At 28.1% G+C, this 57,671-nt stretch carries 61 protein-coding genes and 1 pseudogene (1 of these 62 running past the window's edge); 56 read left to right on the forward strand and 6 right to left on the reverse strand.

The genetic code is table 11. From position 1 onward, the window contains the following. Positions 1–213 precede the first annotated feature (213 nt). From KQI16_RS05075 to KQI16_RS05230, 32 genes are all read left to right on the forward strand, one after another. Positions 214–921 carry a hypothetical protein gene (locus KQI16_RS05075; protein WP_216432615.1) on the forward strand — a complete coding sequence of 236 codons (708 nt, stop codon included), beginning with the start codon at positions 214–216 and terminating at the stop codon, positions 919–921. Between the two features lie 376 nt (positions 922–1,297). Further along, positions 1,298–2,566, forward strand: a complete 1,269-nt coding sequence (gene brnQ / locus KQI16_RS05080; protein ID WP_216432616.1) for a branched-chain amino acid transport system II carrier protein — start codon at positions 1,298–1,300, stop codon at positions 2,564–2,566. Between the two features lie 85 nt (positions 2,567–2,651). Further along, positions 2,652–3,485 carry a flagellin N-terminal helical domain-containing protein gene (locus KQI16_RS05085; protein ID WP_216432617.1) on the forward strand — a complete coding sequence of 278 codons (834 nt, stop codon included), beginning with the start codon at positions 2,652–2,654 and terminating at the stop codon, positions 3,483–3,485. A 426-nt stretch (positions 3,486–3,911) separates the two neighbouring features. After that, positions 3,912–4,307 (forward strand): flagellar basal body rod protein FlgB, encoded by a 396-nt coding sequence (gene flgB, locus KQI16_RS05090; RefSeq protein ID WP_216432618.1) that lies wholly within the window; start codon positions 3,912–3,914, stop codon positions 4,305–4,307. 5 nt (positions 4,308–4,312) lie between these two features. After that, positions 4,313–4,717, forward strand: a complete 405-nt coding sequence (gene flgC, locus KQI16_RS05095) for a flagellar basal body rod protein FlgC (RefSeq protein ID WP_216432619.1) — start codon at positions 4,313–4,315, stop codon at positions 4,715–4,717. A 14-nt stretch (positions 4,718–4,731) separates the two neighbouring features. Continuing rightward, positions 4,732–5,034, forward strand: coding sequence for a flagellar hook-basal body complex protein FliE (gene fliE, locus KQI16_RS05100; RefSeq protein ID WP_216432620.1), 303 nt, complete (start codon positions 4,732–4,734; stop codon positions 5,032–5,034). Between the two features lie 18 nt (positions 5,035–5,052). After that, positions 5,053–6,618 carry a flagellar basal-body MS-ring/collar protein FliF gene (gene fliF / locus KQI16_RS05105; protein WP_216432621.1) on the forward strand — a complete coding sequence of 522 codons (1,566 nt, stop codon included), beginning with the start codon at positions 5,053–5,055 and terminating at the stop codon, positions 6,616–6,618. An 8-nt stretch (positions 6,619–6,626) separates the two neighbouring features. After that, positions 6,627–7,643: a flagellar motor switch protein FliG gene (gene fliG / locus KQI16_RS05110; RefSeq protein WP_216432622.1), complete on the forward strand. Its 1,017-nt coding sequence runs from the start codon at positions 6,627–6,629 to the stop codon at positions 7,641–7,643. Next, positions 7,627–8,388, forward strand: a complete 762-nt coding sequence (locus tag KQI16_RS05115) for a FliH/SctL family protein (protein WP_216432623.1) — start codon at positions 7,627–7,629, stop codon at positions 8,386–8,388. Before fliG ends, KQI16_RS05115 begins: the two co-directional genes overlap by 17 nt. Before the next feature lie 16 nt (positions 8,389–8,404). Beyond that, positions 8,405–9,712: a flagellar protein export ATPase FliI gene (gene fliI / locus KQI16_RS05120; RefSeq protein ID WP_216432624.1), complete on the forward strand. Its 1,308-nt coding sequence runs from the start codon at positions 8,405–8,407 to the stop codon at positions 9,710–9,712. Between the two features lie 13 nt (positions 9,713–9,725). Beyond that, positions 9,726–10,172, forward strand: coding sequence for a flagellar export protein FliJ (fliJ, locus tag KQI16_RS05125; protein ID WP_216432625.1), 447 nt, complete (start codon positions 9,726–9,728; stop codon positions 10,170–10,172). An 18-nt stretch (positions 10,173–10,190) separates the two neighbouring features. Next, on the forward strand, positions 10,191–11,729 hold the full coding sequence (locus KQI16_RS05130) for a flagellar hook-length control protein FliK (protein ID WP_216432626.1): 1,539 nt from the start codon (positions 10,191–10,193) through the stop codon (positions 11,727–11,729). A gap of 10 nt (positions 11,730–11,739) precedes the next feature. After that, positions 11,740–12,420, forward strand: a complete 681-nt coding sequence (locus KQI16_RS05135) for a flagellar hook assembly protein FlgD (protein ID WP_216432627.1) — start codon at positions 11,740–11,742, stop codon at positions 12,418–12,420. Positions 12,421–12,445: 25 nt separating this feature from the next. Further along, positions 12,446–12,835 carry a flagellar biosynthesis protein gene (locus KQI16_RS05140; protein ID WP_216432628.1) on the forward strand — a complete coding sequence of 130 codons (390 nt, stop codon included), beginning with the start codon at positions 12,446–12,448 and terminating at the stop codon, positions 12,833–12,835. A gap of 74 nt (positions 12,836–12,909) precedes the next feature. After that, positions 12,910–14,283 (forward strand): flagellar hook protein FlgE, encoded by a 1,374-nt coding sequence (locus KQI16_RS05145; protein ID WP_216432629.1) that lies wholly within the window; start codon positions 12,910–12,912, stop codon positions 14,281–14,283. 104 nt (positions 14,284–14,387) lie between these two features. Beyond that, the gene (locus KQI16_RS05150; protein WP_216432630.1) at positions 14,388–14,579 is read left to right on the forward strand and encodes a flagellar FlbD family protein; all 192 of its coding nucleotides are present in this window, start codon (positions 14,388–14,390) and stop codon (positions 14,577–14,579) included. 15 nt (positions 14,580–14,594) lie between these two features. After that, positions 14,595–15,401 (forward strand): motility protein A, encoded by an 807-nt coding sequence (locus KQI16_RS05155; RefSeq protein ID WP_216432631.1) that lies wholly within the window; start codon positions 14,595–14,597, stop codon positions 15,399–15,401. Then, a complete protein-coding gene (locus KQI16_RS05160; protein WP_216432632.1) occupies positions 15,401–16,117 on the forward strand; it encodes an OmpA/MotB family protein in 717 nt (238 codons plus the stop codon). The genes KQI16_RS05155 and KQI16_RS05160 overlap by 1 nt, the downstream gene beginning before the upstream one ends. Positions 16,118–16,121: 4 nt before the next feature. Beyond that, entirely contained in the window at positions 16,122–16,571 is a 450-nt protein-coding gene (locus KQI16_RS05165) for a flagellar basal body-associated FliL family protein (RefSeq protein ID WP_216432633.1), read from the forward strand. Positions 16,572–16,588: 17 nt separating this feature from the next. Further along, complete coding sequence (locus tag KQI16_RS05170) at positions 16,589–16,957, forward strand: flagellar biosynthetic protein FliO (RefSeq protein WP_216432634.1); 369 nt, start codon at positions 16,589–16,591, stop codon at positions 16,955–16,957. Between the two features lie 13 nt (positions 16,958–16,970). Continuing rightward, a complete protein-coding gene (gene fliP / locus KQI16_RS05175) occupies positions 16,971–17,744 on the forward strand; it encodes a flagellar type III secretion system pore protein FliP (RefSeq protein WP_216432635.1) in 774 nt (257 codons plus the stop codon). Between the two features lie 8 nt (positions 17,745–17,752). Further along, a complete protein-coding gene (gene fliQ, locus KQI16_RS05180) occupies positions 17,753–18,019 on the forward strand; it encodes a flagellar biosynthesis protein FliQ (RefSeq protein WP_216432636.1) in 267 nt (88 codons plus the stop codon). Positions 18,020–18,032: 13 nt separating this feature from the next. Next, the gene (locus KQI16_RS05185) at positions 18,033–19,904 is read left to right on the forward strand and encodes a fused FliR family export protein/FlhB family type III secretion system protein (RefSeq protein ID WP_216432637.1); all 1,872 of its coding nucleotides are present in this window, start codon (positions 18,033–18,035) and stop codon (positions 19,902–19,904) included. Next, positions 19,888–21,942, forward strand: coding sequence for a flagellar biosynthesis protein FlhA (gene flhA, locus KQI16_RS05190; protein WP_216432638.1), 2,055 nt, complete (start codon positions 19,888–19,890; stop codon positions 21,940–21,942). Before KQI16_RS05185 ends, flhA begins: the two co-directional genes overlap by 17 nt. Further along, on the forward strand, positions 21,942–23,096 hold the full coding sequence (gene flhF / locus KQI16_RS05195; protein WP_216432639.1) for a flagellar biosynthesis protein FlhF: 1,155 nt from the start codon (positions 21,942–21,944) through the stop codon (positions 23,094–23,096). Before flhA ends, flhF begins: the two co-directional genes overlap by 1 nt. Further along, positions 23,090–23,953 (forward strand): MinD/ParA family protein, encoded by an 864-nt coding sequence (locus KQI16_RS05200; protein WP_216432640.1) that lies wholly within the window; start codon positions 23,090–23,092, stop codon positions 23,951–23,953. Before flhF ends, KQI16_RS05200 begins: the two co-directional genes overlap by 7 nt. 11 nt (positions 23,954–23,964) lie before the next feature. Next, the gene (locus KQI16_RS05205) at positions 23,965–24,594 is read left to right on the forward strand and encodes a flagellar brake protein (RefSeq protein ID WP_216432641.1); all 630 of its coding nucleotides are present in this window, start codon (positions 23,965–23,967) and stop codon (positions 24,592–24,594) included. 12 nt (positions 24,595–24,606) lie between these two features. Further along, positions 24,607–25,332: a FliA/WhiG family RNA polymerase sigma factor gene (locus KQI16_RS05210; RefSeq protein WP_216432642.1), complete on the forward strand. Its 726-nt coding sequence runs from the start codon at positions 24,607–24,609 to the stop codon at positions 25,330–25,332. Between the two features lie 11 nt (positions 25,333–25,343). Then, the gene (locus KQI16_RS05215) at positions 25,344–25,898 is read left to right on the forward strand and encodes a hypothetical protein (RefSeq protein WP_216432643.1); all 555 of its coding nucleotides are present in this window, start codon (positions 25,344–25,346) and stop codon (positions 25,896–25,898) included. 59 nt (positions 25,899–25,957) lie between these two features. Next, entirely contained in the window at positions 25,958–26,101 is a 144-nt protein-coding gene (locus KQI16_RS05220) for a hypothetical protein (RefSeq protein ID WP_216432676.1), read from the forward strand. Then, positions 26,094–26,864 (forward strand): flagellar hook-basal body complex protein, encoded by a 771-nt coding sequence (locus KQI16_RS05225; protein WP_216432644.1) that lies wholly within the window; start codon positions 26,094–26,096, stop codon positions 26,862–26,864. The genes KQI16_RS05220 and KQI16_RS05225 overlap by 8 nt, the downstream gene beginning before the upstream one ends. Positions 26,865–26,877: 13 nt before the next feature. Beyond that, the gene (locus KQI16_RS05230; protein WP_216432645.1) at positions 26,878–27,648 is read left to right on the forward strand and encodes a flagellar hook-basal body complex protein; all 771 of its coding nucleotides are present in this window, start codon (positions 26,878–26,880) and stop codon (positions 27,646–27,648) included. 76 nt (positions 27,649–27,724) lie between these two features. Here the strand turns inward: KQI16_RS05230 and KQI16_RS05235 are convergent, their stop codons facing one another. Continuing rightward, complete coding sequence (locus KQI16_RS05235; RefSeq protein ID WP_216432646.1) at positions 27,725–29,365, reverse strand: putative manganese-dependent inorganic diphosphatase; 1,641 nt, start codon at positions 29,363–29,365, stop codon at positions 27,725–27,727. Between the two features lie 210 nt (positions 29,366–29,575). On the opposite strand from KQI16_RS05235, the gene KQI16_RS05240 reads away from it, so the two are divergent. The 3 genes from KQI16_RS05240 (at position 29,576) to thiI (ending at position 34,609) form a co-directional block, all read left to right on the forward strand. After that, positions 29,576–32,131, forward strand: a complete 2,556-nt coding sequence (locus KQI16_RS05240; RefSeq protein ID WP_216432675.1) for a calcium-translocating P-type ATPase, SERCA-type — start codon at positions 29,576–29,578, stop codon at positions 32,129–32,131. Positions 32,132–32,312: 181 nt separating this feature from the next. Then, the gene (locus KQI16_RS05245) at positions 32,313–33,458 is read left to right on the forward strand and encodes a cysteine desulfurase family protein (protein WP_216432647.1); all 1,146 of its coding nucleotides are present in this window, start codon (positions 32,313–32,315) and stop codon (positions 33,456–33,458) included. Further along, a complete protein-coding gene (gene thiI, locus KQI16_RS05250; protein ID WP_216432648.1) occupies positions 33,455–34,609 on the forward strand; it encodes a tRNA uracil 4-sulfurtransferase ThiI in 1,155 nt (384 codons plus the stop codon). The genes KQI16_RS05245 and thiI overlap by 4 nt, the downstream gene beginning before the upstream one ends. Before the next feature lie 169 nt (positions 34,610–34,778). Here thiI and KQI16_RS05255 read toward each other — a convergent pair whose 3' ends face one another. Continuing rightward, positions 34,779–35,195 (reverse strand): hypothetical protein, encoded by a 417-nt coding sequence (locus KQI16_RS05255; RefSeq protein ID WP_216432649.1) that lies wholly within the window; start codon positions 35,193–35,195, stop codon positions 34,779–34,781. Positions 35,196–35,326: 131 nt separating this feature from the next. Next, positions 35,327–36,136 (reverse strand): hypothetical protein, encoded by an 810-nt coding sequence (locus KQI16_RS05260; protein WP_216432650.1) that lies wholly within the window; start codon positions 36,134–36,136, stop codon positions 35,327–35,329. Positions 36,137–36,340: 204 nt separating this feature from the next. On the opposite strand from KQI16_RS05260, the gene KQI16_RS05265 reads away from it, so the two are divergent. The 13 genes and pseudogenes from KQI16_RS05265 to KQI16_RS05325 all read left to right on the forward strand — a co-directional run bounded on the left by KQI16_RS05265 (position 36,341) and on the right by KQI16_RS05325 (position 47,893). Next, the gene (locus KQI16_RS05265; protein ID WP_216432651.1) at positions 36,341–37,291 is read left to right on the forward strand and encodes a DUF4003 family protein; all 951 of its coding nucleotides are present in this window, start codon (positions 36,341–36,343) and stop codon (positions 37,289–37,291) included. An 11-nt stretch (positions 37,292–37,302) separates the two neighbouring features. Further along, positions 37,303–38,349: a DNA polymerase IV gene (locus tag KQI16_RS05270; RefSeq protein ID WP_216432652.1), complete on the forward strand. Its 1,047-nt coding sequence runs from the start codon at positions 37,303–37,305 to the stop codon at positions 38,347–38,349. An 87-nt stretch (positions 38,350–38,436) separates the two neighbouring features. Beyond that, positions 38,437–39,111 carry a deoxyribose-phosphate aldolase gene (gene deoC / locus KQI16_RS05275; protein ID WP_216432653.1) on the forward strand — a complete coding sequence of 225 codons (675 nt, stop codon included), beginning with the start codon at positions 38,437–38,439 and terminating at the stop codon, positions 39,109–39,111. Positions 39,112–39,372: 261 nt separating this feature from the next. Continuing rightward, positions 39,373–39,480: pseudogene (locus tag KQI16_RS05280) on the forward strand (IS3 family transposase); the annotation flags it as partial. Positions 39,481–40,117: 637 nt separating this feature from the next. Next, entirely contained in the window at positions 40,118–41,059 is a 942-nt protein-coding gene (locus KQI16_RS05285; RefSeq protein ID WP_216432654.1) for a GTP-binding protein, read from the forward strand. Positions 41,060–41,068: 9 nt separating this feature from the next. Further along, a complete protein-coding gene (locus KQI16_RS05290; protein ID WP_216432655.1) occupies positions 41,069–41,677 on the forward strand; it encodes a GTP-binding protein in 609 nt (202 codons plus the stop codon). 3 nt (positions 41,678–41,680) lie between these two features. Beyond that, positions 41,681–42,586, forward strand: coding sequence for a permease (locus tag KQI16_RS05295; protein WP_216432656.1), 906 nt, complete (start codon positions 41,681–41,683; stop codon positions 42,584–42,586). 9 nt (positions 42,587–42,595) lie between these two features. Continuing rightward, the gene (locus tag KQI16_RS05300; RefSeq protein ID WP_216432657.1) at positions 42,596–42,871 is read left to right on the forward strand and encodes a hypothetical protein; all 276 of its coding nucleotides are present in this window, start codon (positions 42,596–42,598) and stop codon (positions 42,869–42,871) included. Between the two features lie 54 nt (positions 42,872–42,925). After that, positions 42,926–43,351 (forward strand): DUF3783 domain-containing protein, encoded by a 426-nt coding sequence (locus KQI16_RS05305; protein WP_216432658.1) that lies wholly within the window; start codon positions 42,926–42,928, stop codon positions 43,349–43,351. A 152-nt stretch (positions 43,352–43,503) separates the two neighbouring features. After that, entirely contained in the window at positions 43,504–44,679 is a 1,176-nt protein-coding gene (locus KQI16_RS05310; RefSeq protein WP_216432659.1) for an AlbA family DNA-binding domain-containing protein, read from the forward strand. A 91-nt stretch (positions 44,680–44,770) separates the two neighbouring features. Next, entirely contained in the window at positions 44,771–45,340 is a 570-nt protein-coding gene (locus tag KQI16_RS05315) for a hypothetical protein (protein WP_216432660.1), read from the forward strand. A 60-nt stretch (positions 45,341–45,400) separates the two neighbouring features. Beyond that, positions 45,401–46,084, forward strand: coding sequence for a helix-turn-helix domain-containing protein (locus KQI16_RS05320; protein WP_216432661.1), 684 nt, complete (start codon positions 45,401–45,403; stop codon positions 46,082–46,084). Positions 46,085–46,117: 33 nt separating this feature from the next. Then, complete coding sequence (locus KQI16_RS05325; protein WP_216432662.1) at positions 46,118–47,893, forward strand: M3 family oligoendopeptidase; 1,776 nt, start codon at positions 46,118–46,120, stop codon at positions 47,891–47,893. 117 nt (positions 47,894–48,010) lie between these two features. Here KQI16_RS05325 and KQI16_RS05330 read toward each other — a convergent pair whose 3' ends face one another. Beyond that, the gene (locus tag KQI16_RS05330) at positions 48,011–48,547 is read right to left on the reverse strand and encodes a metallophosphoesterase (RefSeq protein ID WP_330654138.1); all 537 of its coding nucleotides are present in this window, start codon (positions 48,545–48,547) and stop codon (positions 48,011–48,013) included. 188 nt (positions 48,548–48,735) lie between these two features. Between KQI16_RS05330 and KQI16_RS05335 the strand changes: the two genes are divergently transcribed. The 4 genes from KQI16_RS05335 (at position 48,736) to KQI16_RS05350 (ending at position 53,110) form a co-directional block, all read left to right on the forward strand. After that, positions 48,736–51,348, forward strand: a complete 2,613-nt coding sequence (locus KQI16_RS05335) for a 3'-5' exonuclease (protein ID WP_216432664.1) — start codon at positions 48,736–48,738, stop codon at positions 51,346–51,348. A 69-nt stretch (positions 51,349–51,417) separates the two neighbouring features. Beyond that, on the forward strand, positions 51,418–51,843 hold the full coding sequence (locus KQI16_RS05340; protein ID WP_216432665.1) for a UDP-N-acetylglucosamine pyrophosphorylase: 426 nt from the start codon (positions 51,418–51,420) through the stop codon (positions 51,841–51,843). Between the two features lie 63 nt (positions 51,844–51,906). Next, the gene (locus KQI16_RS05345; RefSeq protein WP_216432666.1) at positions 51,907–52,671 is read left to right on the forward strand and encodes a threonine/serine exporter family protein; all 765 of its coding nucleotides are present in this window, start codon (positions 51,907–51,909) and stop codon (positions 52,669–52,671) included. Between the two features lies 1 nt (position 52,672). Further along, the gene (locus KQI16_RS05350) at positions 52,673–53,110 is read left to right on the forward strand and encodes a threonine/serine exporter family protein (protein ID WP_216432667.1); all 438 of its coding nucleotides are present in this window, start codon (positions 52,673–52,675) and stop codon (positions 53,108–53,110) included. 305 nt (positions 53,111–53,415) lie between these two features. Here KQI16_RS05350 and KQI16_RS05355 read toward each other — a convergent pair whose 3' ends face one another. Further along, positions 53,416–53,844, reverse strand: a complete 429-nt coding sequence (locus KQI16_RS05355; protein WP_216432668.1) for a zinc-ribbon domain-containing protein — start codon at positions 53,842–53,844, stop codon at positions 53,416–53,418. 173 nt (positions 53,845–54,017) lie between these two features. Here KQI16_RS05355 and KQI16_RS05360 point away from each other — a divergent pair, with 173 nt between their 5' ends. Beyond that, positions 54,018–54,431 carry a hypothetical protein gene (locus KQI16_RS05360; protein WP_216432669.1) on the forward strand — a complete coding sequence of 138 codons (414 nt, stop codon included), beginning with the start codon at positions 54,018–54,020 and terminating at the stop codon, positions 54,429–54,431. 104 nt (positions 54,432–54,535) lie between these two features. Here the strand turns inward: KQI16_RS05360 and KQI16_RS05365 are convergent, their stop codons facing one another. Further along, on the reverse strand, positions 54,536–55,078 hold the full coding sequence (locus KQI16_RS05365) for a J domain-containing protein (protein ID WP_216432670.1): 543 nt from the start codon (positions 55,076–55,078) through the stop codon (positions 54,536–54,538). Between the two features lie 138 nt (positions 55,079–55,216). On the opposite strand from KQI16_RS05365, the gene KQI16_RS05370 reads away from it, so the two are divergent. The 3 genes in view from KQI16_RS05370 to KQI16_RS05380 are tightly spaced (at most 33 nt apart) and all read left to right on the forward strand, a layout consistent with a single transcriptional unit that may run on beyond the window. Continuing rightward, the gene (locus KQI16_RS05370; protein ID WP_216432671.1) at positions 55,217–56,092 is read left to right on the forward strand and encodes a radical SAM/SPASM domain-containing protein; all 876 of its coding nucleotides are present in this window, start codon (positions 55,217–55,219) and stop codon (positions 56,090–56,092) included. Between the two features lie 11 nt (positions 56,093–56,103). Continuing rightward, complete coding sequence (locus tag KQI16_RS05375; RefSeq protein WP_216432672.1) at positions 56,104–57,081, forward strand: aromatic acid exporter family protein; 978 nt, start codon at positions 56,104–56,106, stop codon at positions 57,079–57,081. A gap of 33 nt (positions 57,082–57,114) precedes the next feature. Further along, positions 57,115–57,671, forward strand: partial view of an NAD(P)/FAD-dependent oxidoreductase gene (locus KQI16_RS05380; protein ID WP_216432673.1) — the beginning only. It continues 655 nt past the right edge of the window; 557 of the gene's 1,212 nt are visible here — the first part of the coding sequence; it begins with the start codon at positions 57,115–57,117; its stop codon lies beyond the right edge, outside the window.

The following is a 57,671-nucleotide window of genomic DNA, read 5'->3' on the forward strand; positions in this document are numbered from 1 at the left end:
AACAGGTAAATCTTATAGAGTTAAAGATAAAATATTCACTAATAATTCCAAAAAATAATTAGTCAAAAGTGTTAAAAGTTATATTTGCAAATTTGTTAAAAATAATATTGACATTAACAATTTGAAGAAGAATTAAAAAAAAATAACGAAAAATTAAAAGAACTAAGGCTTGATATAAATACAGTTAACTATAATAGTTGTCCTGATAATTATTTGGGAAATTTTGAAATTAAGGAGAACAGAGTAATACATAATAATTTATGGTTTGATAGGAAAAAAAGAGTTGAAAACATTAAGAAGATTTTTATAAATGATAATAAATTAAAATTATTGCAAGATAATAAAGAAGAAAAAATAATTCTAATAGTTTTAGAAAGTCCACATAAAGATGAATTTAAAGGAATTGATGGACATATTGCGCCGGCTATTGGAAAAACAGGGAAATATTTAAATGATTATTTTAGTAATATTATAAAGGATAAATTGGGAGATGGAAAATATAAGGTTATTTTAAGTAATGCAATTCAATATCAATGTAGCTTAGGAGTTAATACTAATATATTTAGAGATAGAATTTGGATTAAATTATGGTTAATGGAAGATTTTGATAAGTATTTTATTAAGCGTTTAGAAAAATATAAACCTGACGTTATAATTAATCTTTGTACAAAAGGTGGTCATGAAAAGGATCCTTATATTCCTAAAGTACCAAAAGTAATAAATAAAGAATATTTGTATAGTATTTGTGATGAGGAAGTTGTATTAAAGAAATTAGGAGAGGTTAAAAAGAAAATAGAATTAGGAGATTTAGTTCAAAAAATAATTAATAAATATAGTTATGATAAAGATATTTTTATTTTTAAAGGATATCACCCGTCATCATGGTGGAATAATAGATATAGAAAAATAGATATTGTGTAATTCTGCTTTCTGCTGTACTTACCCTAGGGTCATAATGTGGAATAATAGATATAGAAAAATAGATTAAGAATAATAAATAAGGCTTCATCAAAATAATTGTGCTGCTAGCCTTTAAAAAAGACAGATCTAATTCGAATCTGTCTTTTTCCTATATACATGTTAATTACTTCTACATCAATTATTAATAACTAATTTAGAAATTATAATAGCTATTGATTATTTTATAATATTGATATATGAAACAATAGAGAATCTGAATTATGAAAAGATTCCTTTAATATAATTACTCTTATAAAAATGATAAATATTCTATATATTTTAGTGCAAACTTATTTTATAATAATATCTGGACTTTAAAAAAGAAAGGAAAGAAAAAATGAAGAAAAATACTAAAGATACAATTGTTATTGGTTTTGCATTATTTTCAATGTTTTTTGGTGCTGGAAATTTAATTTTTCCTGCTTTTTTAGGAAATAAAGTAGGGAGTCAATTTTTAGCAGCTATTATCGGTTTTATTATTACAGGAGTAGGACTTCCATTTTTGGCTATAACTGCCTGTTCCATGGGGGATGGAACCTTTGATAGTATTTCAAATAGGATAGGGAAGAGGTTTTCTACAATATTAACTATTTTATTATTTATGGCAATAGGTCCCATGCTTGCAATACCGCGAACTGCAGCTACGACTTTTGAACTTGCAATAACCCCCTTTTTTCCAAACATACCACCTATTGTAGCAATGATTATATACTTTTTAATAAATATATTTTTTGTTTTTAAAAGTAGCTCCGTAATAGATACTCTTGGTAAATATCTAACTCCAACCTTAATAATATTACTTGGATTTATTATTATTAAAGGGTTACTTATTCCTATAGACAAGATTGTTTCTACTAATGCTGTTAATGTGTTTTCTTCATCTTTATTAGAAGGGTATCAAACGATGGATGCTATAGCAGCACTTTTATTTGCAGGAATAATAACAAAATCCTTAAAAAGTAAGGGGTATAGGAATAAGGAAATGTCATCTATGCTATTTAAATCAAGTGCAGTTGCTGGAATTGGACTTGCTTTTGTTTATGGAGGTTTAACTTATATAGGGGCCCAGACAGTTAATTTAACAAGTGAGAGCCTTGGAAAAACAGAAATTTTAATATTAATATCTAAAAGCATATTAGGAAATTTAGGACCGATATTAATTGGAACAGCAATGGGCTTGGCTTGCTTAACAACTTCTATAGGTTTATTAAGCTCTGGAGCAGAATTTTTTGAAAAAGTATCAAAGGGCAAATTAAATTATAAATTAAATGTTATCATAATATCCATAGTTAGTTTAGTCATTGCAACTTTAGGAGTTGATAAAATAATTGTATTATCTGTTCCAATACTTAATGTGTTATATCCTGTAGCTGTCACATTAATTGTTACAAGCTTTTTAAATAACTTAATAAATAACATAAATGCAATAAGACTTGGCACTTACACTTCATTAATTTTTGGCATATTGTCAATAATACCAGGAATAAATTTAACTTTTATACCTCTTGCTAAGCTTGGCTTTCCCTGGGTTCTGCCAACGGTAATTGCAATTGTCATAGGCTGTATGCTTTTTCCTAATACATATAAAAAATTTAGTGAAGTTTAATATTTTTTATTATATATATTAAGGAATTTGTTTATTTAACGATAATAAAAATAAGTGAAAACTAAAAGTATAGGAGAGAAATGTTATGAGATTACATCAAAATATGGATTCGCTAAATATATATAGCAGATATAAAAAGAATTTAGATGTTCAATCTAAAATAATGAATAGAATAAGTACAGGAAGTAAGATTAACTCATCTAAGGATAATCCTAATAAGATGGGAGTAAGGGAAAACCTTAGGATACAGCTTAAGGGAATACAAATGGCTGAGAGAAATATTCAAGATGGAATATCTATGTTACAAGCTGCAGATGGAGTATTATCTTCTATGAATGAGTCCTTAATAAGAATAAAAGAACTTACAGTTCAGGCAGGTGGAGTTAATAGTGAAGAAGATTTACAAATAATTCAAAATGAGATAAATCAGTTAAAGGATAGTATAGATCAAATGGCTTCAAATGCAGAATTTAATGGAGTAAAATTATTAAGCAATAAAAGTTCTGATAATAATAATCCGACTACATTAAAACATATGGTAGGCGCAAATGTAGGAGATAGAATGGAAATACCTCTATATAATATTTCATCTGAAGAAATTTTTGGAGGGGACTTAAATCTTATAAATAATGGTATTGATTCTTCACTGCAGGCAGTAGACAGTGCTATCAATATGGTAAACTCTGTTAGAAGCAGGTTTGGTGCTATCCAAAACAGACTTGAATCAAGTTATGAAAATATTGGGGATACTACACTAAATCTACAAACTGCTGAAAGCAGAATTAGTGATGCTGATATTGCCTTAGAAATGGCAGATTTTGCGAGAAGGTCAATTCTTTCAGAAAGTTCTTTAGCTTTAATGCATCAAACTAATAAATTCCCTCAAGATGTATTAAGAGTTTTGGAAAATATGAAATAATTCTATTTAATTTTGCTTTTAATTAGACAAAGTATGAATTTAATAGAAATTAATATAATAATTACAACGTTATGCAAATTAATGCATAGCGTTTTTTGCTTTTTTTGGCAAAAAATATTTAATATTAATAAAAAGTATAAAAATATTAGAAAAATTTATCAAAAAAAACGAAAGAATTAGCAGTTAAAAGAATATATTTGAAATTTTTGGTTTTTATTTTTAAAATTATGTTGATTATTTTTCTAAAAAATTTAATAGAAAAATAATTTCTATTAAACTATAATAAAATATGATAAAATTTAATTTGTAATTAACAAAAAATAATAGGAATTATTCCGAAAAAAATAGTATAATGATAAATGATAATATATAATTGTAAACGACAAAAATTTTTATAATTTAATAATTTTTTAGGGAGAGAAGTTTATGAATATTAATAATAAAGATAGCACATATAAAATTTTAAAATTAGGTCTAGATGCATCCTCCTTAAGGGGGAAGGTTATAGCTAATAATATTGCAAATATTAATACAAAGAATTTCAAAAAGTCCTATGTTACTTTTGAAGAAAATTTGACGAATGAAAAAAATAAACTTTCCTTAAAGAAGACAAATGTAGAGCATCTTAATGGAAAGCATAATAATTCTTTAATTTCTATTGAGCAAGATAATAGTACAAGCATGCGTCAAGATGGAAATAATGTTGATTTAGATTTGGAAAAAGTAAATCAAGCAGCTAATACAATGATGTATAATGCTTTAATTACTCAAGCAAATTCAAAACTAAGTATGACAAAGAGTGTAATATCAGGAGGTAATTAATAGTTATGGGATTATTTAATACAATGAGAATTAGTGCAAGCGGCTTATCTGCTGAAAGGCTTAGAATGGATACAATTACATCTAATATTGCAAATGCAACTACTACCAGGGGAGAAGATGGAAAACCCTATGTTAGAAAAATTGCTGTTTTTCAAGAAAATTTAGATAAGGCAAAGGGATTAAATGGGGTAAAGGCAATAGGAATTGCTGAAGATGATTCTCCTTTGCAAAAAGTTTATGATCCTACTCATCCAGATGCAGATGAAAATGGATATGTGACTATGCCAAATGTAAACATACTAAATGAAATGGCAGATATGATTGCAGCTTCAAGATCCTATGAAGCAAATGTGGACACATTAAATGCAACTAAAAGCATGTTTATGAAAACTTTAGAGCTTGGTAAATAGGGGAGGGGATTTAGGTGATAGTAAATAAGTTTGTTCCTTCACAGGAAATATTTAATAATATTAGTAATATAAAAGAAAAAGGAAATGAAGCAGCTAATAAAAGTTTTGAGAGTGTTTTAAAGGATAATTTAGACAAGTTAAATCAAAAGCAAATCGAAGCTGATAATATAACTAACGAATTTATTGCAGGCGGAGATGTGGAAGTACATGAAATGATGTTAAGTATGGAAGAAGCAAAGATGTCTCTTCAATTAGCAATACAAGTAAGGAATAAAGTTGTGGATGCGATAAAAGAGTTAAACAACATGCAATTGTAGTAGTAAGGAGTGCTATTGATGAATAAGCTTAAAGAAATGTTCAATAAGCTATTGGAGAAATATAAAGCGTTTAGTAAAGGTGTAAGAATTGCAGTAATAGTTGCCCTTATTGCTTTATTAATAGCTATAGCTTCATTGTTTTTTTACAATTCTGCCAATAAATATAAGGTATTATTTTCTAATTTAGATCCAGCTGATGCTCAAAATATTATGGCGGAATTAACGAATTTAGGTATAGATATGAAGGTAGAGGGACAGAGTATTTTAGTTCCTAGAAATGAGGTTGATAGACTTAGACTTGAATTAGCACCTAAATTATCTGGTGGAAGCGTGGGATATGAACTATTAGATAACGGAAGCTCCTTTGGAATGACAGAAGATGAATTTAATTTGAAAAAATTAAGAGCTCATCAAGGGGAATTAGAAAAAACTATAAAAAGTTTTCCTCAAGTTGAAACAGTTAGAGTACATATAACTCCAGCAAAGGATTCTGTCTTTGTTGAAGATAAGGAACCTGGAAAGGCGGCGGTTTATATAAAATTAAGTCCTGGCAACACATTAACTAAGGATCAGGTTAAATCAATTGTTGCTTTAGTGTCAGCAAGTTCTTCAAATATTCCGGAAGAAAATGTACAAGTTATAGATAGTAATATGAATTTGTTAACAGAAGGATTAGAAAGTTCAGAGGGAATAGAGGTAAGTTCAGAAACTATCCAACAACATTTTGATTTAGAGAAGAAATATGAAAAAGAATTAGAAGATTCAATTGTGAAATTATTAGAGCCTGTTATTGGAAAAAATAAAGTAGCTACATCTGTGAATGTAGATTTGGATTTTGATTCAAAGCAAAAAACAGAAACAATTATCGATCCAAATAAGGTTATAATAAGTCAACAGACAATAAAGGAAAATAGTAATTCTACTGAGGGAAATACAAGCACAAGTCCAGTAGATAATAATATGCAAAATTCTATAGGTGGAGATGAAAATTCATCAGAAAATACATCTTCAAGAGAAGAGGTAACAACCAATTATGAAACTGGCAAAACAGAAATTCAAACTATAAGCGCTCCTGGAGAGGTAAAAAGATTAACTGCAACTGTCTTTGTTGATGGTAATTTAGATCAAAATGTACAAGCTGCTATTGAGAATGCAGTGGCAAATGCAATAGGTCTTAATACTGAAAGAGGAGATTCTATTTCTGTTACAGGAATGAAGTTTGATTCTATAACAAAAGAAGGAAATCAAGATGATATTGATGCAATTAATGAGTTATTGGAACAAGAAAAAATGAAGAGAATTTTAATTTATGGTGGAATTGGTTTATTACTTCTTATTGGAATAATTACAGCTATTATAATAAGAATAAGAAAATCTAGAAGAAATGATGAAGAAGAAAAGAAAAATCTTTTAGATGTTGTAATTGATGATACAACAGAAAAAACACAAGAACTACCAAAGCTAGATCTTGATGCTATTAATCCAAAGACTCATATGGAAAATGAAATAAGAAAGTATGCTACAGAAAAACCAGAACAAGTAGCTGAAATTATTAAGTCTTGGTTAAATGAAAATGATAGGTAGGTGATGTTATGGCAAGAGATAATAATAAATTAACTGGAATACAAAAGGCTGCAATACTTTTTATAACATTAGGACCTGAAGCATCATCATCTATTTTAAAGAGGCTTCCTGAAAGTGACATACAAAAGATTACTTATGAAATTGCAAATATTACATCAGTTACTTCAGAGCAAAGGCAGGAAATATTAGATGAATTCTTAGAGATGAATAGGGCCCAAGATTATATAGTTGAGGGTGGCATTGAGTATGCCAGAACCTTGCTGGCAAAAGCCTTAGGAACTCAAAGGGCAAATGAAATATTAGAAAAAATAACTGAGGCAACACAACAATATAGACCTTTTGCAATTGCAAGAAAGGCTGATGCTCATCAATTATTAAATGTAATTATGTACGAGCATCCTCAAACTATAGCTTTAATCTTATGTTATCTTCAACCTGATAGAGCAGCACAGGTGTTAGCAGAATTACCAGAAGAAACGCAAAGTGAAGTTGCCTATAGAATTGCAACTATGAGCAATACATCTCCAATGGTTATTAAGGAAATAGAAAAGGTACTTGAAAGTAAGCTAAGCAGCGTAGTAAGAAGCGAAATGACTTCCTTAGGTGGGATTGAAGCTTTAGTGGATATATTAAACCAAGTAGATAGAACAACTGAAAAGAATATTACTGAAAGTTTAGAGAGAGAAGATCCAGAATTGGCAGATGTAATTAAGAGCTCAATGTTCGTATTTGAAGATATTGTTACTCTTGACGATACATCAATTCAAAGAGTTCTTAGAGAAGTTGACGGAAAAGAACTTGCTCTTGCTCTTAAGGGATGCTCTGACGAAGTTGCTAATGCTATCTTCAGAAATCAATCTAAGAGAGCTGCTGCTGCCCTTAAGGAAGATATGGAATTCTTAGGACCTGTTAGGTTAATGGATGTTGAAAAAGCTCAGCAAAAGATTGTTTCAATTATTAGAAGATTGGATGATGCTCAGGAAATAATAATTTCAAGAGGTGGCGAAGATGCAATTATCTTATAATCTTATTAAAAATAAGGTTGCTGTAACTAGTAATAACAAACAAATTGAAACAAATTATGTGAGAAAAAAAAGAGAAGAAGAAGCAGATAAATCAAAAGAAATTGAAATTGATATAAAAGCTAGCTATGAAAAGCTGGGGGCAGACATTATACGAAAAGCAAAATCTGATGCTGAAGCAATTTTAATGGAAAGTAGACGTAATGCCGTTGAAATAGAAAGAGAAGCTTATGAAAATGGCTATGCTCAAGGAAAACAAAATGGTTATGAAGATGGATTTGATAAAGGCTATAAAGAAAGCATTGAAAGAGTAAAACAAGAAACAAAAGATAAAGTGAAAGAGAAGATTGAAAATGCTGAAAGAATATTAGCTTTAGCAAATGCTGAATATCAAAGATATATAAATGAAAAAGAAAAAGAAATAGTTAAATTAGCCTTTGAAATGGCTAAAGCCATTGCTGGAAGAGAATTAAAAAGAGATGAAGGTGTTTTGCCTTTGATTGAGGATATATTAAATGAAGCTAAAAATGAAGAAAATATTATTATAAGATGTAATAAACTTCATATAAAGTCTATCGAAGAAAAAATTGAATATTATAAAAAAGCTTATTCAATAAAAGGTGAAATCTTTATATTAGAAGATCCTTTAATGGAGCCTGGTAATGCTGTTGTTGAAAAAAGTTCTGGGAAAGCAATTGTAGGAATTGATGTAGCTTTAGAAAAGTTAGAAGAAGCATTGTTTAAATGATTTTAGGTGAGGCAGTATGTATATAGATTTTGATTCAATAATAAGAAAAGTTGGAGAGGTATACACAAAATATCAGGAGGGGACAGTTAAACAGGTTATCGGACTTACTATAGAAGTTCAAGGAGTAAAGGCTTTTGTTGGGGAGCTATGTACAATTTACAACCTTGATAACCAGCCGATAAAATGCGAAGTTGTAGGCTTTAGGGAAAATGCAGTTTTGCTTATGCCCCTAGGTGAACTTATTGGGGTTTCATCAGGCTGTAGAGTTGTTCCAGAAAGAAGGCCCCTTGAAGTAAGATGCTCTGATGAACTTATTGGAAAAATATTAGATGGTCTTGGTAATCCTCTTTCTGATGAAAAATTGATTGATGGCATAGGATATCCTCTTGAAAACCAGCCGCCAGATCCTCTTAAAAGAAAAAGAATTAAAGATATTCTTCCAACTGGAGTAAGAGCAATAGATGGCTTTTTAACTGTTGGGGAAGGTCAGAGAATTGGTATTTTTGCTGGTTCAGGGGTAGGTAAAAGTACAACTCTAGGTATGATTGCAAGAGAAGCAGAAGCTGATGTTAACGTAATTTCCCTTATTGGAGAAAGAGGAAGGGAAGTTTTAGAGTTTATTGAAAAAGATTTAGGACCAGAAGGAATGAAAAAATCAGTTGTTGTTTGTGCAACCTCTGATAAGCCTGCATTAATTAGAATTAAGGGGGCCCTAACAGCTACTGCCATTGCTGAATATTTTAGAGACCAAGGCAAAAAAGTAATACTTATGATGGATTCAGTTACAAGATTTGCTATGGCTCAAAGGGAAATTGGACTAGCAATAGGAGAACCTCCAGCCCAAAAGGGATATACACCTTCTGTATTTGCAAAACTTCCAAAGCTTATGGAGAGACCAGGGACCTCAGATAAGGGTTCTATAACTGCCTTCTATACAGTTTTGGTTGATGGAGATGATTTTAATGAGCCTATTGCAGATGCGGTAAGGGGGATTTTAGATGGCCATATTGTATTATCTAGAGCTTTGGCTCATAAGAATCATTATCCAGCAATTGATATTTTAAATAGTATAAGTAGACTTATGTCTAATATTGCAGAAGAAAAACATAAAGCTTCAGCTTCCTATGCAAGGGATTTACTTGCTACTTATAAAGATGCCGAGGATTTAATTAATTTAGGAGCCTATGTAAAAGGAAGCAATAAGAAAATAGATTTAGCAATTAAGTATATTGAAAGTATAAACAAATTCTTAAAACAGGGTATAGAAGAAAAGAGTGATTTTAATACTTCTATTAATAATTTAATTTCAATATTTAATAATTAAAAGGTGATAAATAATGGCACAAAAATTCAAATTCAGTTTAGAAAAACTTCTTGATATAAGAAAAGAAAAAGAAGAGGAAAGTAAAAGAAAATTCACTAAAATTCAAAAAGAGAAGCAGGAAACTGAGCAAAGGCTGGATGCTCTAAAGGAAAATTATGAAAAATACAATGGTATTCGTCCAGGTGAAGACTTGATATATCAAAAAATTAAAAAAAATTATTTATTCGCCTTAAATAAAGGAATAGAACAAACAGAAAAAGAACTTATTGCTAAAACAAAAGAACTTGAAGTAAAAAGAAAAGAATTAATTCAAAAGCAGATAGAAAGAAAGACTGTTGATATTTTAAAAGAAAAAAAGAAAGTGGCATATTATAAAGAATTAGACAGGATTGAGCAATTACAGCTAGATGAAATGGCCTTATATGCCTACGTTAGAAATAACAAATCAATTCAAAATTAATTTTGAAAGGAGGTGAAAATGGTGAACTTAGATATATTAAATCAGCTTAAAATTAATATTCAAAATACAGATATAAAATCTAACAGCTCTAAACTTTCAAAAAATGAAATTAAGGATAAAAATAGCTTTAATGACTTATTGAACAAGGAAGTTAATGAAAGAGGGATTAAATGCAAAAGCGAAAAAGCAGTTGTGTCTAGAGAAAAAAATGAATTAAAACAAGATACAGTTGAAAAAGAAATTGTTGTTGATAAGAAGTCTCTGGAAGAAGTTATCGAAAAAGTAGTTAAGGTTATAGATGAAAATTTTGATGAAGAGGAAGTAGATTTAAAAAGTATTTCAGATGTATTAATTTTATTATCTAATTTACTTTATAATGACAATTCTATCAATGAAAATTCTTATAATAATTTAATTATTAGTGATAGTAATTGTCTTGATATCAATGTAGAAAATGATAATAAATCTTTTATTACAAATTTCGATATTAACGGAGAAAGTATTTTCAATGATAACAATCAAATTATTGATAATGGTATAGAAGGAATACTAAATGAACTATTTTATGGGAATGAAAGGAATGGTGCTGTTTTAAATGATGCAATAAATATAGCAGCTAATTTAGATAAGAAAAATTCTAATTTAAATGAAGCAACAAGCATTATTGATAATTTAGAAATAATTAAAGGTTTATTAATAGAGGCATTAGAAAATAATAATTCTTTAGAAGAAGACGCTGCATTTAATTTAAAAGTTGATAACCTTAATAATAAGTTAATAGAGATAGTTAATTCACTTTCACAAGAAGATATAACTTCTATGGTTAATTCTATGAATAAGGATGAAAAGACAGAATTAATGAAGGCCTTAACTTCTATTAAAAATAATGAGGAAGCTTCAAAGTTTGATAATTCTCATGAGTTAATGTCTCCTATATCCATAAGGATAGCTTCTAATAATGAAGCTAATGAAGATGGATATGAATTTAATTTAAAGGATGAAATTGCTGAAGAAGATAAGCTATTATTAAAGATTTTAGGAGAAGATGATAAGAATTCCTTTGCTAGTTTATTAGCTTCAGTTAATAAATCTATTCAAAATCCTAGTGAAATTATTGTTGAGCCGAAGGGAATCTATAGGCATACTTTTAATTCTGATATTATTCAAAGTGTTAAATACATGATTAAGAATAATATGGAAGAATTAAGTATTAAGATTTATCCTAAGGAACTTGGAGAACTAACAATTAAAATTATTTCGGAAGAAGGTATAATGAAGGCAGAACTTAGAGCTACTTCTAAGGAAACTTATAATTTGTTAAATGCAAATCTTCAAGAAATAACAAATAATTTACAAGAGCAAAATATAAAAATTCAAGAGGTATCAATAAATATTTACAATGAAGATACTACATTCTTTAGTGGTGAGAAGCAAAATTCTTCTAACTCACAAGAAAATAAATCTGAAAATAAAGTTATAGGAATATATTCAGAGGGGGAGCTGGAAGAAGCAGTCGAGGAAGCAAGCATGGATAATAATTTAAATATTTTAGCTTAGGAGGGAGATTATGACTACTAATATAAGTGCCTATAACATTAATGGCAGGGCTACTGACAGAGGAACTAGGATTGTAAAGCCTGGAGAAGAAATGGACAAAAACGCCTTTTTAAGAATTCTTGCTGCAGAACTTTCAAATCTAGATCCTACTGGAAATGTTGATTCAACTCAATATGTTACTCAAATGGCACAGTTTGCGCAAATGGAGCAGTTTACTAATTTAAATAATACTATGTCAAGTTTTGCTAATAATGCAATGGTTGGAAGAGGAGTTGTATTAAATGCATATGATAATCAAGGTGTCCAATATACGGGTATAGTAAGGGCGGTTACAACTACTGCTTATGGAACAACCATATCTGTTGAAGTTAATGAAGATGGAAAAAATGTATATAAGGATTTTGATTTGTCCAGTGTTGCTTCAGTATTAGATGTAGAAGATACTAATCAAGCTTCATTAATAAATCTTAATAGAAATACATCCTTTTTAACAGCAACTTCACTTATTAATAAATTTGTAGAATTAAGCGAAAAAGATGATGATGGTAATAATTTAGTTGGACAAGTTCTAGGAGTATTAAGAGAGGGAAACACAATAAATGTTAGAGTTAAATTAGATGGAACTGGAGAAATTAAGGAATTTAACTTTGAAAAAATTACTAAGACAGTAGGAAGTTCTGAAGAACTATAGTTATAAATGAAAAGCAGGTGATTTCATGGGCTTTAGAGTTATTAATGGTATAGCTTATCCTGTTGGGAATTTTCAATTGCCAGAGGATTCAGGTTTTAGTAAAGCCAATAATAAAGAAAAGATAAATTTCAATGATGTTCTAAAAAATGAAGTAAATAAAATTCAAAGTGATTACACAATATCTAAACATGCTGCAGAAAGGTTAAGTAATTTAAATTTTACATCTGAAGATATGAAGGTCATTGGCAGAGGTTTTAAGCTGGCTGAAAATAAGGGCTCAAGAAATTCAGTGATGTTATATAAAGATGTAGCATTGATAGCCAGCATTGAAAATAAGACCTTAATTACTGCGGTTGAAAAGGAAAGATCAAAGGAGAATATCTTTACAAATGTTGATAGTGTAGTTCTTTTATAAGCTGGACCTAAAATAGGAAGCTTATTCTTATGGAATGACAGAAGTAAGAAAATAAAATATTTAGGAGGTCAATTATGTTAAAATCATTATATTCCGGGATTAGCGGTATGAAAGTAAATCAAACTAAACTAGATGTTATAGGTAATAATATATCAAATGTAGGAACAACAGCATTTAAATCTTCAACAGCAAGATTTAGTGATATGTTAAGTCAAAATATTTCTGATGCAATGGCTCCTTCAATTAAGCAAGGGGGAACAAATGCTAAACAAGTTGGTCTTGGAGTACAATTGGCTAGTATTGCTAATATTATGACTCAAGGTTCAATGCAGCCTACTAACAGAGCTTTAGATGTTGCAATCGATGGTACAGGTTACTTTATGGTAAGTAAAGGGCCAACAGTATTTGATGATTCTTTGAAAGTAAATCATAAGGTAGGAACACATAATTTTGTTGCACAAGGCGTAGAATCAGCTAGTGAAATATTCTATACTAGAGACGGAGCTTTTACATTAGACGAAGAAGGGAACCTATTAACCGCTAATGGTTATAGAATACTTGGATATTCGTTAACTAATGATGACAATTCAAAAACTCCAACAGCACTTTCACCAGGGGAAGTAACAATAGATGATGTTGATAACAGTTTAAAGTTTAATTTTGGACCTGGTTCTCAATTAAATGGTTATAGATTTGTTATAGGTACAAGAGATGCTGGTACAGTTACATCAGCAGAAGTAGATAATAATACTAAGACAATCACAATTAATGGAGATTTTACAACTGAAAATGCTTTAACAACTGCACAAATTGAAGTAGCAGTAAATAAAGCTTTATCTAAAGCAGGAATATCACAAAGTGTAAAAGTTTCTTCTGATAATGCAAATTTAAATACTATTACTACAAACGGGCCATCAGGAATAATAACTGGAGGTACCCCAGCAGAAAGTATAGATGATAATGGGAATGTTTATTTCGTAGATGCAACTTTAGATCTAAAAGCTTATGATGGTGAATTAAAAACTTTAAGAATTCCTGAAAAAGTTAAAATGCCGGGCTCAGATGAAGAATTAAGAATTAAGAGTTTTACAATAGATGCTAATGGAATTATTAGTGGAGTTCTTGAGGATGGTAGAGTTGCTGCCCTTGGCCAAATAGCATTAGCTTCTTTTAGAAATGCAGAAGGTCTAACTAAGAATGGTGGAAATATGTATAGTGCTTCTGTAAACTCAGGTGAAGCTGTTATTAAGAGTGGTGTTGGAACAATCGAAGATGATAACTCAAGTGGTTACGGCTCAACAAATCAAGGTATGCTTGAAATGTCAAACGTTGATTTAGCAGAACAATTTACAGATATGATTGTAGCAAGTAGGGCTTTCCAAGCGGCTGGAAAAATGATAACTACTGGAGACGAAATTCTTCAAGACATAATTAATTTAAAAAGATAGGTAATTTAGTTAACAGCTTTCAGTTTTCAAGTTTCAGTTAAGGAGATTTCCTTAACTGATAACTGATAACTGGCAACTGATAACTGATATAATGGGGTGTTTTTATGATAGAACTAACAGCAATGAATAATAAGAAATTTATATTAAATGCTGAGCATATAGAAAAAATTGAAGAAGTACCTGAGACTTTAATAACCCTTACAAATGGCAAGAAATATATAGTATTGGAAAGCATAGATGAAGTAGTTGAAGAAGTCCTTAAATATAAAAATAAAATTGTTGCATATAGGTTATAGTGGGAGGCAGGTTATATGAAGAAAACAGATATTTTAACCGGAGTAGGTTTGGTTCTTGGTATAGCACTAGTGGTATATGGTATAGTTCAAGGAGGACCACTAATGTGGTTCTGGGATTTTGCTTCTTTATTGATAACAGGAGGGGGATCAATTTCTGCATTATTGATGACTTATACATTATCTGAAGTGAAAAATATTGGCAAAGTTTTTATGCAGGCTTTTAAAGAAGCTAACTCTTCTCCAAAAGAAATTATAGTACAATTTACTGATATTTCAAAGAAAGCAAGAAGAGAGGGTTTATTATCTTTAGAAGATGAAATAAATGCTATGGAAGATCCATTTATTAAAAAGGGACTTCAAATGGTTGTTGATGGTGTGGAACCAGAGTTGATAAGAGAAATATTAGAATTAGAAATAGCAGAGATGCAAGCAAGACACGAAAGAGGTGCAGGAATGTTCCAAACTTGGGGGTCATACGCTCCAGCCTTTGGTATGATTGGAACACTTATTGGACTTATTCAAATGCTTGCCAATGTTACTGATATAGCTAATATTACAAAGGGGATGGGAGTTGCTTTAATAACAACTTTCTATGGATCAGTTATTGCCAATATGATATGTCTTCCAATATATACAAATTTACAACAAAAAAATAATAAGGAAGTAGAAGAGAAGGAAATGATGTTAGAGGGAATTCTTGCAATACAATCCGGTGTAAACCCAAGAATAGTAGAAGAAAAACTTATTACATATTTACCTCCAAAAGAAAAGCTAGAGTATTTACAAAATAATGTTGAGAATGACAAAGGGGTTGTTATTTAATGGCAAGAGAAAAAAAGAAAAGTGAAGGACTTACTGGAAATGAGTGGATGTCTACTTATTCTGATACAGTTACATTACTTATGACATTTTTTGTCTTACTATTTGTAATAACTTCCCAAAATAATGAAAGTGCTAGTAAAGTAGTTTTAGAAGCTTTAAATGGTGAGGGGAGCTCCATACTTCAATTTGATTTATATGATGGAGAAGTTCCATTAATAGGTGGAGAATCAGACATAGAGGGTGAAGGTGTCTTAACAAAGAAAGAACAGACATATAAAGAAGCAAAAGATTTTCTAAGTAATAACCAGGAACTTAAAGATATTATCACAATTGAAGATAATGAAAGAGGAGTTATTGTAGAATTAAAGGATAATATATTATTTGAATCTGCTAGTTCTCAGCTAAAAGCTGATAGTAGGGCAGTTTTAGATAAGGTAAGTGAATTATTAGCTTCAATTGATAATGATATTTTAGTAGAAGGACATACAGATAATGTTCCGATAAATACATATGACTTTCCTTCTAACTGGGAGTTATCTGCTGATAGGGCAGTAAATGTAGTAAGATATTTTGTTGAGGAAAAGGGGCTTGATCCTACTAGATTTAGTGCTTCTGGATATGGTGAATATCACCCAGTTGCACCAAATGATACTTATGAAAATAAGGCGAAAAATAGAAGGGTTAATATTTTAATAATAACATCTCAGGAGGGTTAAAATAATGGCTAAAAATAAAGAAGAAAAAAAGGGTAAAGGAAGAAGAGTTTTAATTATTTTTGCAGTAATAGCAGCAATTGGTGTAGGTGTATTTGCTGGTACATATTTTGCTATGAATAAAAGTGCTGCAAATGAACCAGTATATATTAAAGAAGCTTATTATGAAGTAGGTGAAATTTTTGTTAACTTAAGTGATGAAAATTCAAGAAGATATGTTAAGCTTAATCTATCAATAAGCTATGATTCGTCAAATAAAGAAATAGTTGATGAATTAAATGAAAAGGCAGTTGCAATTAAGGATATAGCAAACTTTTATTTTAAATCCTGCAAGGCAAAGGATTTTGAGCCTGCAAATGAAGCTGTCTTAAAGGGAACATTACTTGAGAAAATAAATACTAAGCTAACTTCTGGAAAGCTTGTAGATGTTTATATTAGTGAAATTATAGTTCAATAATAGAAGGTAGAAGGTTAATGGAATTAGCAGTTTTAATGATAAAATTACTATCAGCTTTAGTAGTAGTTTTTGCTTTAATGTTTATACTTGTCAAGATCAGTAATAGGAAATTAGATAAGTTAAATGAAGGAAAATATATTAGAGTTTTGGAAAGGACAAACATTTCTAAAGATAATTCAATAATATTACTAAAAATTGGTAAAAAAGGGTATGTCATTAGTTCTTCTAATAAAGGTATAGAAAAATTAGAAGAGATTTCTGAAGAGGAAATTGCAGAAATATATGAAAATAAGGAAAAACAAAAAGAAGAAATAAGTCAACAATATGAAGATTTAATAAAAAAACTAAATTTGAAAGTGAAAAAGCTTAAGAATAAAAATAGCTAAGAGGAAGATTAATATGAGTAAAAGAAAAAGAATTATATTTATGGTCATAGTTATTATATCTTTAACCTTTATATTTGATAAAACTGTAATGGCAGACCCCATAAATATACCTGATCTTAATATTTCTATTGGTGATGAAGCAGCCTCTCCTCAAAATTATGTAGATAATATAAAGTTGTTAATTGTATTAACAATACTAACTTTATTGCCGTCTATAATAATTATGATGACCTCATTTACTAGAATAGTTGTAGTTTTTTCATTTTTGAAAAATGCATTAGGAGCAGCTCAATCAATACCAAATCAAATTCTTACTGGTTTGGCAATATTTTTGACTATCTTTATTATGAGACCAGTATATAATGAAATTAACGAGAATTCTTTTAAACCTTTTATGGAAAATGCAATTACTCAAGAAGAAGCTATAGAGAAAGCAAGCAAGCCTTTAAGGGAGTTTATGTTAAAAGAAACTAGACAAAAAGATTTGGAATTATTTATTGAAACATCAGATTTAAATACTGAGGAAATTACAAGGGAAAATATTCCTTTAACTGTTGTAATACCAGCTTTTGCTATAAGTGAATTAAAAACAGCCTTTCAAATAGGTTTTTTAATATATTTACCATTTTTAATTATAGATATGGTAGTTTCAAGTATTTTAATGTCAATGGGAATGTTTATGATTCCGCCAGTTATGGTGTCTCTTCCTTTTAAATTACTATTATTTGTAATGGTGGATGGATGGAATTTATTAGTTAAATCTTTAATTTCAAGTTTTGGAGGATAATGCGAAAAATGAGTCAAAATTTAGTTACTGGCATTGTTAAAGATACTTTATTTACAGCTCTAAAGGTAGTTGGACCAATTTTAATAGTTTCTATTTTAATTGGACTAATAATAAGTATTTTTCAAGCTACAACCCAAATTCAAGAACAGACATTGACTTTTGTTCCAAAATTAATAGGGGTTGCGATTACAGGGTTAATTTTAGGGAGTTTTATGTCTCAAACGATTATAGATTTTACAAAGAGAATATTTGATATAATAATTAATATATCTTAGGGGGTAGGAAGGTATGATAGATACAGCCTACTTCTTAGCACTTATTCTAGTATTTTTAAGAATAGTATCTTTTTTAGGAATATCAAATGTATTTTTTCCGACAGGAACTCCAAATAAACTTAAGGTTTTTATTGCACTAATTCTTTCCTTTTCTTTGCTTGGAGGAATTGATTACACAAGTGTAAATGAGATTACAAGCAATTATTATTTAATTACATATGTCATATCAGAAGTATTAACTGGACTAATATTTGGTTTAATTGTGGATATATCATTCAAAATAATTGTTATGGCAGGTAGTTTATTAGATTTACATATTGGATTGAGCATGGTTAACATAATAGACCCTAATAGTAAAGTTAATACGACCTTAAGCGGAAATTTACTACATTCTATTGGGCTGATCATTTTCTTTATTGTTGATGGTCATCATTTGTTGATAAAATCTTTATTAGAAAGTTTTACTTTATTGTCTCTAGGCAAAAGCCTATTATTTGCAGAAAATATTATGACCATTATTGGAATAATAGTGGAGTATTTTGTAATAGGATTGAAAATAGCAATACCAATAGTATTGATTATCATATTAACAGATTTATGTATGGGGCTGATTTCAAGGGCAGTTCCCCAAATAAACGTAATGATTCTTGGTATGCCTGTGAAGATGCTTGTTGGAATAATTGCAATAGCTTTATCTTTACCGGTAATAATAAAAATTATCATTAGTAATATAAGCTATATACCTGATATTATTAGAAAAATCATAACCGCAGTTCCCTTCGTATTCTTTATTGCTTCTGATGAAAAAACAGAGGAGGCAACTCCTAAAAGAAAAAGTGATGCAAGAAAAAAGGGACAGGTAGCTAGAAGTAAAGATGTAAGTTTAGCTATAACTTTTATAGCTTCAATATTTGTAATAATTTTGCTAAGTAACAGAACTGTGGAAGCTTTTAAACAGAATATCATTTACTTTCTTTCAGAAGCAGCTTCAATACCGCTGACAGATGGAACTATTCAAGGTCTAAGTGTATTTGTTTTAAGTAAAATGGCAATAACCTTACTGCCTATTGTTCTTCCTATTATGATAGCTGGAGTTGCTGCAAGTTTGATGCAGACAGGTTTTTTAGTAGTAAAGGATGCAATTAAACCTTCTTTAAATAAATTAAATCCTATTAGTGGATTTAAAAATATGTTTTCTAAAAGGTCAGTATTAGAGTTAGTTAAAAATCTTATATCTATTTCGGTTATAATTTATATGGCTTATTCCTATATAAAAGATAATTTTTATAAGATTCTTAATATCGGTAATTTATATCTTCCAACAATGGGAGTAGAGGTTAAATCATTATTATTAGGTATTTTTTATAGGATAGCAATATTTGTTGTGGCTGTAGCAGCTATAGATTATTTAGTACAAGTTTTACTTCATAAAAAAGAATTGAGGATGACAAAGGAAGAAATAAAGGAAGAATATAAACAAATGGAAGGAGATCCTCAAATTAAATCTAAGATTAAACAAAAACAAAGAGAGATGTCTAGAAGGAGAATGATAAATTCTGTAGGAGATGCTACTGTTGTTATAACAAATCCAACACATTTAGCTGTGGCAATAAAATATGAAGAAGGTAAAATGGAAGCACCGCAAGTTGTGGCAAAGGGAGCAGAGCTTCTTGCTTTAAAAATAAAGGAAAAAGCAAGGGAAAATGATGTACCAATTATTGAAAATAAGCCCTTGGCAAGAATGATATACGAACAGGTAGAAATAGATAAATTTATACCACAAGAAATGTATCAAGCTGTTGCCGAAATATTGGCTATGGTATATAAATTAGATAAGAAAAAAGAGCTAGAGGATAAAGAAGGATGGGATGAGGTTGAAATTTGATATAAAAAAGAATACAGATGTTTTAGTTGCATTTGGTGTATTAGGTATTGTACTTATGATAATAATACCTCTACCTACAATTATTTTAGATATTTTATTAGCATTTAATATAACAATATCTGCCGGTATATTAATAATGACTATGTTTACAACTCATGTACTACAATTTTCAATATTTCCTACATTACTGCTTATAACTACTTTATTAAGATTAGGCTTAAATATTTCATCTACAAGACTTATTTTAAGTCAAGGAAATGCAGGTGACATAATTGCTGCTTTTGGTGACTTTGTTATTGGTGGGAATTATGTTGTTGGTATTATAATATTTATAATTATTGTTATTATTAATATGATGGTAATCACAAATGGTGCCGGCAGAGTAGCTGAAGTTTCAGCAAGATTTACCTTAGATGCTATGCCTGGTAAGCAGATGAGCATTGATGCTGATTTAAATGCAGGTATAATTGATGATGCTACTGCAAGAAAAAGAAGGGAAGACCTTCAAGCAGAAGCGGATTTTTATGGAGCTATGGATGGTGCTAATAAATTCGTTAAAGGTGATGCAATAGCAGGTATTATTATTACATTAATAAATATAATTGGTGGAATAATTATAGGTGTAATGAGTGGTAAGGGAATTCAAGAAGCAGCTTCCCTTTATACACAATTAACGGTAGGAGATGGATTGGTTAGTCAATTGCCTGCTTTATTAATATCTACAGCATCAGGTATTTTAGTTACTAGAGCTGGAAGTTCAGAAAATTTTGGTAAGACCTTTACTAAACAACTTACAGCCTTTCCAATAGCAATGGTTATAGTTTCTGCCTTAATGCTTGCTTTAGCTATAATACCATCAATGCCAAAGATTCCTTTTACTTTGGCAGCTGTATCTTTTGGATATCTGGCATTTATATTAATGAAAGAAGAAAGAAAACAAGAAGAAATGGCAATGGCACAAGCAGAGGAAGATACTACAGAACTTGAAAGAAAAGAGCCTGAAAATGTTATGAATTTAATCTCAGTTGAGCCAATGGAAGTTGAAATTGGATATGGTTTAATACCTTTGGCAGATGAATCAACTGGAGGAGACCTTCTTCAAAGAATTGCATCTGTTAGAAGGCAATGTGCTATTGAAATGGGAATAATTGTACAACCTATAAGAATTAGAGATAATCTTCAATTAAAAACAAATGAATATGTAATAAAAATTAGAGGAACTGTTGTAGCTTCAGCAGAATTAATGCCAAATATGCTTTTATGTATGGATCCTACTGGTGATAATACAAGAATAGAAGGAATTAGGACCATTGAACCTACTTTTAACCTGCCTGCAGTTTGGATAAATATTGATAAGAGAGAAGAGGCAGAGATACAAGGGTTAACAGTAGTTGATCCTACAACTGTTATGGTTACTCACTTAACAGAAACAATTAAAGCTCATTCTTATGAATTATTAGGAAGACAGGAAGTTCAATTAATAGTTGATAATACAAGAGAAAGATATAGTGCTGTTGTAGATGAGCTTATACCTGATCTTATGACAATAGGAGAATTACAAAAGGTATTACAAAATCTTTTAAAGGAAAAAGTGCCAATAAAGGACATGGTAACAATTATGGAATCTTTAGCAGATAACTCAAGATTAACTAAAGATATTGAGTTATTAACTGAATATGTTAGATTTGCCTTGGCTAGAGTTATTTGTAATCAAATAATAGATGAAAATAGAACAGTTACAGTAGCAACTCTATCTCCACAAATTGAAGAATTAATTGCAGCTAATACTCAAAAATCAATGCAAGGTTCATTTCCAGCAGTAGATCCAGATACAACTACAAGGATACTTCAAGCTATTAGGGATGTTATAGATAGAATTAATTTTTATAATAATCAGCCGGTAATATTAGTTTCGCCAAATATCAGGCCAGTATTTAGAAAGCTAATAGAAATGGTATATCCTCATATAATGGTTGTATCTTTAAATGAAATTCCAAATGATGTACAAATAAGAACTGAAGGAGTTGTATCATTATAATGGTAATAAAAAAGTACTTAGTAAAGGATATGAATGAAGCTCTTACAAGAATTCGTTATGAAATGGGTAAGGATGCTATTATTATTAGTCAAAGAAAAATTAAAAAGCCAGGTTTTTTTGGATATTTTAAACCTAAAATGATAGAGGTTACAGCTGCTTTAGAAAATAATAAATTAAACTTAAATAGCAAGCAAAAGAAAAGTGATGAATTTGACATAAATGAATCTATAAACAGCCTTAAGCAATTAATGAAGGATAAATCAAAGGATATTAATAGTAATTTAGATAGCAAGAAAGAAGATATAGCTGTAAGTCCTGCTGTTATTGATGACAATATTAAAGATGAAGTAAAAGAAATAAAGGAATTATTAAATAAAGTTATAAGAAATACAACAAAGGAAAAAGAAGATGATGAGATATTAAATTATTTAAGGGAAATTGATGTTGAAGAGGATTTGCTTAAGGAATTATTAAATAGGGAATATGATACTGTAGATGAATTTAAGGAAGATTTTAAGAAACTTATAAAGAATGATGTAAAAATAATTAATGAAAATTTACAAGGTAAGGTAGTATTAGTGGGACCAACAGGAGTTGGAAAAACTACTACTATTGCGAAGTTAGCTGGAAGACTTGCTTTAATTGATAAAAAGAAGGTAGGTTTAATAACAATTGATACTTATAGGATTGGAGCAGTTGATCAGTTAAGGACTTACGCAGAAATTATGAATATTCCCTTTAAGGTAGTAATAACATTAAAAGAAATGGAAAGTGCAGTAGAAGAATTAAAAGATTGTGATATTGTATTGATAGACACAACAGGAAGAAGCAGCAAGAATACTATGCAAATTTCAGAATTAAGAGCTTTTATTCAAAAGATTACACCTGATAGTACAATGCTTGTAATAAGCGGAACTACTAAGAATAGAGATATAGATGTAATATTAGATGGATATAGGGAACTAAATTATGAGAGGTTAATAATAACTAAGTTAGATGAAACTATAGCTTATGGATGTATTTACAATATAGCTAGAAAGTCAGAAAAACCAATAGCCTATATTACAACTGGGCAAAATGTACCAGACGACATAAAATGCCCATCCTTTGATGAAGTTGAAAAATTAATACTAGGGGAGGAAAGCATATGTTAGATCAAGCTGAAAGCTTAAGAAAACTAGCAAAAGGAGAGCCCCTAGCATATAATACAAGAAAAACAAAAATAATTACTGTTACTTCTGGAAAAGGTGGAGTAGGAAAGAGTAATTTTGTGGTTAATTTATCAATAACCCTAGCTCAAATGGGAAAAAGAGTTCTTATTTTTGATGCAGACATTGGTATGGGAAATGATGATGTACTAATGGGGATTTATCCAAAATATAATGTATTAGATTTAATAAATGGAAATCTCTCAATAGAAGAGGTTATTGTGGAAGGTCCTGGAGGTGTAAAGCTTTTGCCAGGAGGCAGCGGCTTAAATAATATTGAGGATCTTCAGCAAAATCAAAGGGATTTATTTTTAAGAAAGATAGAAATGCTTGAAGGTTTTGATTATATATTTATTGATACAGGTGCTGGTATAAATAGAAGTGTTCTTGCTTTTATAGCTTGCTCAGATGAATTTATATTAGTTACTACTCCAGAACCAACGTCTTTAACAGATGGATATAGTTTATTAAAAGCTGTTAATCATTTTAAAATTAAGGATAAGGGGAATATTGTTGTAAATAGGATTATAGATAAAAATGAAGGAGATAATACTTATAATAAGTTTCAAGCTGCTGTAAATAAATTTTTATCGATCAATGTTAACTATTTAGGTTTTGTATATGAAGATAGAAAGTTAATTTCAGCCGTAAGGGAACAAAAGCCTTTTGTAATTTCAAATCCTAATTGTGATGCAGCAAGGTGCATAAGAAATATTGCAGAAAAATTACTAGGAGAAGAAAAAGAAATAAAAGGTATTGGAGCAAGGGGATTGTTTAAAAAGCTATTTAGTATTTTTAATTAGGGGGAGTGTAAGTGGAGAAATTGAAATTAGAGATTAATAATAAACTTGAGGTTTTATATGATAAAAAGAATTATAAATCTGTAATTCAAGATATTAGGGAAAAAGAAGAGGAAATATTAATCTCTATTCCAGTTTTAGATGGAGAATACTTAACTTTGGCAACAGGTACAATTATAGAGCAAATTTACTATGGTAATAATAATATTTATCAATTTAAAACTAAAATTTTAGGAAGAACAAAGGAAAGAAATTTATCATTATATAGATTGAGCTTGCCTTATGATATTAAAAAGATACAAAGAAGAGATTATGTCAGAGTAAATTTTGTTAAGATAATCAATTATATAAATGCAAAGGATATAGAAAATGAGAAATACAAAAAGGCCTTGCTGCTTGATTTAAGCGGTGGTGGAATGAGAATAAAAGTAGAGGAAAAGCTTGAAAAAGATGATATTATTTTGGCAAAAATAGTTTATGAGAATTCTATAATAAATGTAAATGGAAAAGTTATTAGGGTAGAAAGAACAGAGGATAATAAATATATTTGTGGAATTATTTTCTCCGATATTAATGAAAGAACAAGGGAAGAGATAATAAAAATTGTTTTTAAGGTAATGAGGAAACAAAGGGAACTTATTTAAGGAGGTTAAAATATGGAAGCGAAAAGTCCATTAATTCAAAAGGAACAAATAGTTGAAAAATATATACCATTAGTTAAATATTTAGCTTCAAGAGTTAGTTTTGGAAAAACGAAATATTTAGAATACGAAGATTTAGTTGGATATGGAATTATTGGACTTTTAGATGCAATTAATAGATATGATCCTAGTAAAGGTATGAAATTTTCATCTTATGCAACTTTAAGAATAAAAGGAGCAATGATAGATGAAATAAGAAAGCATAGGCCAATTTCTAAAGGGGCAATGGATAAATTAGTTAAATATAATGAAGCTATTGATAGACTGCAAAATACTTTGATGAAAGAACCTACTCTTGAGGAAATAGCTAGCGAAATGAATTTGACTATAGATGAAGTTTCACATATTGAAAATTATATAAATTATATGTCTGTAACATCTTTAGAAGCCATAATCTATTCTGATGATGATGATTTAACGGTTATGGAAACACTTGAGGATAAGGATAGCATATCACCAGAAGAATCCTTAGAAAACAAAGAGAGAATAGAAATTTTAGAGAAGGCTATAGAACAGTTAAAAGAAAAAGATAAATTAGTATTAAACTTATATTATTATGAAAAACTAACTTTAAAGGAAATTGGAGAAGTATTAGAAGTATCAGAATCAAGGGTTAGTCAGTTACATAGCAGGGCAATTAGAAATTTAAGAGCAATTATGAAGAAAATTAATTATATTTAAGGAGAATTTTTATGTTTCCTTGGTTAATCATTTTAATAGGAATAATAATTATAATATTAAATATTAGAGGATTATATAAAGATAATAATAAAGCTGTTAATAATGAGCAGGAAAATTTCAATGAAATATTAAGAAAAGAAGAAGTTAACAATGATAGGGATTATGATAAAGAAATAATTGCCATAAGAAGGGACCTGGCAGAAACAGTATTAGATTTGCAAAAAGAAATTGAAGAATTAAGAGCTTCATTAAATTATTTTATAAGGTATAATAAAATTGATAAATTAGACGATAATATTAATGTTGGAGAAATTAAAAAGGATAATAATAAAATTAATAACAATGAAAGCATAAATTTAAATGAAAGTGTTATTTCAGAAATAAATTTTTCACATAAAGAAAATAAAAGCAATAAGGAAGATAAGGCTCCAAAAGAAGATAATAAAGATGATAAGCTTAAAAGAGTAAAGGAACTTTTAGAAGAAGGCTTAAGTGATGAGGAAATTTGTAACAAGTTATCAATAGGCAAGGGGGAAGTATTATTAATAAAAGGATTGCTAAAATAATAGAGATAATATTAAATCTTTTAAAAGATAAAAAAATTCTTATTGGAATAGGTATTGGAATGATTCTTACTTCTTTGTTAATGTTCGGATTTACTAATAAAGAACTTTCTGATAGTGAAATAGAGGAAAGAGCAAGAAAAATGGGAATGCATTTTGAAGATGAATGTAAAGTAATATTTGAAGGGAATGAGAGCAATGATTAGAAGTTTATATACATCGGTTTCAGGATTAATAACTTTAGAAAAACAACAAGCTAACATAACTAATAATATAGCAAATGCTAATACGATAGCTTATAAGATGGATAATTTAGTTAGTAAAAGTTTTGATGAAGTTATGATTCAAAACAGAGATAAAGTGCTTGGGGGAAGAAATGTAACTCAAAAGTTGGGAAAAATAAGTTTAGGTTCAGCCATTGATACAGTTACTACTTCCTTTACACAAGGATCATTAAAAAACACAGATAAGAAAACAGATTTTGCAATCGAAGGAAGAGGCTTTTTTGTAATTCAAAAAGGAAATGAAGCAGTATATACAAGGGACGGTAACTTTAAAGTTGCAAGTGATGGATTTTTAGTAAATACAAGAGGAGATAGGGTTTTAGGTATAAATAAAAATACTGGAGCTTTAGAAGCAATTTTTGTTGGGAATAATGAAATAGTATTAGATAATGACAATAATTTATTTGTTGGAAATACTGCAACTCATACTTTAGCAACTGCAGATTTTGAAGATTATAGTGCTTTGGAGAAGATAGGAGATAACTATTATAGAGGCGAAAATCCAATTTTAAATGCTGATGTAAATATAACTCAAGGAGCTTTAGAAACTTCTAATGTAAATATTGCAAATGAAATGATTAATATGATGACCACAATGAGAAACTTTGAAACAAATCAAAAAATGGTTCAAATCATTGATGAAACTTTAGCTAAGGCGGCAAATGAAATTGGATCAGTAAGATAGTAGGAGGAAGGATATGTTAAGAACGTTATGGACAAGCAGAGCTGCAATGAATGCCAATCAGGAAAAAATGAACGTTATATCCAATAATATGGTGAATTCTACAACAACAGGATATAAAAAGCTGGAAGTTGCTTTTAAGGATTTACTTACAGAATCATTAAATAAAAAAGGTGTTCCTTTAAATGATAAAACTGCCTTAATAGGAATTGGATCAAGGACTGCTGGATTATACAGAGATAATACCCAAGGAGTATTGCAAGAAACAGGTATTAATACTGATTTAGCTATAGATGGGGAAGGATTTTTTAAAGTTATTTTATCAAATGGACAAGAAGCTTATACAAGAGATGGTTCTTTTAAAATTGATGCCTCAGGAAAATTAGTTGATGCTAATGGAAATATTCTTGCCCTTGATTATGTTAATGGATTTTCAAGTGAAAATGTTAGTTTTACTTCAAGTAATCTTTTAATAGATACAAGTGGACAGGTATTTATAAAGGATGGAGATAATTTTACAAAAGTTGCAGATCTTCCTCTTTATATGGCTATGGGGGATAGTTCCTTCATATCTATTGGTAACAGTTTATATTATCCTGCTGAAGGGGTAGAAGTTGAAAGAAGTACTAATGCGGATATTTATCAAGGAATGCTTGAAGGCTCAAATGTAAATTTAGCAGAAGAAATGGCAGAATTGATTGTAACACAAAGAGCTTTTCAATTAACTTCGAAGGGAATTACAGCTGCTGATGAAATGTGGCAGATGATAAATAACATGAGAAGGTAAATTAATTGATAGTTGACAATTATGGACTATTTTTATTTGATAAAAAAGAAACCGTTGCATTTTGCAACGGTTTTTTTTACATAGTTTCTATTGCTGCAGTTATTGGAGGTACAACTTGTTTCTTTCTAGATAGAACTCCATCAAGGAAGGCTGAGTTATCCTTTAAAGTTACCTTAAAGGCTTTTTCTACTATTTCTGGTTTAGAACCAGCAACAAGGACTTCCGAACCTTCATTTAAGATATCAGTAAGAAGTAACATTACCATATCTAAGCCAGCTTCTTTAGCTTTATTATTCATATAAGCAAGCATTTCTTCCTTAAGAGGCATAAAACCTTCAATATCCATTGTATTTACTTGAGCGATACCAACCTTAGTATCACCAATATTGAATGGTTTATAATCTTGGTTGAATATTTGTTCTACAGTTTTTCCCTTTAAGGAAGTTCCAGCTTTAAACATTTCCTTAGCAAATTCCTCAATATTTATGCCGGCAATGTCTGCAAGTTTTTCACAGATATACTTGTCAGTATTTGTGCAAGTAGGACTTCTAAATAAAAGGGTATCAGAAATAATTGCACCGCATAAAAGTCCTGCAGCTTGTTTAGAAGGTCTAATTCCATTTTCAAAGAAGCATTTACCAACTATTGTTGACGTACTTCCTATAGGTTCACTTCTAAAGTAAACTTGACCACTAGTTTGAATATCAGCAATTCTATGATGATCTATAATTTCTAAGATTTCTGCTTCATCACGACCATCAACTGATTGACCTCTTTCATTATGGTCAACTAAGATAAGCTTCTTTTTATAATTTGATATTAAGTGATATCTTGACATAGTACCAAGTACTTTGCCATCAACGCTTATAACAGGATAGCTTCTGTATCTTGTTTCTAGCATAACTTTCTTTACATCTTCAACTAAGTCATCAGTAGAGAAGGTAACTAAGTTATCCTTTATCATTACATAACCAACTGGGATGCTTTGAATTATTAGTCTAGATGTAGTAAAGGAATCGTGAGGTGTAGATATAATAGTAATATTAGCTTTTTTAGCTTTTTCTATTATTTTATCACTAGGTACATGAGACCCTGTAACAATAATTAGAGATACCTTCAAATCAAGTAAAGCATCTTGAACTTCTTCTCTATCTCCAACTATAGCAATATCGCCTTCTTCAATATGATTTTCCATACTTCCAGGTTTCATAGCACTTACAACTATTTTACCAGGGAAATGGTTCACTTCTGTGCTAACATATACTGCTTTAGCTGATAAAGTATCAATAATATTTTCTAAAGTTGTATTACTTTTTGCTAATATTTTATTATCCCATATATCCATATAACATGATGTTAAGTTTGATATTGCTAAAACACCAAGTAATCTATCATTTTCATCTGCTACTGGTAAAGTCTTTATATTTTTATCTTTCATTATATTCCAAGCAGTTTTTAATGATATATCTGGAGATACTGGAGTTATTCTATCAAAATCTAAGTCTTCAACTTTTAACTTTACTGTTGTAAGTAATTTAGGAGCTTCAACTCCAAAGTAATCAAGAATAAATTGAGTTTCCTGATTAACATTTCCTAATCTGCATGGTATTGCAGGTATTTTTCCCGTTTTATTTTTAAATTCCGCATATCCATAAGCTGCACATATAGAATCGGAATCTGGATTCTTATGTCCAGTTACGTAAATAACATCTTTCAAAATTTACCCTCCTTTGTTCTTTAAAGCATATATGAATATTCTATATTTATATTTTTGATTTGTAAAGTCATCATTTCAAACTAACTGTTGAATTATGTTGAAAATTATGTAAGAAAAGTCATAAGTTATACAGTATTTTCAAAATAATTAATTCATAACTTTTATTTAACTAAATATAATATATAGAAACCATTATAAGGAGGATAAATGGTGATACAGGAGAAAGAATTTTCACATGGACTAACTACCAAAGAAGCAAAAAGAAGGCAAGAAACTTATGGATTAAATGAAATATCACACAAGAAGAAAAAATCGCCACTATTTATATTTTTATCTCAGTTTAACGATTTAATTGTATGGATATTAATAGGTGCAACTATTATTTCCGGTTTAATGGGGGATAGTGCAGATGCTATTACTATACTTATAATAGTATTTGTAAATGCAATAATGGGATTTGTCCAGGAATTTAGAACGGAAAAATCTTTGGAAGCATTAAAGGAACTAGCTGCTCCAACCTGTAAAGTTATTAGAGATGGCGTGCTTAAAGTAATAAATTCCATTGAAGTAACCATAGGAGACTTAGTTGTTTTAGAAGCAGGAGATAGAATACCAGCTGATGGAACCTTTATTGAAGCTTCTTCAGTTATGGTGGATGAATCTCTTTTAACAGGGGAATCTGTTGGAGTAAGCAAAGAAGCTAAAAAGGGAAAGAATTTAGGCTATATGGGTACAACAGTATTAAAAGGCAAGGGCTTATTATTAGTTGACAGCATTGGAATGAAAACTGAAATGGGAAAAATAGCAAATCTTTTAGATAATATTGAAGAAGAGAAATCCCCTTTAAGAGAAAGATTAGATTCTTTAGGAAAAGTTTTAGTGGGATTATGTTTAATTATTTGTGCCATAGTTACAGTTCTTGGAATTATAAGAGGAAATGAAATTGGAGATATGTTTCTACTTGGTGTTTCATTAGCTGTTGCAGCAATTCCTGAAGGTCTAGCAGCAATAGTAACAGTTGCATTGGCTCTAGGAGTTTCAAGAATGCTTAAGAAAAATGCATTAGTAAGAAAGCTTCCAGCTGTAGAAACATTAGGCTGTACTTCTGTAATTTGTTCTGATAAAACAGGAACTTTAACCCAAAACAAAATGACTGTAAAAGAAATATATATGAATGGAAGAATATATGATTTAGAAAAAGAAGAATTAAAAAATCATTCTATTCTAATGAAGGCCCTCGTTTATTGTAATGATTGTAATTATGATTTTAATGTTAAAAACATAGATAAGGCTTTATATGGGGATCCAACAGAAACTGCTTTGATAAAAGCTTTTTTTGATGATGTTAAAAAACTAAAAGATTTTCTTTCAAATATAATTAGGGTATATAATATACCTTTTGATTCAACTAGAAAAATGATGACAGTTGTAGTAAAAGAAGCTGGTAGAGAGGTCTGCTATGCAAAAGGAGCTCCAGAAAGAATTTTAGAAAAATGTACTCATATATTAGAAAATGGTACTATTAAACCATTAACTATACAAAAAAGAAGACAGGTTTTATCATATATGGATTCAATGTCCAACAGGGCCTTGAGATGTTTAGCTGCAGCTTATAAGGAAAAAAATATTGTTCATAATGAAGATTTAGAAAAAGATTTTATATTCCTAGGAATAGCAGGCAGCATGGATCCTCCAAGACCTGAAGTTAAAGATGCTGTATTAAAATGTAAGCTTGCTGGTATTCAACCAGTTATGATTACAGGAGATCATAAAAATACGGCTTTGGCGATTGCTAAATCTATTAATATTTGCAATACTGACAAGCAAGCAATAACAGGAGAAGAGATAGAAAAATTAAGTGATGAGGAACTTACAAGAAAAGTTAAAGATATAAGAGTATTTGCTAGAGTTTCTCCTAATCACAAATTAAGAATAGTAAGAGCCTTTAAGAAAAATAATAATATTGTTGCAATGACAGGAGATGGAGTTAATGATGCCCCTGCAATTAAAGAAGCAGATATAGGGGTTGCTATGGGAATATCAGGTACAGATGTAACTAAGGAAGCTGCATCAATGGTTTTAATGGATGATAATTTTGCTACAATTGTATCAGCAGTAGAGGAAGGAAGAATAATATATGATAATATAAGAAAATTTATAAGATACTTATTATCTTGTAATTTAGGTGAAGTTTTAACAATGTTTTTAGCTTCATTATTTTATCTGCCAAATCCATTAACGCCAATTCAAATACTATTTGTAAACCTAGCAACAGATGGACTACCTGCAATTGCTCTTGGGGTAGATCCGCCAGACAAAGATATTATGCGCCAGCCGCCAAGAGAAAAAGGAGAAAGCATATTTGCAAGAGGATTATGGTCTAAAATAACTGTTAGGGGAGTATTAATTGGTGTTTGTACATTACTTGCTTTTATAACAGGAAGATTTAACAGATTTGATTTAGTAACCTGCAGGACTTTGGCTTTATGTACACTAGTAATGTCACAGCTTTTCCATGTATTTGAATGTAGGTCAGAGAGACATTCTATATTTGAAATAAAATTGTTTACAAATCCTTATCTAGTTGGAGCTGTTATGGTTTCTATGTTAATGGTTGCTTGTATATTATACATTCCATTTCTATCGAGAGTTTTTGACACCGTAGCATTAAATTTAGCTCAATGGGGAATTGTATTATTCTTTTCTGGAACGATCTTCTTAGTAAACAGCACATATTTATTAATTAGGTCAAAAGCAAAAAGATAGGATCTTAAGAGGAACTGGCTTAATCAGTTCCTTTTCTTTTATTTTCTTGTAAATTAAATAAAAGTTTGTTATATTTTATATAGCAAAAATTAAAGTAAAGGTGCACAGGGTATAATTTATATTTAACATAACTGTTACAGTTCCTTGTGAACTGCCAACTGATAAACAGGGGTGATAAAATTTGGATATATATTTAGATAATAGTGCTACAACCAAGCCATATAAAGAGGTTATAGAAGAGATTACAGGAGCAATGGAAGAATATTACGGTAATCCATCCTCCCTTCATAAAATTGGCTTAATGGCAGAAAAAAAATTAAATGAAGCAAGAGAATTTTTAGCTAAAACTATCAATGCTTCTAAAGATGAAATATATTTTACTTCAGGTGGAAGTGAATCAAATAATTTAATTATAAAGGGGCTGGTAAAGCCAGGGCATCATGTAATAACAACAGTTTTTGAACATCATTCTGTTCTTATGACTTATAATGATTTAGAAAGAGAAGGGGTTAAAGTTACATATTTGAAGGTTGACAAAAATGGCCGAATATCTTTAGATGAATTAAAAAATTCAATTTCTAAAGATACTGTTTTAGTGTCAATTATGCATGTAAATAATGAAATGGGAGCTATTCAAGACATAGAAGCTATTGGTAAAATTATCAAAGAAAATAGTTCTAGGGCAAAATTTCATGTAGATGCAGTACAGTCCTATGGAAAATTAGACATAGATGTCAAAAAGATGAATATTGATTTATTGACAGCCTCTAGTCATAAAATACATGGTCCAAAGGGAATAGGCTTTTCATATATAAAAAAGGGTATAATTCCTAAATCCTTAATAAGTGGTGGAAGTCAAGAGGGAGGCTTTAGAGGAGGAACTCAAAATGTACCTGGAATTATTGGATTTAAAAAAGCTGCTGAAATTACCTTTGGCTGCAGGGAAGAAAATTATAATCATGCTGCAGAATTAAAGAAGTATATGATTGAAAGACTTAAAGAAATTGACAATATCAGAATAAATAGTCCTATAGGGGAAAACTTTTCACCTTACATATTAAATGTTTCTTTTATTGGCGTTAGGGCAGAAGTATTACTTCACTTATTAGAAGATAATAATATATATGTGGCTACCGGATCTGCATGTACTTCAAAAACAAGTGCAGTTAAAGGTAGTTATGTTATAAAATCTTTAGGGCTAACTAAAGAAGAAGTAGAAAGTGCAATTAGATTTTCCTTTTCTAAATTTAATACAAAGGAAGAAATTGATAAGGTAATAGAAATTTTGAAAAGTTCATTAAAGTTTTTAAGGAGAGTTAAAAAATGAATAAATTAATATTAGTTAAGTATGCACCAGAAATTTTTTTAAAGGGTTTAAATAGAAATAAATTTGAAAAAAAATTAAGGGAAAATATTAAAAAGAAATTAAAAGATATTGAATTTGAAATGGTTGAAGACCAAGGAAGACATTTTATTAAAACTGAAAATATTGATGAAGCAGCAGAAAGAATTAGAAAGGTATTTGGAATTTCTGAAGTTTGCATAGTTTCACAAGTGGAAAGTAATATGGCTGCTATAAAGGAAGAGGCTTTGAAAAAGGTAATGGAAGCGGAGCCTAAGAATTTTAAGGTTGAAACTAATAGAGCCAATAAAGCTTTTCCTAAGAATTCAATAGAAATCTCAAAAGAAATTGGTGGTTTTATTGTTTATCATACAAAGGGATTAGAAGTTAAGGTAAAGAATCCAGATTTAACAGTAAATGTTGAAATTAGAGATAAAGCTTATATTTATACAACCAAAGATAAAATAAAGGGTGTAGGAGGCCTGCCATATGGAATAAATGGAAGTACTATGCTTATGTTGTCAGGTGGTATAGATTCTCCTGTTGCAGGTTACTTAATGGCTAAAAGAGGAGTAGAGCTTCATTGTGTATATTATCATAGTCATCCTTATACATCTGAAAGAGCAAAAGATAAGGTTAAGGAATTGGCAAGAATACTTTCAAATTATACTGAGAAAGTAAATCTTCATATAGTTCCATTTACAGAAATACAAATGGCAATAATTGAAAAATGTAGGGAAGATGAATTAACAATCCTTATGAGAAGATTTATGATGAGGGTAGCTTGTGCTTTAGCTGAAAAGTACGGAATTCAATCAGTTTCTACTGGTGAAAGTATAGGTCAGGTTGCTAGTCAAACAATGGAGGGATTAATTGTAAGTACAGATTGTGCTGACAGACCTGTATTTAGACCATTAATTGCTATGGATAAAACTGATATTATGGATATAGCAAGAGAAATAGGAACTTATGAGACGTCAATACTTCCTTATGAAGATTGTTGTACTATATTTGTACCAAAGCATCCAAAAACAAAACCAAGATTAGATCAAATGAGAAAGTCAGAATCTGTATTAAATATTGAAGAACTTGTTAATAAGGCGATTGAAGAAACTGAATTAGTAATTTTTGAATAAAGATAAATAGTTTTAGTCGAAGTTTTTACTTTTAGTAACTTTTCATTTTGATAAAAAGTAAATAAATTTTTGTAAATTAAGAAGCTGTTACAAAGTATTAATTTTGTAACAGCTTAATTTAAAATTTTTATAAAATTTAGTTTTTTAGCTAAAAACTGATAATTATGTGCTATCTTGCCCTAAATTTTGTAGCTTGTTGTCTAGCTTTTTTAAGTTGAGCATGATCAAAAGGATAAAGGTCCTTCTTAGTTGTTAAGTTAGCAATATTAGAAATTGTTATAACTTCTGAATCTGCCTTTCCTTTAACACCTGTAAGTCCCATTATAATAACTTTATGTCCTTGTTTAACATCAATAAAAGTTGGCTTTTTAAACCATTTTCTAGCTTTGTATTGAGTTTTAACTACACCCTTACCTACTTCAGGCTTAATTATTAGATAAGCAGTAATTGTTCTTATAATTCCTAGTATACTTTTTTCTTCAATTTTTACAGATAAAACAGTACCGGCTGTACTTGTCATTCTATCTTTGTACTTTTCTAGATATGCTTCTTGAAAGTAGCCAGTCATTTTTTCTTTGAATCCCATAATTAAAACTCCTTTATATAAGAAATATTGTAAAAAATCAAAACGTTATAATTACAAGGATATTATAACATAATTACGAAATTAATAAAACATAATAATTAAATAATGACTGTTTTTAATGAATATTGTTATTATTTTATATTAATAAAATATCTATTTGCCTCAATTTTGTATTCAGTAAGCATTTCTATTATTGTATCCCTATAATCGTTTTCTTTTGATTTCTTTGAATTTATAGTTGGAAATTTTATATTTGCATTGGTAGAGTATTTTGATTTCTTGTAATTTTTGATCAATGTATCAGCTGTTTTTATAACTAAGTCATTCCAATCATCAACCTTAGTTTCATAATTATCTATTTTAAAGCTAATTGGTTCTTTATCTGTAAAATCATTGCATATGTTAAGTTCTGTTTTTCTTAAATTTAAATTAGGGTTATTATCTGTATTATTTATATTATCTGCATTATTATCTTCTTTAATAGGATTTTCTATAATGTTATTTTTTTCTTTTTTCTTTGTTAAATCTTTCATCCATTCTATATAATCCTTTATGTTATTGCTGATTTCATATAAGTTCATAGATGTTTCCCTATATTTTGTACTTAATTCGAAATTTCTTTCTTTTTTTATTACATTGCTAGAGGCATCTTCAATATAGTCAATGGATTTTTCTATTGTATTTTTTAAGTTAATAAGAGCATTGATAATATCTTTGTAGGGCTCAGGAAAATTTTTCGCAACATTAATCATAATTTCTTTATCTAAAATTGGATAAGGACTATATTTATTATGAAAATTAGCTTCATGAAAAAGATTATTATTTGATGAATTATCTTTATATGAAAGAGTCTCAGAAGAAACATTAGATTTGTCAATATTTTTTATTTCATTATTAAAAGTATTAAAACTCTTTAATAATGAGAATTTTTTAACTGTCATAATTATCCTCCTATATTTATTAATCTATATAATTATATTAATGTAAATTAAATATAATAACTGACTTACTAAGAAAATTACAAAATTTGCATCTTTTGAAACATTTAAATAAATGGTTATAAAATTGTTATAAAACTGTAACATATTTTATAGTATAATAATATTGTGGAGATAATTTATAAAAAGTGAGGGAATTGTAGGGCTATGGAGAAAGTTCTCGAGGACAGAATAAATTTGACTATAAATAATTATAGAAGTTCAAAGGTTGAGCTTAGAAACGATGGAGACTTAATCAATCATTTTGCAGCTTTAATTTATGCCCATTACAAAAGGGAAATTCCTTTTGAAAAAGTAAAGGAAATAAGAAGATATATTAAATCAACTTCTTCTAGAATGTCTTCATTTAGAGGGGAAATACTATATATTTTATCTATTTTATTAGCCTGCGATGATAATTTTGATTATAAGTTTATAGAAGATATATATAAAACTATGGATTTACTAAAAGATGAAGGCTTTAATGAGTGTGATTATTTGACATTAACGGCTTATGTAATAGCAAAGTATGGAAAAAACAAAGACAAAAGTTTAATTACTTCAAAGATGAAGGAAGTATATCTTTTATTAAAGGAAAAATACTATAATATAACAGGTGAAGATGATTATTTAGTATGTGCTCTTTGGGCATTAAATGAAATCGACATAGATACAATAAAGGAATTTATTGATACTATTTATAATCATGTAAGTGAAATCAATATAAAATCAAAAAATAGCATTCAGGGTTTGACAAATGCAATAATTTTAAATGAATCTTCAGGATATATGTACAGAACTATAGAGTTTATGATGCAGTTAGAAAAAAGAAAAATAAAATTTGCTGATCAATTTCTGCCTTTAATAGGTTTACTTACAAATAGAGATGTAAGAAAAGCTGTAAATTTAATTGAAGAGGTTACAGAAAAACTTATTGAAGAAGAAAGTGAATATGAATACTATATGGATAAAGGCTTTAGAACAGTAATATCCTTATGTATAATATTTTTTGCTAATAATTTTGAAGAAAGAAAATATGTTGATGAGTTATTAGCTTTAGGGGTTTATTGCTTTATAAAATCTAAAAATAAGGGGATGTTTGCTGAAGCCTTAGCTTAAAGGTGGGGCTTATGGAAAGAATAATATTACATGTGGATATGGATGCTTTTTTTGCGTCTGTTGAACAGTTAGATAATAAGAATTTAAGGGGCAAACCCGTTATAGTAGGAGGTACTAGTTCCAGGGGAGTTGTAGCAACCTGTTCTTATGAGGCTAGAAAATATGGAGTTAATTCAGCAATGCCGATTTTTATGGCTCAAAAACTATGTCCTCATGGTATATACTTGCCAGCTAGGTTTTTAAGATACAAGGAAATATCTAATAAAATTTTTGATATACTTAGGGATGTTACAAATGTTATTGAGCCAGTATCTATTGATGAAGCTTATTTAGATATTACTAATAGCAGCTTTAAAAATGGATTAGAAGCAGCAAAATATATAAAAAATAGGGTGTTAAAGGAAATTGGTTTAACAATTTCTGTGGGAATATCTTATAATAAGTTTTTAGCTAAATTAGCTTCTGATTGGAATAAGCCTAATGGAATAATGCTTATAGATAAAGATATGATACCAGATATACTTCTTCCCTTAAAAATATCTAAAATTCACGGTATAGGCAAAAAATCTGTTGAAAAATTGAATAATATAGGTATATTTTATGTAAAGGATCTATATGAAATGCCTCTTAATTTATATACTGAGTATTTTGGAAAATATGGTATAGAAATATATGATAGGATAAGAGGAATAGATAATAGGGAAGTTAAAGAAAATAAAGAGAGAAAATCTTATGGGAAAGAAAGAACATTGAGTTCAGATACCCAAAGTAAAGAGGAGCTATTACATTATATTGAAAATTTTTCAAGAGAAATAAGTGAAAATTTAAAAAGGAAAAATATAAAGGGAAGGACTATTACATTAAAGTATAAGACTTATAATTTTATTAACCATACTAGAAGCAGAACTTTGCCTTATTATACAAACAGCTATTCAGATATATATAATACTTGTAAGGAAATATTAGAGGAAGAAAATATAAATGTAAGTATCAGGCTGATAGGAGTAACTGTATCTTCGATTAAAGAAAATAAAATTGAACAGCTTAGTTTATTTTAATTACTATATGTAAATTATCTTTCAATAATGTTATTATTGAATTATAATAAAATTCTAAGAGTAATTTAAGGTTTAGGAGGAAATAAAATGAATAATAAAGACTTGGCTAAAATGATAGACCATACATTGTTAAAGGCTGATGCAACTACTGAAGCAATTGAAAAGCTTTGTAATGAAGCCTTAGAATATAATTTTGCATCAGTATGTGTTAATCCAGCAAATGTTGCAAAGGCAGCTTCAATGCTTAAAGGCAGTGATGTTAAAGTTTGTACGGTAATTGGTTTTCCTTTAGGAGCAACAACACCTGAGGTAAAGGCCTTTGAAACTGAAGATGCAATTAGAAATGGTGCTCAAGAAGTTGACATGGTAATTAATATTGGTAAGTTAAAAGATAAGGATTATGATTATGTAAAGAGAGATATTGAAGCTGTAGTTAATGCGGCAAAAGGAAAAGCTTTAACTAAGGTTATAATAGAAACATGCTTGCTAACTGACGAAGAAAAAGTAACCGCTTGCAAATTAGCTAAAGAAGCAGGAGCTGACTTTGTAAAAACTTCAACAGGTTTTAGCACTGGCGGAGCTACAAAGGAAGATATAAAACTTATGAGAGAAACTGTTGGTTCTGAATTAGGAGTAAAAGCTTCTGGTGGAGTAAGAACAAGGGAAGATGCCCTAGCTATGATAGAAAATGGAGCAACAAGAATAGGAGCTTCTTCAGGAATTGCAATTTGTGAAGGAACAAAATCAAATAGTGATTATTAATAAATGAAGATAAAAGGCTGATGTAAGATTAAAATGTACCCTATGGAATAGACAATTTAAAAAAAGTCTATGCCATAGGGTATTTTTATGTATAATAAAATAAATATCATTAGGAGAAGAATGTAATGAGCAAAAAATTATTTACTATTTTTGTGAGTTATCAGGTGTTTCACGGTCTGGATATTATAATTATTTCTCATCTAAATCAATTTCTAAGCGAGATAATCGAGAATCTAAAGATTTAGAAAGTTATAAAATACTGAAATAGATGATTATATTGATTATTATAATAACTATAGATCTCAGTGGAATTTAAAAAAGATGACTCCTGTCCGATACAGAAGTCATCTTCTTGAAGCTGTTTCATAGTCTTTTTTTAAACTGTCCTTGACAAGGGGTACATTTTAGATTTACAACAGCCTTTTTTTGTTAAAATAATGAATTTAGTGAATATTTTATATAACATTAAAAACTTTATAAAGCAAATAATATTATTGAAATTATTTTAGGAGGTGTAAAATTGCCTAGTAAAAATAAACCTTATCCTAAAAAGCCAAAATCTCATGTGAAAAAACATAGAGATGCTACTAAGCCTAATGAAAATGAAAAAGACCATGAGGATTAAATATATTAATGGAGGTGCTGTAAATGGCTAAAGAAAGAAATCAAGATAAATTTAATACTAAAGGTAAAAAAGGAAAGAAAGCAGAAAAAACTGCAACTGATAATCAATGGGGAAAATAATTAATAATTGCTAATTAATTTAGTTAATGAAAGTCTTAAATTTAATTTTTTAAAATAATTTTAAATAGGAGTATTCATCATTTTGTATGAATACCCCTATTTTTATTGTTTATGCATTAGTTATAATTAATATTTTTGTATAGAATTTTTTAGCTGATCTTAATAAATCTTATTAATTATTTACTAAGGAATATATTTTAATAATTATTCATAGAATCTTTAGGAGAAAGTATATTAAATTTTAATTTTATAAGGAGTAATTATGAAGGTAAAGGTAGATATATACTCTGGTTTTCTTGGAGCTGGCAAAACTTTTTTAATGAAAAAGTTAATTAATGAAGGGGTGTATGAAAATAATATTGCCATTATAGAAAATGAGTTCGGTGAAGTTAGTATTGATGGCGATATTTTAAGAGAAAGCAATATAGAAGTAAAAGAAATAAATTCTGGCTGTATCTGTTGCGAAGTTACAGGTGATTTTAAAGAGGGGGTATTAGAGATAATTGACAAATATAATCCTGATAGAATACTTATAGAGCCATCAGGAGTAGCGAAGCTTACAGATATATTAAAGATATTTAAAGATAACAGACTTTTAGAAAAGGTAAAATTAGAAAATATAATTACTGTTATAGATCCTGAAAAATTTAATATGTATATAGAAAACTTTAAATCCTTTTATGAGGATCAAATTAGAAATACAGGTAAAATAGTTTTAAGCCGAACTCAAAAAATTGACTCTTATAAACTTGATGAAATAATCGGGGAAATAAGGAAGATAAACAGTCGGGTTGTTATTATATCTGAACCTTGGAATAATTTAAGAGCTGAAGAGATATTGGAAAGCAATTCTATAAAGAAGTTTATTATAAAAGAAGGCAGATTTTCTAAAGGGCTACTAAATAGTAAAAAAAGCAATGATAAAAAAGCTAATGAAGTTTTTGAGACAATAGCTATTTATCCAACATCTAAATTATCTAAAAATGAGCTTATTTCAAAGTTCAATTTTATTTCAAAATCTAAAAGCTATGGCGATATTTTAAGAGCTAAGGGAATAGTAAAATTAATTGATGGGACAAGCGGTCAATTTGATTTTGTAAAAGACGAATTTGTAATGAGAGAAATAAAGGGAAATGATAAGAATGTAATTTCTATTATTGGTTTAAAACTTAATAAAGAAGAACTTGGAAAGCTCTTTAAATGAGGATAATAAATGAAGTGTAAATTAGAAATTGTAACCGGATTTTTAGGATCAGGAAAAACTAAGTTTATAAATTGTTATATAAAAACTGAAGTATGTAAAAATGGAAAAATACTGGTAATATTGCTTGAAAAAGGAAATAAATCTTTAACTTGTAATGTCGATGCTATTTATCTTAAAGATTTTAATAGATTAAAAGATATATTATTAAAAAATATTGAAAGAAACTATTATGATAGGATTATTATTGAAGTTAATGGAACAATACCTTTAGAGAAAATAGGAGAAATCATAAAAGAAAAAAAGATAAAAAATAGAATAAATTTTTATGGAAATTATTTCCTAGGAAATTGTGAGAATTTAGATATGTATATAAGGAATATGGGGGGGTTTATTATACCTTATATTCAAAGCAGTAAATTAATATTGCTAAGCAATACTAATAAAATAGATAAGGATAGAAAAAAAGCCTTAATCAAGACAGTTGAAGATATAAATTTAACTGCGCCTATTTTACTTTTTGATAGTATTGAAAGATTTGATGAAGAATTATTTTCTAATAAATATTTTAAATATACCTTAATAGATAAATTAATTAATAGATATGTTAAAAGGGGGTAAGTAATGGTAGTTTATATAGAAAAGATAATAATAACTTTTGTTAATATGATATTAGAAGGCTTACCCTTCCTTTTGCTTGGTTCAATAGTATCAGCAGCAATTCAATTATTTGTTACTGAGGAAATGATAGAAAAAGTATTACCAAAAAATCAGATTATTTCTTTATTAATAGCTTCGATTGTAGGAATAATTATTCCTATATGTGAGTGTGCCATTATTCCTGTAACTAAAAGTCTTATAAGAAAGAAGGTTCCAATCAAAATAGCAGTTACTTTTATGTTAGCTGTTCCTATAATAAATCCTATTGTAATAATGTCAACTTATTATGCCTTTAATGATATAAAAATTGCATTAATAAGATTTATAGGAGGAGTAATATTATCAATTACAATAGGTATTTTAGTTGATTTTTTAGTAAGTAATAATAAGGATATTGTAAATAGAAAAACAGAATATAGTGATTTATGCGAATGTGGATGTTTAACAATTGATTATTTTACAAAAAAATCAAAGCTTAGGATATGCTTAGAACATTCTATTAGAGAGTTTTTAAACATATTAAAATATTATATTTACGCTTCTTTTTTATCTAGTATTTTTATTTGTATAATTGATGAAAATATTTTTATTAAAATAGGAAAAGGTAAATTTATTTCTATAATAATAATGATGCTAATGGCATTTTTATTTTCCCTATGTTCAGAAGCAGATGCCTTTGTTGCAAAGGGATTTTTGAATCACTTTAATATAGCAGCAATTTCAGCTTTCTTAATATTGGGCCCAATGATGGATCTAAAAAATGCTGTTATTATAAGCTCATATTTCAAAAAAGAATTTACTATTAAATTAATAGGAACTATTATTATTTGCATTTTATGTTTTTCATTATTGCTGGCAGCAATAATTTAGGGGGAAAATATGAAAAAATTTAATGTTAATGAGTTTATTTCTCTTTTGATATTAATTCTCTTAGAAATGGAAGTTGCTTTAATTCTCTTTGTTAAAGATAATAGTATTAACATAGAATTAGATAGTAGAAGTGGATTATTTATAGTTTTCTTACTGCTCCCACTTTTAATATTTGTTCAGTTTCTTAAAGTTTTTTCTTTTAATTCAAGAAAAGATAATTCAATTAATTTTCTTCCTATAGTCTTAAGCTTATTTATAGTTGCTATATTTTTAATAGTTGCTTAATTTTTATTATTTTACTATTATATAGTTATAAAATAAAAAGAAAAGGAGAAAGTTATGTCATTTGAACAAATAGATACAAAAGATAGAGAAATAAAAGAAGGTAGAAGTTGCATAATACTTTGCAATTTTAATAATAAGGAAGTAAAGACAGTAGGAAATTTGGCTTCTATGATTGGAATTAGAGATAAAATAATACTAAATCATAAAAACGGAAATTCCCTTGTTAAGGATATTTTAGATGGAAAAATATCTAATGATTGCGAAGATGGTATAAAAAATAAGGCTATTATATTTAATAATATACCAGGAGCAAAAATATCGATATTCATTGATAATTTAAAGAAATTTAGGGTTAATAATGTATTAAAGGCAACTGTTACAGAAACTTCAAAAGAATGGACTATAAATACAGTACTTAAAAATCTAGTTGCAGAAAGAGTTGCTTTAAGCAAGGGAATGGATTATGACCATGAGGAGTAAGATTTTATAATTCAAAATGTATAATAATTTTGAATTATGAATTAAAAGATTGCAAAGCAATCTTTTCTTGGGGGTTGTATTACAATAGTTTTGTTGTAAACAACTCTTTTTTTATATGAGATATAAGTTATAAACAGGGGGTGGATATATTTTTGGATATAAAGAAACTAAAATCTCTTATAAAAAGATCAGAGGGGACAAAGTTAGATTTTAAGCTGAAGTTATCTCTTCAGTATGAAAGTGCTAAGAAAGAATTAGCCAAAGATATATGTGCAATTGCAAATTCAAGGGGAGGAAGAGGATATATAATAATAGGAATTGAGGATAAAACAAGAAAGGTTGTGGGGTTATCTGATAATAATTTAATAGAAGAGGAGCAAATACAGCAGATTGTATCATCAAGATGTGAACCTCCAATTCCTATACAGGTGGATACTTGCATTTTAGAAGGAAAAAAGATTTGTATAATAACTATTTTTTCAGGTGATCAAAAACCCTATCAAATTAGAGAAAATGGAGCGTTTTATGTAAGACGAGGATCTACAACGGATATTATGAGAAAACAGGAATTAGTAGAAGCTTTTGAAGAAAATTTAGACTTTTTTAGTGAGACTTCATTAATACCTAGAAGCGATATATCTTTTTTAGATGATGATTTATTAAAAAAGTATTTTAATAATAAAAATATTGATATTAATAAGGATAATAAAGAATTTTTTCTTGAAAGTACTGGAATAATATATAAGGATAGGGAAGATGGTAAAATATGTTGTACTTTAGGTGGATTATTGGTATTTTCAAAGGAAAATAGCATATTTCTTCCGCATAATATGATAAAAATAATTAATAAAGTAAAAAAATCTTTTGATGAAGTAAGTATAATACAGGGAAATATATTAGAAATGGTAGATAAGGCAGAAGAAATAGTAAGTAAGATATTGGATGAAAAATATCCTATTTCTGCAATTATTGAGGGCATCAAAAATGCAGTTTTATATAGGAAATATTCTGCGATAGATAGAATAATTGAGGTTCATATAGGATATAATTCTATTTTAATAGTCAGCCCTGGTAACTTAATTGAAGAAAATAAATCAAATAGAGTTAATAAGATAACTAAAAGAAATATGTGGCTTTATGAAAAACTAATAACTATAGACAATAATAAAAGATTTTTAAATAATGGAGGAGGCTTTACAAGAATTAAGAAAGCCTTTACTGGCCTTGGAACTGTGAAATTTATTAATTCTTTAGAAGAAGATAGTTTTAAAATAATTTTACCTGGAGCAAAAATAATATTTACTAGTAATTTAAAAAAGAAAAGGTAGGAAAAATATTGTAATAATCTTTAATAATATGTTATAATATTTATTAATAATTATTATTAAATAATAATATTAAAATATGGAGGAAGTTTATATGAATGATAGAATCGAATTGATATATGAAGATAATGAGTATAGAGTTATTGTAAATGGAAATGAAGTTTTTAAGGATATAGATGCAGAGAATGCTTTTGAGAAATTTCAAACAGAAGTAAGATATAGCAGAAGTGATGAAGCTAAATCTTGGGATAAAATTGTAGCTAATCTTGAAAAATTAAATATCAAGGACTTAGAAATTAATAAGCAATTTAAAACTTTATCTTTTGGAGATGTTAAATATTTTCATAATATGGAACAAACATCTTATATAAAGAATGGAAGCATGGTTCCTTTAATTGGAGGTTATAAATTATTTAAATTTGCCCTTACTTTAGCATCAGAAGCTAATGTAGAAAAATTTAATGATTTCTTTGAATTTATAAAAGAATTAGCTTTAAATAAGATTGTATATAGCGTTACTGAAACAAGTTTAGTCGTGGCAAGTCCAAAATTTAATTATGGATCATCAGAATATAATTTCATAAGCAAAAAAATAAACAAGGGTGCTATGATAGTAGAAGGAAGTTTTGAGGAATTCAAAAAATATATTTTTTCAGTTGTATAGAATAATGCCTTCCTTTAATTGCAAACCAGCTTTTTTAATTTGAATTTGAGGTGTGTTGCTTTGGATAATGGTTATGAGAGTTTTGAATCAGATTTTAATATATTTAATAATAAAGTAACGTTTTTAATAGAGTCTAGAAATAAAGAAGAATTAATAAATATTGTAAAGAAGAAGCATGCATCTGAGATTAAAGACGAAGTAGATAAAGAGCATAAAAAAGATGATTTGATTATATGGAATGCTCTATTTTCAAGAGAGGTTATAAGAAGCGGAATAAGCAAAAAGTTTTTACACCTTGTTTATAATAAGTTTTATAGGGAAATTAAAAAAAGTAATAGTATGATGTCATTACAAAGAATTGAATTAGACATGATTAATGAGTATTTTGACCTTCTAATAAATGAGACTGAGATAACTGAAAATTTTGTTGTTAATAAAATATTGCAGGCTTTGTATTTAAATATTGAAGGTCATGTTTCTTTAGAAGAAATATGTGAGAAGTTAAATATTTCGGCAGGATATGCTTCTTATTGCTTTAAAAAGCAAAAAGGAATATCAATTATGCAATATTTAAGAAAAATAAAAATAGAAAGAGCAAAGACTTTATTATTAACTGGTGATAAAACTATATTAGAAATAAGTATTTTGTTAGGATTTCATGATCAAAGTCATTTTACTAGAACCTTTAAAAAGATTACAGGAATGTCACCGACAGAATATAAAAATAAAAGTTTATTGCTATAAAAGATAAGCAGTAAATATTTATAGGAGGAAATAATGGGATTAGAATGGAGTTTAAAAGAAATTTATTCATCCTTTAAATCAAAAGAATTTTTAGATGATTTAAAGAAAATAGATGATGGAATAGAGGAACTTAAAGTTTTTTCGAATAATATTTATAACAGTAATGATAAAGCAAAAAATTTGGAAGATTTAATAAATAAGTTAATAAGTTTAAATTTAGTTATTACTAAAATATTTAATTATACAAATCTTACATTAAGTACAGATTCAAAAAATACTGAAGGAAGAAAATATTTAGATATAATAAATAGTAAGCAAAGTGATTTAGCTGAACCTTTAACTAAAATATATAAATGGATAGGTTCTTTAGAGAATATAGATGAAATAATAAAAAGTTCTCCTAGATTAAAAGAACATGAATTTTTTATAAAGGAGATAGTGGAAAAAAATAAACATTTATTAAGCGAAAAGGAAGAAACCATCATTGCAAAAATGAGGAATACAGGTTCAGATGCATGGCTTAATTACAAAGACTTATTAATATCAACTCATAAGGTTGATATAGAAATTGATGGAAAGGAAGAGGCCTTACCATTAACTGTAGTATTAAATATGGCTTACGAAAAGGATGCAAATATAAGAAAGAAGGCCTATGAAGCTGAAATTAAATCTTATAAGAAGATAGAAGAAGGTATTGCAGCGGCTTTAAATGGAATAAAAGGAGAGGTATTAACAACATCTGAACTTAGAGGATATAAGTCACCTTTAGATATGACTTTACAGGAATCAAGAATGGATGAAGATATCTTAAAGGCTATGATTGAAGCTATTAAAGAAAGTCTACCTGCTTTTAGAAAGTATTTAAGGAGAAAGGCAGAATTATTAGGACATCAAAATGGGCTTCCATTTTATGACTTATATGCACCAGTAATAGATAAAGAAATGAGATATACTTTTGAAGAAGGAAAGAAATTTGTAGAAAAGAATTTCAGACTATTTAGTGATGAATTAGCAGACTTCGCAGTTAAAGCTTTTGAAAATAATTGGATAGATGTAATACCTAAGGAAGGTAAGGTTGGAGGAGCTTTTTGTGAAAGTATTAAGGATATTGAAGAAAGTAGAATACTATTAAATTATGGAGGAAGTTTTGGAGATGTAGTTACAATGGCCCATGAATTAGGGCATGGTTTCCATAGTGAATGTTTAAAGGGTGAGTCTATATTAAATTGTGATTATCCAATGACTTTGGCAGAAACTGCATCAAATTTTTGTGAAATACTAGTTAAAAAAGGTGCAATAAAAACTGCAACTAAAGAAGAAACTTTTGCGATTTTAGAAGCAGAAATTTCCGATTGTACTCAGGTTATTGTAGATATTTATTCAAGATTTTTATTTGAAAGCGAAGTTTTTGATAAGAGAAGGGAAAGTTCTCTCACAGTAGAAGAAATAAAAGAGGCTATGGTAAGAGCTCAAAAAGAGGCTTATGGAGATGGATTAGATAGTGATTATTTACATCCATACATGTGGACTTGGAAGCCGCATTATTACTATGCAACAGCTAACTTTTATAACTTCCCTTATGCTTTTGGTAATTTATTTGCTAAAGGGCTTTATGCAGAATATTTAAAAAGAGGAGAAAATTTTGTAGAAGAATATAAAAATTTATTAAGAGTTACAGGCAAAGCAAAAGTAGCAGATGTAACAAAGATTATGAATATTGATGTTCATGACATAAACTTTTGGAGAAATTCATTGAAATTAATAGAAGAGGATATAGAAGAATTTATAAAATTAAGCCAGCAGATCTAGGAAAAATTAATAATTTGTAAGGCAAAATTTTATGATTTTGAGGCTATAAAAAAGATATAATAAAAAAAGCTGATGCTAAAGGAAACTGCATCAGCTTTATCATTATGCTTTATATTTCTATTTACCTTTTAATTTTATTAGAACAATTTCACTTTTACTTCCAAGTCTAATTGGTGGACCCCAAGTTCCATATCCGGAAGAAACAATTACATTAAAATTATCTTTTTGTAAATGACCATAATCAACGCTTTTTAAATGTGAAAATTCTTCAGCCATATTTCTTTCTGTAAAGGGTGTAATATTACTATCTACTATATCACCAGCTATTGCAATAATATCTGGATTTAATGAATTAATAATTTGTACCATTTTTTTAAGCCTTTTATTTCTAATTATATTACCAAGATGTATGTCTGAAACCATTACTATATTAATAGGTTTATTAAGGTGTTTATTAACTACTATTTCATAACTTTTTATCTTAGAAAAGCTGGCATTTAAAGTACCTGTTAAAGCTAGAATAGCATATAAGGCAAAAAATATTATTATTGCATAAAAATAAAAACCTTTATAGGCAAAAAAATCAAATTTATCTTCCCCTATTATGTATCTAATTAAAATTATGATTGGTAAAGCAGCTGCAGCATAAAGCATCAAAATTAACCAGTAAGAGCCGATTTTATAAGAAGTATTATAAAACTTTATCTTAAAATGTTTACTTGTGAATATAGTTAAAAAAGAGAATAAAGAAAGTATTATAAAAATTATCTATATTGTAAGAAGATAATAGAAAGATGATAAAATTATAGTAGTATAAAAATATTTAAAGAAAGAGGATTAGTATGAAGTTTAATGAAGAGCAGGAATATCTTATAAATGAATTAAATAATAATATTTTATTACTTGCATCAGCAGGAACCGGAAAAACTAACAGCTTATCCAAAAGAATATCTAAAATAATTGAATTAAATAAAGCAAAACCTTCAGAAATCCTTTGTATAACCTTTACCAATAAAGCTTGTAAAGAAATGAAAGAAAGAATAGAAAAGGATATTGAGAAAAATGCAGGAGATATAATAATAAAAACTTTTCATGGTTTTTGCTTTGATATAATAAAGCAATATGGAAAAGAAAAAACAGATATATTTAGGGATTTTATAGTTTTTGATGAAGAGGACTGTAAAGAAATAATTAAGATGTGTAATTTTTATAATTATTCTGTTAATAAGCTTCAGCAGTTTATAGAACTCATAAAGATGGAAAGCAGCAAATATAATATTAGTCTTAATGGAGATGTTGAAAGTTATAAGGCAGTTATTGATAATATTTTTAATTATAAAGCTGATAAAATTAATTTTATTTGTAGTGATAGAAGCATAATAAATGAAAAAATGAAGGAAGACTTAAAATCTAAGGGAGCTTATTTAATAAAACTTTATGATTATTTGTTAAAAGATAATCACGGGCTAGATTTTTCAGACTTAACAATAAAGGCCAGAGAAATTTTTAAAGATGAAAAAATAGTAGAAGATTTAAAAAATAAATTTAAATTTATAAATATTGACGAGGTTCAGGATACTAGTTTGTTAGAGTATGAGATAATAGAGAAGTTGTTTGAAGGAAACAATATTCTTCTTTGTGGGGACATATTTCAAACTATTTATAGCTGGAGAGGTTCTGATCCTAAAAAAATTATAGAAGAATATAAAAAGAAATATCAGCCTAAAGAAATTATATTTACAAAAAATTATAGATCAACTAGGAATATAACTAATGGTTCTTTAAGTTTTTTAAAAACTGCTTATGAGGATGATTATAACAAAGTTTATAAGAAAGAGATTTTATCACAAACAGAGGAAGAGGGAGAAAAAATTAAAGTTATAAGATGTGAAAGTTTAAGGGATGAGGCCAAATATATTTATAATGAAATAAAAAAATTATCCTTATTAGAAGACATTTCTAGTACAGCTATTTTAAGTAGGGATAATAGATATAATATTCAAATAAGTAATGAACTTCGAAATATTTTAAGATATGAAGACAATAACTTTGAGTTTATTTTAATAGATCAGTTTAAATTTTTTAGAAGGCAGGAAATAAAAGATATAATAGCTTTTTTAAAACTTATAATAAATAGATATGATAATGTTAGTTTAAGAAGAATTTTAAAGAGGTTTCCTACAGGAATAGGAGATAAAAAATTGGAAGTTATAGAGAGTAATGAATATAGAAAAGCAGGTATAGCCTTATCAGATTTTATTGATATTAGAGTTAGTGAGTATGGAGAAAAATATGGAATGCTGATAGAAGAATATGATAAGGGTAATATAGTGGTTTTTGATGTAGAAAGCACTGGAGTAAATGTAACTACAGATGAAATAATTCAAATTGCTGCAATAAAAATAAATAGCAAAGGGGAAGTTATTGAAAAGTTTGAGAAGTTCTTAAAAAATACTAAATCTGTGGCAAATTCGATGAAAGTTCATGGATTTAGCGATGAGTTTTTGGAAAAATATGGTGAAGATAAGAGAAAGGTTTTGAAAGAATTTGTGGAATTCTCAAAGGATTCTGTTATTGTTGGGCATAATGTTCAATATGATTTAAATATTTTAAGTAGTGAATTAAGGAGACATAATTTATCAAAAGCTAAATATAAATGCTTTTATGATACTTTAGACATTTATAGAAGGTTTTATCCTAATCTAAAAAATCATAAATTAGAAAGCTTAAGCAGTTTATTTAAAACTGAAAATAAGCCTAGTCATAACGCTATGGATGATATTTTGGCAACTAAAGATCTTTTAATTTATGCTATAGAGAATAAGATAAGGCCAACTTCTTTGGAAAGAATAGATAAAATGAATAAATATACTAAAGATTTTAATTTTATATCTACTGCCTTAAATAATTTATTTGAAAAAGCTAAGGAGAAGAGACCATATGAAATAGTTGTAGATATAATCAATGATTTTAATATTAAAACTTTGTATTCTGGCAGTAAGGAAGAAGGAGAAAAAGGTGCTGAAAAAATTGAAAGGCTTAGAGATTTTTATAGACTTCTTAGGGAAATAGATGATAAAAATAAAAATCCTAGAGATTCATTAATGGAAATATTAACAATAACAAGTCTTTCTAATGGAGAAGTAGAAAACATGATAATAAAGAAAACTAATAGAGCAAGAATACCTATAATAACTGTTCATCAGTCTAAAGGTTTAGAATTTAATAATGTTTTTCTTGTAGGTCTTAATGAATATACTTTCCCTTCTTATATGGCAGTTAAAAACAATAATATTGAAGAGGAAAAAAGAGCATTTTATGTTGCCATAACTCGAGCTAAAAAAAGGCTTTATCTTCTTAGTCATAAATTCGGAATAAATAATAGAAAATTTATAGAAAGTAGTTTTATTAATTATATTGATGATAAGTATAAGGAAAAGCTTGAAAATAATTAAGTTATTGTGTATATTAAATAATTATTATTTTAAGTTATAATTAAATAAAAAAGTAAAGGATGGATAGTTATGAAGTATGAATTAAATATTTATAAATTGGGAGAATTTTTATACAAGGTAACAGAAAGATATAAGGTAGATGTTTTTGCTAAGATAAAATTAAGTGGTGGATTTATGACTATGACGGGAAAGGTAGAATTGATAGATAGACCTAAGGACATAAAGGTTTTAAAGGGAAATAATATAATAACTTTAAAAGTTAGTTCTGATAATTTAGAAGGAAGTTTAATAAAAATTACTGGGGTTAATAATAAAAAATTTGATGTAGATTTATCCTTAACAAAGTTTAAGCAAATTGGAGGAAGTACTTTATTTTTAAATAAGACTAAAGAAAATAAGAATGAATGTAAAATTAGAATAGATGAGGATATCATTTTCACAGTAAGAGAATCAAAATTAGAAGATTTAGAAGAAATTATTGAAAAATGTATTTAAATAAATATAAAATAAATAAGTTACATCTTCAATAATTTATATAATTATAGTGAGGTCAATATTATGAATATAAATGATATACTTCATTTATCAACATATGCAGGAAAAATCATGCTTGAAAATGGAGCTGAAGCCTATAGAGTTGAAGAAACAATGAATAAAATATCAGAGGCTTTTGGAGTAGAAAAACCAGATTCTTATGCAACTCCCACAGCAATAATTTCTTCAGCATCTCATAAAGGAGAAACTAAATCTGTAGTTGTAAGAATATTAAAAAGATCCGTTAATTTAGAAAAAATACATAGAGTTAATGATTTAGCTAGAAACATTAAAAATAATAATTATACCGTTGAAGAATTTAAAGAAAAGCTTAAGGAAATTGATAATGAAAAAAGATATTCAAATAAAGTTACTATATTATTTTCTGCAATAGGAGCCTTAAGTTTTACTTTCTTATTTGGGGGGGGCCTTAAAGATGCTGCAGCAGCATTTTTTATAGGATTAATTGTAAAATTTTTTGATATAGAAGCAGATAAAATTGGTCTTAATTCCTTTTTTTCAACTATAATATGTTCTGCAATAACGGCTTTTCTTGCAATTTTATCTATAAAATTGAATATTGCAGCAGATATTGATAAGGTAATTATTGGATCTATAATGTTATTAGTTCCTGGTCTGGCTATAACAAATGCAATTAGAGATACTATAGCTGGGGATTTAATATCAGGTATAGCTAGAGCAGTGGAAGCTTTTTTAATAGCAATTGGAGTTGCAGCTGGTACAGGTGTGGTTTTAAGCTTTTGGATTAATACTTTTGGGGGATTATAAGATGATTATTGATGTAGTATCAGCTTTTATAGCATCATTTGCTTTTGGAATTATATTTAATATCAAAGGAAAAAATTTATTTTTCGCATCTTTTTGTGGAGCTTTAGGATGGTTTGTATATAAAATATCTTTAAAATTAGGAAATTCAGATACAACTTCTATGTTTTTGGCATCTATTGCTTTAAGTACATATTCGGAAATATTTGCTAGAATTTTAAAGACGCCTGTTACTACTTTTGTTGTAGCAGCATTAATTCCTTTAGTTCCTGGAGGTGGAATGTATTATACAATGTATGAAGCTATTACTGGTGATATAATAACTTCTTTGGAAATAGGAATAAAAACTTTAGCTTCTGCAGGTGTTTTATCAATAGGAATAATATTAGTATCAACTATAACTAAGGCAATAGTAAAGTATAGAAGATATTATAAAATATAAATATTTTTATAAAGGATTTAATATAAAAATTAAAAGTATGTATAATATTTAAATTTATGTATAAAATACTAGTGTAGTCAGAAGTTAATTTTATAATTTGACTATGGCTATGGGGCGTTGCAGGACATAATGTAACGCCTTTTGAATTTTTATGTAAAAGTTTAAATAAAGATGTTATAATAAATAATGAATAAGATAATTAATCATAGGAATAATTCATATTTAATAATTTAGGAAATAAATAAAGGCTGTTACAGAAAGAGTTATTAATTCTTTCTTGTAACAGCTTTTCAATTTTAATTTAATTAAGTTCTTAAGTCAAATTTATGGGAACATCTTTTACAAGTAACAATTATATTACCTTTTTTTCTAGGAAGTCTTAACTTTTGACTGCAGTTGGGGCATTTTACTATTTTAAAGTGTTTCCATTGATAGAATTTGTTTTTTAAAATTTTTATATAATAATCTAAAGTGTCATAATCAAAAGCTGGTAAATTGCTTGGTATTGTCAAATTAATTTTGGATAGAGGCTTGTTTAGATAATATATAAATTTATTTAATTCCCTTTTTCTGTTGTATTTATTCCTTGAAAATGTTCTTAGAAGACCGTATATAAAAAATAAAGATCCTATTAAAGATAGAAAATAATTATCAAAAACATTAAAAAGTGAACTTATACAAAATAAAACTAAAGTCAATAAATCTATGCCATATATTGCTCTAAGAAAATACATTTAAAACCACTTCTTTCTTTAGAATTGATATAATTTATTATAATAAAGAATAATTTTTATAACAATAACTGTCGTAAATATATAATAGATTGTTTACAATTATATATTATAATATATAATAGAAATGACTTTATAACAGCTTTATAAATAAAAAATAAATAGGAGAGATAGTTATGTATATAGCTTTTGGAAGAACTGTTTTAGATACAGAAGAAATAAAAAATAAAATAGAAGAAAATTCAGAATTTAAAGTAATTAAAGATATGAGTAAAGGTACAAAAAGAGAAGATACAGCTGCCTATAATCTTAGTATAAGCATTGATGTTTTAAAGGGAATTATTGAAGATGATTATTCAATAGAAGATTTAACAGAAGATGAGTTATTTGAAGAATATATTAGTTTGGCTGAAGAATTAGCAACAGATTTAGAAGATCTCTTTGAAGAAGATGCGATAATAGATATAAAGGCTTATAAGTGGGATCCATCAGATAATGATATAAAGCTGGTGATAGCAGCCTTACATAGGAATCTTGGGGAAAACAAATTAAAAGATGTAATGAGAAGACTATTAACACAACTGGAATAGTATTAAAAAACATTGTATAGTTATAAATATAGCTATACAATGTTTTTTTAATGTACTATTTTTTATTGATTAAGTCTGATTATTAACTTAAGCGTGAAGCTGAATTAGCACATCCCTCCTCCCATCATATTAGAGTTATTAGCACATGGGCTCATATTGTTAGCATTAGTTATTTTATTCATATTTTTGCCGTTCTGCATTTGTTGCTGTTTATAATATTTTATTATATCCTGTGCTCTAAGCTTTAAGGTTTCAACTGTTTTAATATATTCTTCATTTTCTGGATCTATTTCGTTAGCTGTAATTATATGTTGTATTCCAACATCAAACCAGCCTTTCTTTAGGAAAACGAAGCCCTTAAGATAATTCCACTCTGCAGATTCTTTTAAATCTAATATATTTAATTTGCTTTCAGCTAAAGCAATATTATCGTTATCAATAAGAGAGCGTATTTCTTTATAAATGCTTCCATTAATTAAGGTATCATAAGCCAAATTTGCTTGTTCAAGGGCATCTTCAACTAAGTTTTGCTCTTCAATATCTTGAGGTTTGATTGAATTATATTTTTCAACTATGTTTTTATATGTTTTAACAATTTCTTCCTTAGAAGAATTTGGACTTACGCCAAGAACAGTATAAGGGTTCATTAATTCACATCCTTAAAATTAATATCATATTACAAATATATAATTTTAGACTTTAATATGTTACAATTAAAATTCGACAAGGTATTTAAATTTGACTAGAAAAGTTATTATAATTAAAGTAGTAGAATGGAGTAGAAAATGGCTAGATTTAAAAAAATATATATAGAGACAACAAATGTATGTAATTTAACTTGTAATTTTTGTCCTAAAACCAAAAGAAAATCAGCTTTTATGAGCAGGGAAGAATTTGAAATTATAATTAATAAAATAAAAGGTCATACAAATTATATTTATTTACATCTTATGGGGGAACCCTTTTTAAATAAAAATTTTGAAGAGTTTATTAAAATTGCAAAAAGAGAAAATTTATTTATTAATATAACTACGAATGGAACCTTAATAAATTCAGTAAAAGATATAATTTTAAATAATGGCGGATTAAGGCAGATAAATATTTCTCTTCATAGTTTTGAAGCAAACGATAATATTATAGATTTTAATAAATATTTTATAGATATATTAGATTTTATAAAGGAAGGAAATGAAAGAACCAATACGATATTTTCTTTAAGGCTTTGGAATATTGATACAGAAGAGTTAAAGGCTAATAATAGTTTAAACTCCGCTATACTAGAACTGATAGAAGATAAATTAGATTTAGATATTAATTTAAAAGAGGAACTTAAATATAAAAATCAACTTAAGCTTAAAGATAAGATATATCTAAATATGGCAGAGAAATTTAGCTGGCCGAATTCCAATATAAGTCTTATAAGTGAAGATGTATTTTGTTATGGATTAAGGGATCATATTGGAATATTGGTAGATGGTACTGTAGTACCTTGCTGTTTAGACAGTGAAGGAACTATAAAACTTGGTAATATTTTCGAACAGGATTTGCAGAGTATTATTGAAGGAGATAGAGCTAAGAAAATTTATGATGGCTTTTCAAGACGAAGGGCAGTAGAAGAATTATGTAAAAGGTGTGGATATGCTAAACGTAATTTTAAATAGGGAGGGGTTTAATGAAATATATAGATAATCTAGCGGTTAAGATGGCTGTATCTGCAGCTATAGCCTTTGAAATAGGAAATATGTTGAATGTACAATTCTCTGCAGTTGCAGCAGTAATTGCAATATTGAGTATTCAAGATACAAGAAAAAAATCTTTTGAATTTGCAAAAAAGAGAATTATAGCTTGTGTAATTTCAATAATATTATCTTTTATTGTATATAATTCGGTTGGGCAAAATTTTATTACTTTCGGAATATTTTTGATTATCTTTATTCCTATTACTTCAAAGTTAAATATCATAGAAGGCATGGTTCCTGCGTCAGTATTATCAACCCATTTGCTTTTGGCTGATAAAATTAACTTAAAATGGATTATAAATGAACTCTTAATTACCTTTATTGCTGTTGGAGTAGCCTCTATAGCTAATCTTTTTATGCCTTCTTATGAAAAGAAATTTAACGAAGATAAGGAATATATTGAAGAGGGATATAAAAAGATATTAACAAAGATGTCTAAATCATTAATAACCTATACAATTGATATAGATGAAGGAAAGTTAATGAGAGATATAGAAAATAGGTTACATTCTGCTTTAGATAATGCATATAAAATTGCAAATAATAAGTTTTCGAAAGGAAGTTCATATTATGTAGAATATATTAATATGAGAATAACTCAATTTGATATAATAAAAAAATTAAGAAGTCACTTTGAAAAATTTTATATGTCTTTTGAGCAAACTCATATGATTGCAAAATTAACTAAGAAAGTTGCTGATCAACTTCATGAAAGTAATGATTGTAAAGAACTTTTAAAGAATGTAGAGATTTTAAAAGAGGATTTTAAAATAATGGCCTTACCTAAAACAAGGGAAGAATTTGAAAATAGAGCTCAATTACTGCAGTTTATTAATGATTTAGAAGATTTATTAAAAGTTAAGAGGAATTTTGTTGTAAATAATGAAAATAAAAGTGTTAAATATAAATAATAATCTACTAAATTTTTTAGATAAGGAGAGAGTATGTTAAAGGTTTTAGTAATAGGTGCAGGGCCTGCAGGAATTATGGCGGCATTAACTGCAGTAAATGATAATAAAGTAATTTTAATCGAAGGAAATAATGAAATTGGAAAAAAGTTAAAATTAACTGGTGGTGGTAGATGTAATATTACCAATTATAGGGATATTAATGAATTTTTTGATAAGATAGTTACTAATAGTAAATTTTTATATAGTGCTTTATATTCTTTTACAAATGAAGATCTATTAAACTTTTTTAGGAAAGGAAATTTAGAATATAAAGTAGAATTTGATAATGATTATAAGGTATATACTAAAAATGATAAGGCTGATGATGTTATAGAGCTATTAAAAAATGATTTGGAAAGAAATAAGGTTAAAATTTTATATAATACAAAAGTAAAGGATCTTATAATTTCTGATAATATTATTAGGGGAGTAATAACTGATAATAATGAAAAAATTTATGCTGATAAAGTAGTAATTGCAACTGGTGGGAAAAGTTACCCAACTACAGGTTCAGATGGATCTATGTATGGTATTTTAGAGAAGCACGGACA

Origin of the sequence: Caproiciproducens sp. MSJ-32, assembly GCF_018918055.1 — a bacterium.
Taxonomy (GTDB): Bacteria; Bacillota; Clostridia; order Clostridiales; family Clostridiaceae; genus Clostridium.

Excerpts from the sequence above, each read along its gene's own strand:
- brnQ (WP_216432616.1), top strand. The coding sequence starts at position 1,298 with ATGAAGAAAAATACTAAAGATACAATTGTTATTGGTTTTGCATTATTT.
- KQI16_RS05085 (WP_216432617.1), top strand. The coding sequence starts at position 2,652 with ATGAGATTACATCAAAATATGGATTCGCTAAATATATATAGCAGATAT.
- flgB (WP_216432618.1), top strand. The coding sequence starts at position 3,912 with ATGAATATTAATAATAAAGATAGCACATATAAAATTTTAAAATTAGGT.
- flgC (WP_216432619.1), top strand. The coding sequence starts at position 4,313 with ATGGGATTATTTAATACAATGAGAATTAGTGCAAGCGGCTTATCTGCT.
- fliF (WP_216432621.1), top strand. The coding sequence starts at position 5,053 with ATGAATAAGCTTAAAGAAATGTTCAATAAGCTATTGGAGAAATATAAA.
- fliG (WP_216432622.1), top strand. The coding sequence starts at position 6,627 with ATGGCAAGAGATAATAATAAATTAACTGGAATACAAAAGGCTGCAATA.
- KQI16_RS05115 (WP_216432623.1), top strand. The coding sequence starts at position 7,627 with ATGCAATTATCTTATAATCTTATTAAAAATAAGGTTGCTGTAACTAGT.
- fliI (WP_216432624.1), top strand. The coding sequence starts at position 8,405 with ATGTATATAGATTTTGATTCAATAATAAGAAAAGTTGGAGAGGTATAC.
- fliJ (WP_216432625.1), top strand. The coding sequence starts at position 9,726 with ATGGCACAAAAATTCAAATTCAGTTTAGAAAAACTTCTTGATATAAGA.
- KQI16_RS05130 (WP_216432626.1), top strand. The coding sequence starts at position 10,191 with ATGGTGAACTTAGATATATTAAATCAGCTTAAAATTAATATTCAAAAT.
- KQI16_RS05135 (WP_216432627.1), top strand. The coding sequence starts at position 11,740 with ATGACTACTAATATAAGTGCCTATAACATTAATGGCAGGGCTACTGAC.
- KQI16_RS05140 (WP_216432628.1), top strand. The coding sequence starts at position 12,446 with ATGGGCTTTAGAGTTATTAATGGTATAGCTTATCCTGTTGGGAATTTT.
- KQI16_RS05145 (WP_216432629.1), top strand. The coding sequence starts at position 12,910 with ATGTTAAAATCATTATATTCCGGGATTAGCGGTATGAAAGTAAATCAA.
- KQI16_RS05150 (WP_216432630.1), top strand. The coding sequence starts at position 14,388 with ATGATAGAACTAACAGCAATGAATAATAAGAAATTTATATTAAATGCT.
- KQI16_RS05155 (WP_216432631.1), top strand. The coding sequence starts at position 14,595 with ATGAAGAAAACAGATATTTTAACCGGAGTAGGTTTGGTTCTTGGTATA.
- KQI16_RS05160 (WP_216432632.1), top strand. The coding sequence starts at position 15,401 with ATGGCAAGAGAAAAAAAGAAAAGTGAAGGACTTACTGGAAATGAGTGG.
- KQI16_RS05165 (WP_216432633.1), top strand. The coding sequence starts at position 16,122 with ATGGCTAAAAATAAAGAAGAAAAAAAGGGTAAAGGAAGAAGAGTTTTA.
- KQI16_RS05170 (WP_216432634.1), top strand. The coding sequence starts at position 16,589 with ATGGAATTAGCAGTTTTAATGATAAAATTACTATCAGCTTTAGTAGTA.
- fliP (WP_216432635.1), top strand. The coding sequence starts at position 16,971 with ATGAGTAAAAGAAAAAGAATTATATTTATGGTCATAGTTATTATATCT.
- fliQ (WP_216432636.1), top strand. The coding sequence starts at position 17,753 with ATGAGTCAAAATTTAGTTACTGGCATTGTTAAAGATACTTTATTTACA.
- KQI16_RS05185 (WP_216432637.1), top strand. The coding sequence starts at position 18,033 with ATGATAGATACAGCCTACTTCTTAGCACTTATTCTAGTATTTTTAAGA.
- flhA (WP_216432638.1), top strand. The coding sequence starts at position 19,888 with ATGAGGTTGAAATTTGATATAAAAAAGAATACAGATGTTTTAGTTGCA.
- flhF (WP_216432639.1), top strand. The coding sequence starts at position 21,942 with ATGGTAATAAAAAAGTACTTAGTAAAGGATATGAATGAAGCTCTTACA.
- KQI16_RS05200 (WP_216432640.1), top strand. The coding sequence starts at position 23,090 with ATGTTAGATCAAGCTGAAAGCTTAAGAAAACTAGCAAAAGGAGAGCCC.
- KQI16_RS05210 (WP_216432642.1), top strand. The coding sequence starts at position 24,607 with ATGGAAGCGAAAAGTCCATTAATTCAAAAGGAACAAATAGTTGAAAAA.
- KQI16_RS05215 (WP_216432643.1), top strand. The coding sequence starts at position 25,344 with ATGTTTCCTTGGTTAATCATTTTAATAGGAATAATAATTATAATATTA.
- KQI16_RS05220 (WP_216432676.1), top strand. The coding sequence starts at position 25,958 with ATGATTCTTACTTCTTTGTTAATGTTCGGATTTACTAATAAAGAACTT.
- KQI16_RS05225 (WP_216432644.1), top strand. The coding sequence starts at position 26,094 with ATGATTAGAAGTTTATATACATCGGTTTCAGGATTAATAACTTTAGAA.
- KQI16_RS05230 (WP_216432645.1), top strand. The coding sequence starts at position 26,878 with ATGTTAAGAACGTTATGGACAAGCAGAGCTGCAATGAATGCCAATCAG.
- thiI (WP_216432648.1), top strand. The coding sequence starts at position 33,455 with ATGAATAAATTAATATTAGTTAAGTATGCACCAGAAATTTTTTTAAAG.
- KQI16_RS05255 (WP_216432649.1), bottom strand. The coding sequence starts at position 35,195 with ATGGGATTCAAAGAAAAAATGACTGGCTACTTTCAAGAAGCATATCTA.
- KQI16_RS05260 (WP_216432650.1), bottom strand. The coding sequence starts at position 36,136 with ATGACAGTTAAAAAATTCTCATTATTAAAGAGTTTTAATACTTTTAAT.
- KQI16_RS05265 (WP_216432651.1), top strand. The coding sequence starts at position 36,341 with ATGGAGAAAGTTCTCGAGGACAGAATAAATTTGACTATAAATAATTAT.
- KQI16_RS05270 (WP_216432652.1), top strand. The coding sequence starts at position 37,303 with ATGGAAAGAATAATATTACATGTGGATATGGATGCTTTTTTTGCGTCT.
- deoC (WP_216432653.1), top strand. The coding sequence starts at position 38,437 with ATGAATAATAAAGACTTGGCTAAAATGATAGACCATACATTGTTAAAG.
- KQI16_RS05285 (WP_216432654.1), top strand. The coding sequence starts at position 40,118 with ATGAAGGTAAAGGTAGATATATACTCTGGTTTTCTTGGAGCTGGCAAA.
- KQI16_RS05290 (WP_216432655.1), top strand. The coding sequence starts at position 41,069 with ATGAAGTGTAAATTAGAAATTGTAACCGGATTTTTAGGATCAGGAAAA.
- KQI16_RS05295 (WP_216432656.1), top strand. The coding sequence starts at position 41,681 with ATGGTAGTTTATATAGAAAAGATAATAATAACTTTTGTTAATATGATA.
- KQI16_RS05300 (WP_216432657.1), top strand. The coding sequence starts at position 42,596 with ATGAAAAAATTTAATGTTAATGAGTTTATTTCTCTTTTGATATTAATT.
- KQI16_RS05305 (WP_216432658.1), top strand. The coding sequence starts at position 42,926 with ATGTCATTTGAACAAATAGATACAAAAGATAGAGAAATAAAAGAAGGT.
- KQI16_RS05315 (WP_216432660.1), top strand. The coding sequence starts at position 44,771 with ATGAATGATAGAATCGAATTGATATATGAAGATAATGAGTATAGAGTT.
- KQI16_RS05325 (WP_216432662.1), top strand. The coding sequence starts at position 46,118 with ATGGGATTAGAATGGAGTTTAAAAGAAATTTATTCATCCTTTAAATCA.
- KQI16_RS05330 (WP_330654138.1), bottom strand. The coding sequence starts at position 48,547 with ATGCTTTATGCTGCAGCTGCTTTACCAATCATAATTTTAATTAGATAC.
- KQI16_RS05335 (WP_216432664.1), top strand. The coding sequence starts at position 48,736 with ATGAAGTTTAATGAAGAGCAGGAATATCTTATAAATGAATTAAATAAT.
- KQI16_RS05340 (WP_216432665.1), top strand. The coding sequence starts at position 51,418 with ATGAAGTATGAATTAAATATTTATAAATTGGGAGAATTTTTATACAAG.
- KQI16_RS05345 (WP_216432666.1), top strand. The coding sequence starts at position 51,907 with ATGAATATAAATGATATACTTCATTTATCAACATATGCAGGAAAAATC.
- KQI16_RS05350 (WP_216432667.1), top strand. The coding sequence starts at position 52,673 with ATGATTATTGATGTAGTATCAGCTTTTATAGCATCATTTGCTTTTGGA.
- KQI16_RS05355 (WP_216432668.1), bottom strand. The coding sequence starts at position 53,844 with ATGTATTTTCTTAGAGCAATATATGGCATAGATTTATTGACTTTAGTT.
- KQI16_RS05360 (WP_216432669.1), top strand. The coding sequence starts at position 54,018 with ATGTATATAGCTTTTGGAAGAACTGTTTTAGATACAGAAGAAATAAAA.
- KQI16_RS05365 (WP_216432670.1), bottom strand. The coding sequence starts at position 55,078 with ATGAACCCTTATACTGTTCTTGGCGTAAGTCCAAATTCTTCTAAGGAA.
- KQI16_RS05370 (WP_216432671.1), top strand. The coding sequence starts at position 55,217 with ATGGCTAGATTTAAAAAAATATATATAGAGACAACAAATGTATGTAAT.
- KQI16_RS05375 (WP_216432672.1), top strand. The coding sequence starts at position 56,104 with ATGAAATATATAGATAATCTAGCGGTTAAGATGGCTGTATCTGCAGCT.